This is a genomic window from Enterobacter sp. DN (assembly GCF_046054285.1).
Lineage (GTDB): Bacteria > Pseudomonadota > Gammaproteobacteria > Enterobacterales > Enterobacteriaceae > Enterobacter > Enterobacter hormaechei_C.
This window is the reverse complement of sequence record NZ_JBJJTG010000014.1, coordinates 1-57,671: the sequence shown is the minus strand read 5'-3', so window position 1 is coordinate 57,671 and position 57,671 is coordinate 1. Positions and strand designations below refer to the sequence as shown.

The window sequence follows — 57,671 nt, the reverse complement described above, 5'->3', positions numbered from 1 at the left end:
TCTCACGCCACGGCGTACTGGATTACGACACCATGACGCTGCGCTGCGAAAAACTGCTGGCTCAGGTGAGCCTGGCTATCTCACCGGATACGCGCGTGGGCGACTTAGGTTTAGGCCAGCAGCAGCTGGTCGAGATCGCCAAGGCGCTGAACAAACAGGTGCGCCTGCTGATCCTCGACGAACCAACCGCCTCACTCACCGAACAGGAAACCGCCGTACTGCTCAATATCATCCGCGATCTGCAAAACCACGGTATCGCCTGCATCTATATTTCGCACAAGCTCAATGAGGTGAAAGCCATTTCCGACACCATCTGCGTCATCCGCGACGGGCAGCACATCGGCACGCGTGAAGCAGAAGGCATGAGCGAGGATGACATCATCACCATGATGGTGGGTCGCGAACTCACCGCGCTGTATCCCAACGAACCGCACACCATCGGCGAAGAGCTCCTGCGCGTGGAAAACCTGACGGCGTGGCATCCCGTTAACCGCCATATCAAGCGCGTGGATAACCTCTCCTTCTCGCTGCACCGCGGCGAAATTCTCGGCATTGCGGGTTTAGTGGGTGCGGGAAGAACCGAGGCCGTGCAGTGTCTCTTTGGCGTCTGGCCGGGGCGCTGGGAAGGCAAAATTTATATCGACGGTCAGCCGGTAAAAATCGACAACTGCCAGCAGGCTATTGCTAAGGGCATTGCCATGGTGCCAGAAGATCGCAAAAAAGACGGCATCGTGCCGGTAATGGCGGTGGGAAAAAATATCACGCTGGCGGCGCTCAGCCAGTTTTCCGGCGCGCTGAGCAGCCTGGATGATGCCGCAGAACAGCAGTGTATTCTCCAGTCGCTTGCCCGGCTTAAGGTGAAAACCTCCTCGCCGGAGCTGGCGATAGGACGCTTGAGCGGCGGCAACCAGCAGAAAGCGATTCTGGCGCGCTGCCTGCTGCTTAATCCGCGCATTTTAATTCTGGACGAACCCACCCGCGGGATCGATATCGGCGCGAAGTATGAAATCTACAAGCTGATCAACCAGCTTGTACAGCAAGGGATTGCCGTCATTGTTATTTCGTCCGAATTGCCTGAAGTGCTGGGGCTGAGCGACCGCGTGCTGGTCATGCATGAAGGGAAACTCAAAGCCAACCTGAACAACCAGAACCTGACGCAAGAGCAGGTGATGGAAGCTGCCTTAAGGAGCGAACGCCATGTCGAAAAGCAACCCGTCTGATATCAAAGTCGCTGTTCCGACGCCCGGTGCGTTCGCAGGACTTAAATCGCTGAATCTGCAAGTTTTTGTAATGATTGCCGCCATTATCGTGATCATGTTGTTCTTTACCTGGATGACCGATGGCTCCTATTTAAGCGCACGTAACGTCTCTAACCTGCTGCGTCAGACCGCCATCACCGGGATCCTGGCGGTGGGGATGGTCTTTGTGATTATCTCAGCGGAAATTGACCTGTCGGTAGGGTCGATGATGGGTCTGCTCGGCGGCGTGGCGGCAATTTTTGACGTCTGGCTCGGCTGGCCGCTGCCGCTGACGATTGCGGTCACGCTGGTGCTGGGTCTGCTGCTGGGGGCGTGGAATGGCTGGTGGGTGGCCTACCGTAAAGTCCCGTCGTTTATCGTCACCTTAGCGGGGATGCTGGCCTTCCGCGGCATTCTGATTGGGATCACCAACGGCACCACCGTCTCCCCGACCAGCGCCTCGATGTCCCAGATTGGCCAAAGCTACCTCTCTGATGGCGTCGGTTTTACGATCGGCGTGGTTGGGCTGATGGCGTTTGTCGCGTGGCAATGGCGAGGACGCATGCGTCGCCAGGCGCTGGGGCTGACCTCGCCTGCCTCAACCTCGGTTGTCGGCCGTCAGGCGCTTACTGCGGTGATTGTGCTGGGGGCCATCTGGCTGTTAAACGATTATCGCGGTGTCCCAACGCCCGTTCTGCTGCTGGCGCTGTTGCTGTTAGGTGGGATGTTTATGGCCACACGTACCGCATTCGGTCGCCGTATTTATGCCATCGGCGGCAATCTGGAAGCCGCGCGTTTATCTGGTATCAACGTAGAACGCACCAAACTCGCCGTCTTTGCCATCAACGGCCTGATGGTGGCCATCGCGGGGCTGATCCTCAGTTCGCGACTGGGGGCGGGCTCCCCGTCTGCGGGTAACATTGCCGAGCTGGACGCCATCGCCGCCTGCGTGATTGGCGGGACCAGCCTCGCCGGGGGCATTGGCAGCGTGGCGGGGGCGGTGATGGGCGCATTTATTATGGCTTCGCTGGATAACGGGATGAGTATGATGGACGTGCCGACGTTTTGGCAGTATATCGTCAAGGGTGCCATTCTTTTGCTGGCAGTCTGGATGGACTCTGCCACCAAGCGGCGCGCCTGATAACACTATCGTGACTAATTTGGGAAATGAGCCATGTTTGAAAAGCGTCACCGCATTACGTTGTTATTCAATGCCAACAAAGCCTATGACCGGCAGGTGGTTGAAGGGGTTGGCGAATATTTGCAGGCGTCGCAATCCGAATGGGATATTTTCATCGAAGAAGATTTTCGTACCCGTCTGGAGAACATCAAAGACTGGCTGGGAGATGGGGTCATCGCTGACTTTGACGACCCCGTGATTGAACAGTTGCTGAGTGGCGTCGACGTGCCTATCGTGGGCGTTGGCGGCTCTTACCATACACCGGAACATTACCCCCCCGTTCACTACATCGCCACGGATAACCATGCTCTGGTCGAGACCGCCTTCCTCCATTTAAAGGAGAAAGGCGTACATCGTTTTGCGTTTTACGGATTGCCCGCCACCAGCGGAAAGCGCTGGGCGATGGAGCGTGAATATGCCTTCTGCCAGCTGGTTGCCCAGGAGAAGTATCGCGGCGTCGTTTATCAGGGGCTGGAAACCGCGCCAGAAAACTGGCAGCACGCACAAAATCGCCTGGCTGACTGGCTGCAAACTCTGCCGCCCCAGACAGGGATTATCGCCGTGACGGACGCCCGCGCCCGCCACGTATTACAGGTGTGCGAACATTTGCATATTCCGGTGCCTGAAAAGCTGTGCGTGATTGGTATTGATAACGAAGAGCTTACGCGCTATCTGTCGCGCGTGGCGCTCTCATCCGTGGCTCAGGGTACCCGTCAGATGGGCTATCAGGCCGCAAAGCTGCTGCACAGACTGTTAGACAACGAATCCCTGCCGCTCCAGCGTCTGCTGGTTCCGCCCGTTCGCGTGGTCGAGCGTCGCTCAACTGACTACCGCTCCTTAAACGATCCGGCCGTGATTCAGGCGATGCACTACATTCGCAATCATGCCTGCAAAGGGATTAAGGTCGATCAGGTGCTCGATTCGGTCGGCATTTCACGTTCGAATCTGGAGAAGCGGTTCAAAGAGGAAGTCGGTGAGACGATTCACGCCGTGATCCATGCGGAAAAGCTGGAGAAAGCGCGCAGTCTGCTGATCTCCACCTCGCTGTCGATCAACGAGATTTCACAGATGTGCGGCTATCCGTCGCTTCAGTATTTCTATTCGGTGTTCAGAAAAGAGTATGACACCACGCCGAAGGAGTACCGGGAACGGTACAGTGAAGTCCTGCTCTAGAAAAAAGAACGCCTTCAAGTGGAAGGCGTTTTTCATTACATATGTGCGGCAATCAGACGCTGGTTATCCTGGTACATGGAGAACAGGTAATTGTTATAACGCTGTCCCTGAGTGGAATAACCTTTCAGCTTGTGGATCATCGCCGTAGCCGTTACTTCCTGATCCGCCTTACGCAGCTGAGCGCGTGACTTACGGAACGAGGAGTAGGCCGGATGGGTGTTCAGGTTCACCACATAGGCATTCACGGAATCTTTCACCGATTCAAACTGTGAATAGCCCTTCACCTTGCCGGGTGCATTAGTACAACGACCTTTTGCGCATTTCATGCCAAACAGATTGTTGTTGTTGCGCGCCAGCTTCGAGGTGCCCCAACCGCTTTCGGCGGCGGCCATTGTCGCGACCATACTGCCTGGAATAATGTCCACACGCTCTAACAGAGTGTTCCACGGCACACGACGCGTGTTCCCGCTCCACTTCACTTTATAGCGTTTGGCGATGTCTTTCAGGCGAGTGCGCTCAGACGGCGACCAGCGGCTATCGTACTGTTTGGAGATCAGCCAGTTACGATCCGCAGTAATCGCGGCATTTTGACTTTTAATGTAAGGCATTACCGTCCGGAGAAACGCTTTTTTCCTTGGTGTCCCGGAAGGGTATTTTCGCAAATCAGGAAGTGAACTACTCTTTGCACTATTGCGAGAATACTCTTGTTTACTGCTAACCTTACTGCTTGTCGTCTTTATTACGTGGGCTTTCTTACTCGTTGTATCCGCGTGCGTCTTTGCAAGCACCTCACCTGAAAATGCCATGGTGAGTAACATGAGTATCGCGGCCCCATATCGTCGAATGGGAGTCGATATCATTAGGTCTCCTGGTCGGATATAAACATTCCAACACCTTATTTTCTTCAAAAATTTGAGAGCGGAATCTCAAATCATACCAAAAATAGTCCTCAAGAGCACGTATACAAATAGTCCAATTCCGAAACTATGTCATCCGGAACATGCTCATTAAATCACCAGCACTGGAAAAATGTGCGCGATATCGCAGATAACTGCCTAATTTTGCGCGGGATCACTCATCCCTTCGCGTCCTCCTGGCAGAAAGCCTCAGAGGAGGAGTTTTTCCCCTGAGCCGAGTGGCACACTGGTCAAAAATGCCGCGACAGGAAAATGGAATGCAACGCACTGCATTAGCTGTTCTGATGTTACCCGCATTCGCGCATGCCGACTGGTCATCGCCGGGATTTAACGCGTTTAGCGCTGAAGGTACCGGCGTCTTTACCAGCCAGGCAACGCTTGCGAAGGGTACCCGCCCGCTGACGTTGAGTCTTGATAACGCGTGCTGGCAGCCGACAGGTGCCATTAAACTCAACGAGATGCTGTCGCTCAAACCCTGCGAAGGGACCCCACCGCAGTGGCGGTTATTCCGTGACGGCGTTTATCAGATGCGTATTGATACGCGCTCGGGAACGCCGACGCTGATGTTGACGGTACAAAGTGCGGCGCCACAGCCTGTCGCAAACGTTACCCGCCAGTGCCCGAAGTGGGACGGCAAACCGCTCACGATCGATGTCGTTAACACCTTTCCGGAAGGCACGGTGGTGCGTGATTTTTACAGCAAACAGACCGCGACCGTTCAAAACGGCAAAGTAATTCTTCAGCCAGCCGCCAACAGCAATGGCCTGCTGCTGCTTGAGCGCGCCGAGACGGACAAACCCGCGCCATTCAGCTGGCAAAACGCCACCGTCTATTTCGTGCTGACCGATCGCTTCGTAAATGGCGACCCCACCAACGACAACAGCTATGGCCGCCATAAAGACGGTATGCAGGAGATTGGTACTTTCCACGGCGGCGATCTGAAAGGGCTTACCAGCAAACTGGATTACCTTCAGCAACTGGGCGTGAATGCGCTCTGGATAAGCTCACCACTGGAGCAAATCCACGGCTGGGTTGGCGGCGGCACCAAAGGGGATTTCCCCCACTACGCCTATCACGGCTATTACACTCAGGACTGGACGAAACTCGACGCCAACATGGGCAGCGAAGATGATTTACGCCAGCTTGTCGACGACGCGCACAGGCGCGGTATCCGCGTCCTGTTTGACATTGTCATGAACCACGCGGGTTATGCGACGCTTGCAGATATGCAGGAGTATCAGTTTGGCGCGCTCTATTTGCAGGGCGATGAGCTGAAAAAAACCCTCGGCGAGCGCTGGACTGACTGGAAGCCAGGCGCGGGTCAAAGCTGGCACAGCTTCAACGATTACATCAACTTCAGTGACAAAGCCGCATGGGAAAAATGGTGGGGTAAAAAATGGATCCGTACCGATATCGGTGATTATGACAACCCGGGCTTTGACGATCTGACCATGTCGCTGGCCTTCCTGCCGGATCTGAAAACGGAATCTAAGATCCCGTCAGGTTTGCCGAACTTTTATCAACACAAGCCCGACACCAACGCGAAAGTGATGACGAATTTCACGCCGCGAGATTACCTGACCCACTGGCTCAGCCAGTGGGTACGTGACTACGGCATCGACGGCTTCCGGGTCGATACCGCTAAGCACGTTGAGCCTGAAGCCTGGCAGCAACTGAAAAACCAGGCCAGCCAGGCGCTGGCCGCGTGGAAAGCCGCCAACCCGGACAAAAAACTCGACAATGCGCCATTCTGGATGACCGGTGAATCCTGGGGCCACGGCGTGATGCAGAGCGATTATTACCGCCACGGCTTCGATGCGATGATCAACTTTGACTATCAGGAGCAGGCGGCGAAAGCGGTGGACTGTCTGGCCGATATGGATTTGACCTGGCAGCAAATGGCAGAAAAGCTGCAAAGTTTTAATGTGCTGAGCTATCTCTCCTCCCATGATACGCGTCTGTTCCGTGAAGGGGGCCAGCGCGCCGCTGAGTTACTGCTGCTGGCACCGGGAAGCGTCCAGATCTATTACGGCGATGAATCAGAGCGTCCATTCGGCCCGACGGGCTCCGATCCGCTACAGGGAACCCGTTCGGATATGAACTGGCAGGACGTCACGGGTAAACAGGCGTTAACTGTCGCCCACTGGCAGCTTCTGGGGCAGTTCCGCGCCCGTCATCCGGCGGTGGGTGAAGGCAAGCAAACAACGCTGTCAATGAAAGAGGGCTACGGCTTTGTGCGCGAGCACAAGGGCGATAAGGTGATGGTGGTGTGGGCGGGTAATCAATAGACCCCCTCACCCCGGCCCTCTCCCACAGGGAGAGGGCCGGGGTGAGGGGCATTCACCAGAACAATTCACCACACAAATACAAACCTACCACATAAAACAACAAATCCGACCACATTCGCCGATTTGCACCAACACGGTGCTGGCGTTATGGTTACTGCCTTTCATATTAAGCCCGACAGATCACCTGCTATGACGTTTTCACTATTCGGCGACAAATTTACCCGCCATTCAGGCATTACCCGCCTGATGGAGGACCTCAACGACGGGCTGCGCACCCCAGGCGCTATCATGCTTGGCGGCGGAAACCCGGCTCAAATTCCGGAGATGAACACCTACTTCCAGACGCTGCTGGCAGAGATGCTGGAAAACGGTAAAGCAACCGATGCGCTATGTAATTACGACGGCCCTCAGGGTAAAACAGAACTACTGACGCTTCTGGCGGCAATGCTGCGGGAAGCGCTGGGTTGGGATATCGAACCACAGAATATTGCACTGACAAACGGCAGTCAGAGCGCGTTTTTCTACTTATTCAATCTGTTCGCCGGACGCCGCGCCGACGGCACCACGAAAAAAGTGCTGTTCCCGCTGGCACCGGAGTATATCGGCTATGCCGATGCCGGCCTCGAAGAAGACCTGTTTGTTTCCGCACGTCCGAATATCGAGTTGCTGCCAGAGGGCCAGTTCAAATATCACGTCGATTTTGAACATCTGCATATCGGTGAAGAGACGGGCATGATCTGCGTATCACGTCCCACCAACCCGACGGGCAACGTGATCACCGACGACGAGCTGATGAAGTTGGATGCGCTGGCGAATCAGCACGGCATCCCGCTGGTGATCGATAACGCCTATGGCGTACCGTTCCCGGGGATCATCTTCAGCGAAGCGCGTCCGCTATGGAACCCGAATATCATCCTCTGCATGAGCCTCTCCAAGCTGGGCCTGCCGGGCAGTCGTTGCGGCATTATCATTGCTAACGAGAAAATCATCACCGCCATTACCAACATGAACGGCATTATCAGCCTTTCCCCTGGCGGCATCGGCCCGGCGATGATGTGCGAGATGATCAGGCGTAACGACCTGCTGCGCCTGTCGAATGAGGTGATTAAGCCGTTTTACTCTCAGCGCGTTCAGGAAACTATCGCCATCCTTCGCCGCTACTTACCCGAAGAACGCTGCCTGATCCATAAACCGGAAGGGGCAATTTTCCTGTGGCTGTGGTTTAAGGATCTGCCCATTACGACAGAGCTGCTTTATCAGCGTCTGAAAAAACGTGGCGTACTGATGGTGCCAGGGGATTACTTCTTCCCGGGGCTGGATAAGCCGTGGCCGCACACGCACCAGTGCATGCGCATGAACTACGTCCCGGACCCGGAAAAAATCGAAGCGGGTGTGAAAATTCTCGCCGAAGAGATTGAGAACGCCTGGCGCGAGGCCGGTTAATAAAACCTCAGGCCAGATTACGCAGCCGTTCCGCGCGTAATCTGGCGGGGTCTATGCAGCGCAGCGCGTGGGTGGGACAGGCTTCGACGCAGGCGGGACCGCCCTCGCGATGCGCGCACAAATCACATTTCAGCGCCTGAACGCGATCTTCCACGACCCGAACCTGCATTGCCCCGAACGGGCACGCCACCATACAGCTTTTGCAGCCGATACAGCGAGCCTGCTCAACGAGCCAGGCTCCCGCAGCACGGTGAATGGCCCCCGTCGGGCAGACATTCGCGCAGGGCGCATCTTCACACTGGTGGCAGCCCACGGCCGTGGTGAAGGTACCCCCCTTAACCACGCGGATCCGTGACGTAAACGCTTCTGGCGTAGCGCTGCTTTGATGCGACATCATGCACGCCACCTCACAGGTGCGGCACCCGATACATTTTTCTGGATCCGTCAGAATAAATCGGTTCATCAGTTACGCCTCGCGCACGTTAAACCCCAGTTCTTTCGAGATAGCTTCCGCCGTGTCACGCAGCGGTTTTAGCAAGTTTTTCTCACCCACCTGCTTCATGCGCGACGTCGACAGCGAAATGGAGATGGCATAGGGCACGCGCCCGTGAATATCAAAGACCGGCACGGCGATACATGACACACCCAGCTCGTTCTCTTCTTTATCCATCGCCATACTGTGATCGCGAATTTCCGCCAGCTCATCATACATCGCGCTCAGTTCGGTGATGGTGTTGCGGGTCAAAGGTTGGATCTGTTCCTGGTGGCTTTCCCAGTAGCTGGCCACGTAATCCTGATGACCAAACGCCATATAGATTTTGCCCATCGCAGAACAATAGAGCGGCATATGCTGGCCGATATATGCGCGCGTGCGCAGCATACCGGTTGTCGGCTCAAGCTTATAAATCAGGATCGCGTGATCATCTTCACGGCTGGAGAAGTTGACCGTTTCGCCGGTGGCAATGTTCAGCGCCTCGAGGTGCGGCGCCGCCACGTGAATAATATTGAGCGATGAAAGCGCCTTTTGCCCGACGGCGATAAATTTGGTGGTCAGACGATAGCTCCCTGCCGCCGGCGCCGGCGTCACGTACCCGCACGACTGCAACCCCTGCAATAACCGGTGCACGGTGCTTTTATTCAGCCCCGCCAGTTCTGATAAATGCGCAAGCGGACACCCGTTCGGATAGTTACTGAGGATTTCAATCAGCATCAGGCCGCGAAACAAGCTCTGGCTACCTGCTGGCCTCTCTTTTTCTTGCGTCATTTCGCTCTCTTTTATGCTCATCAAATGGCTCCTGTTTATCGCGCCCTGATGGTAGCGCAAAGTGTGGTTTAGTTCACGATCTCAACAGAAAAAACACAACCATTTGATTTTGATCGATTTTGAAAAACGTGAATGTCGTTGATCTGACAAAATTTGATCGTTATATTTGAAATCAGATTTCGTATAGTGAAATTTAGCGATAAAAAAGCACTCGCACTTGCCCCTAAAAAAACAGGAGAACAGGGATGAAAGTGACCTTCGAAGAGTTGAAAGCGGCGTTCAATCGGGTTCTGCTCGATCGCGGTGTAAAAGCGGATACCGCAGACGCCTGCGCCGAGATGTTCGCCCGCACCACGGAGTCCGGCGTTTATTCACACGGCGTCAACCGCTTCCCGCGATTTATTCAGCAGCTTGACGCAGGCGACATCATCCCTGACGCCCAGCCGAAACGCGTAACGACATTAGGCGCCATCGAACAGTGGGATGCCCAGCGTTCCATCGGCAACCTGACGGCGAAGAAGATGATGGACCGTGCTACCGAGCTGGCGTCCGATCACGGGATCGGCCTGGTGGCGCTGCGTAACGCTAACCACTGGATGCGCGGCGGCAGCTACGGCTGGCAGGCGGCGGAGAAAGGCTATATCGGCATCTGCTGGACCAACTCTATTGCCGTGATGCCCGCGTGGGGATCAAAAGAATGCTGCATCGGCACAAACCCGCTGATCGTCGCTATCCCGTCGAATCCAATCACCATGGTCGATATGTCGATGTCGATGTTCTCCTACGGCATGCTGGAGGTAAATCGCCTGGCCGGACGCGAATTACCGGTCGACGGCGGCTTTGACGATGAAGGCAATCTGACCAGAGAGCCGGGCGTGATTGAGAAAAACCGTCGCATTCTGCCCATGGGCTACTGGAAAGGTTCCGGCTTGTCGATTGTGCTCGACATGATCGCCACCCTGCTCTCTGACGGCGCGTCCGTCGCGGAAGTGACCCAGGACAACAGCGACGAATACGGCGTATCGCAGATCTTTATCGCCATCGAAGTGGATCGCCTGATCGACGGTCCAACCCGCGATGCCAAACTACAGCGCATCATGGACTTCATCACCACCGCAGAACGCGCTGATGAAAATGTCGCCGTCCGTCTGCCAGGCCATGAGTTCACACGCCTGCTGGAGGAGAATCGCCGCAACGGCATCACGGTTGACGACAGCGTGTGGGCGAAAATCCAGTCTCTGTAAGGAGTGGGTCATGATATTCGGACATATTGCACAGCCAAATCCATGTCGCCTGCCGCTGGCGATAGAAAAGGCGCTTAATTTTCTGCGTACCACGGATTTCACCACCCTGGCGCCGGGCGTGATCGAAATTGAAGGCCGCAACATTTTTGCCCAGGTTCTCGACCTCACCACAAAGGAACAACACGAGAACCGCCCTGAAGTACATCGCCGCTATCTGGATATCCAGTTTCTGGCCTGGGGCGAAGAAAAAATCGGTATTGCTATTGATACCGGGAATAACAAAATCAGCGAATCATTGCTGGAGCAACGGGATATTATTTTTTATCACGACAGCGAACATGAGTCATTTATCGAAATGATACCTGGCAGTTACGCCATATTTTTCCCGCAGGATGTTCATCGTCCTGCCTGTATTAAAAACAAGGGATCCGCAATTCGTAAAATTGTGGTGAAAGTGGCCATCAGCGAATTAGATTAATTTTCTGATAAATACAGGAATGCGAAATGACCAACACCGGTTTTATTATTGGTGCGTACCCCTGTGCACCCTCATTTCACCAGAAAGGGGAGCAGGAAGAATACGCCTTCTGGCGGGAACTTTCCGACACGCCAAATATTCGCGGGCTGGAACAACCTTGCCTTGAAAATCTCCATCCGTTTGGTGATGAATGGCTGTTTCGTCATACGCCGGGCGACTGGCAGATCGTTGTCACAGCCGTTATGGAAACCATGCGCCGCCGCGGCAGCAACGGCGCGTTTGGCCTGGCGTCCGCGGACGAAGAACAGCGTAAAGCGTGCATTGAATATTACCGCCATCTGCATCAAAAGATTGATGCCGTTAACACCCGCTTTCCCGGGAAAGTGATCGCTCTGGAAATGCAGGCCGCACCGCAGGCGGGTAATGATTCTGTCGAGCAAGCGACAGAAGCATTCTCCCGCTCAGTACGGGAAATCGCGAGCTGGGACTGGGGCTGCGATCTGGTGCTGGAACACTGTGATGCGATGAATGGCCCGGCGCCGCGTAAAGGGTTCTTGCCCTTAGAGCAGGTGCTGGAGGTAGTGAAAGAGACCGATATCAGCGTCTGTATCAACTGGGCACGTTCGGCCATCGAAGGTCGCAACACCGCCCTTCCGCTGGAACATGTTCAGGCGGCACTCGCTGCCGGGAAGCTGGGGGCGCTGATGTTTTCGGGCACGACCCCTCACGGTGAGTATGGAGAATGGCAGGATCTGCACGCGCCGTTTTCTTCGTTCTGCGCCGACAGTCTCATGTCCACTGAACATGTAAAAACGCTGTTTACTGCGGCGAGCGCCGCAACATTGAAATTCTCCGGTATTAAATTACTGGAAATAAATGCTAATGCTGACGTCAGCCATCGCATCGCTATTTTGCGCGACGGCATTAGCGCTATGAATAAAGCGTCACAATAAAAATAAAGAATACATTTTCCGGTTACCTTCAATGAGATATTAACTATGAATATTTCTTCTAATGCTCTACACGCGGACATTCCGCGCCAGCGCTGGCTAAGGATCATTCCCCCTATTCTTATCGCCTGCATTATTTCCTATATGGACCGCGTAAATATAGCTTTTGCGATGCCCGGCGGTATGGATGAAGAGCTGGGCATTTCCGCCACGATGGCGGGCCTGGCGGGGGGGATCTTTTTTATCGGCTATTTGTTCCTGCAAGTTCCCGGCGGCAAAATTGCCGTGCACGGCAGCGGTAAGAAGTTTATCGGCTGGTCGCTGGTTGCCTGGGCGGTGATCTCGGTTCTGACCGGGCTTGTGACCAACCAGTATCAGCTGCTGGTACTGCGCTTCTTACTCGGCGTGGCGGAAGGTGGGATGCTGCCCGTTGTGCTCACGATGATCAGTAACTGGTTCCCGGATGCCGAGCGCGGCCGCGCCAACGCGATTGTGATCATGTTCGTGCCCATCGCCGGGATCATCACCGCCCCGCTGTCGGGCTGGATTATTACCGCTCTCGACTGGCGCTGGCTGTTCATTATTGAAGGTCTGATGTCCGTTGTTGTGCTGGTGCTGTGGGCGTTCACCGTCTACGACCGACCGCAGGAAGCACGCTGGATCTCTGAGGCCGAGAAAAACTACCTGGTACAAACCCTGGCGGCAGAGCAGCAGGCCATTGCGGGTAAAGAGGTGAAAAACGCCTCGCTCAGCGCGGTGCTGTCTGACAAAACCATGTGGCAGCTGATCGCCCTCAACTTCTTCTACCAGACCGGCATTTACGGTTACACCCTCTGGCTGCCCACCATTCTGAAGGAGCTGACGCACACCAGCATCGGCCAGGTGGGGATGCTCGCCATTCTGCCTTACATCGGCGCCATTGCTGGCATGTTCCTGTTCTCTACGCTCTCTGACCGCACCGGCAAGCGCAAGCTGTTTGTCTCCCTGCCATTGATTGGCTTTGCGCTCTGCATGTTCCTCTCCGTGGCGCTGAAAGAGCACACCTGGCTGGCCTATGCCGCGCTGGTGGGCTGTGGCTTCTTCCTGCAATCCGCAGCGGGGGTGTTCTGGACCATCCCGGCGCGTCTGTTCAGCGCTGAGATGGCGGGCGGCGCTCGCGGCGTGATTAATGCCCTGGGCAACCTCGGCGGGTTCTGCGGTCCTTATGCGGTAGGCGTACTGATCACCCTGTACAGCAAAGACGCAGGCGTTTACTGCCTGGCAGTTTCGCTGGCGCTGGCATCGCTGCTGGCCCTGCTGTTACCGGCGAAATGCGATGCCGGAGCAGAGCCCAACCCCACGGTAACTCCACATAAACGTGCGGTCTGAGGCCCTCATCTGACCCACTAAACCAAACCGTAGGCCGGGTAAGCGAAGCGCCACCCGGCAATTAAGCGAGAAGAAGATGAGTGAAAAAGAGCCCTTCTGGCTGGGTATCGATTGTGGCGGTACTTATCTGAAAGCCGGTTTATACAACAGCCAGGGCAAAGAAGTCTGTATTGAACGCCGCTCAGTGGCCACGCTCAGCCCCCGCGCCGGCTACGCCGAGCGGGATATGCACCAGCTCTGGCAGCACTGCCACAAAACCGTCGCCCTGCTGCTCAAAAATTCAGGCGCTGACGGCGGTCAGATCAAAGGCGTTGGCATTTCAGCCCAGGGCAAGGGGCTGTTTCTGCTCGATAAACAGGATCGCCCCCTGGGTAACGCCATTCTCTCCTCCGATCGCCGTGCGCTGGAGATCGTACAACGCTGGCAGCAGGACGGTATACCCGAAAAGCTCTATCCGCATACTCGCCAGACGCTGTGGACGGGGCATCCGGCCTCACTCCTGCGCTGGGTTAAAGAGAACGAGCCGCAGCGGTATCAGCAAATTGGCAGCGTGATGATGGCGCACGATTACCTGCGCTGGTGTCTGACCGGGGTCAAAGGCTGCGAAGAGAGCAACATCTCGGAATCCAATCTCTACAACATGAATACCGGGCAGTACGATCCGCAGCTCACGCGCTGGCTCGGCATCAGCGACATTGACGGTGCCCTGCCGCCTATTATCGGTTCAGCAGAAATTTGCGGGGAAATCACCGCTCAGGCAGCCGCACTGACCGGTCTCACGGCGGGTACTCCCGTCGTTGGTGGACTGTTTGATGTGGTTTCCACCGCGATCTGCGCCGGGCTGCATGACGAACATACGCTGAATGCCGTAATGGGGACCTGGGCCGTAACCAGTGGGATTGCCCACGGCATCCGCGACAACGAGCCTTTCCCCTACGTCTATGGCCGCTACGTCCATCCGCAGCAGTTCATCGTTCATGAAGCCAGCCCCACGTCGTCCGGCAACCTGGAATGGCTGACGGCCCAATGGGGCGATATGTCATTCGATGAGATTAACCACGCCGTGGCCAGCCTGCCAAAAGCTGAAAGCGATGTGTTCTTCCTGCCTTTCCTCTACGGCAGCAACGCCGGGCTGGAGATGACCAGCGGCTTCTATGGCTTGCAGGCGCTGCATACCCGCGCGCACCTCCTCCAGGCGGTTTATGAAGGGGTGGTATTCAGCCACATGACCCACCTCAACCGTATGCTCGAACGCTTTCCCCACGTGCAGGCCCTGCGCGTGACGGGCGGCCCAACCCATTCGGACGTGTGGATGCAGATGCTCGCGGACGTCAGCGGCCTGGCGATTGAACTCCCGCAGGTGGAAGAGACCGGCTGTTCCGGTGCGGCGCTGGCCGCGCTCGTCGGTACAGGCCTCTATCCCGATTTTTACGCCGCTCAGCGCGCCCTCAGGCATGACATCCGGATGATCGAACCTGACATGCGTGCCCATGCCGCCTACCAGCGCAAATATCACCGTTACCAGCTACTGATTTCAGCATTACAGGGCTATCACGCCCGTGTTAAGGAGTACGACCTATGAGCCGACCATTATTGCAGCTGGCGCTCGACCACACCTCGCTTCAGGCCGCGCAGCGCGATGTCGCGACGCTTTCCGATCACGTCGACATCGTCGAAGCCGGCACCATTCTATGCCTGACCGAAGGGCTAAACGCCGTTCGCGCCCTGCGTGCGCAGTGTCCGGATAAAATTATCGTGGCGGACTGGAAAGTCGCCGATGCCGGAGAAACGCTGGCTGAGCAGGCGTTTGGCGCAGGCGCAAACTGGATGACCATCATCTGTGCCGCCCCGCTGGCCACCGTTGAACGTGGCCACGAGGTCGCACTGCGCGGCGGCGGCGAGATCCAGATGGAGCTGTTTGGCAACTGGACGCTGGACGACGCGCGCGCGTGGCATCGCATCGGGGTGAAGCAGGCGATTTACCACCGCGGGCGCGACGCACAGGCCAGCGGCCAGCAGTGGGGTGAGGCGGATCTCAGCAAAATGAAGGCGCTGTCCGATATCGGTTTGCAGCTTTCTATAACTGGCGGTATCACCCCCGCTGACCTGTCGCTGTTTAAGCAGATCAACGTCAAAGCCTTCATTGCCGGGCGCGCGCTGGCAGGCGCCGATAATCCGCCGCAGGTGGCACAGGCATTCCATTCGCAAATCCGCGACATCTGGGGAGAGTAACCATGCGTCAGCATCCGTTAGGCATTTACGAAAAAGCGCTGCCAAAAGATCTCTCCTGGCCGGAGCGCCTGGTTCTGGCAAAAAGCTGCGGCTTCGATTTTGTGGAGATGTCGGTGGATGAGACCGACGAGCGTTTATCGCGCCTTGAATGGAGTACCACGCAGCGCGCCTCTCTTGTGGAAGCGATGCTGGAGACCCGCGTGGCCATCCCGTCGATGTGCTTGTCTGCCCATCGTCGCTTCCCGTTTGGCAGCCGCGATGAAATCGTGCGCGAACGCGCCCGCGAGATCATGACCAAAGCCATCCGGCTGGCCCGTGATTTGGGTATTCGCACCATCCAGCTTGCGGGTTATGACGTGTACTACGAGGAGCACGATGAGGGCACGCAACAGCGCTTTGCCGAAGGGCTGGCGTGGGCCGTAGAGCAGGCTGCCGCCGCGCAGGTAATGCTGGCGGTAGAGATCATGGACACTGCGTTTATGAACTCCATCAGCAAGTGGAAAAAGTGGGACGACATGCTCGCCTCGCCGTGGTTCAGCGTTTACCCGGACGTCGGCAACCTGAGCGCGTGGGGCAACGACGTCACCGCCGAGCTGACGCTGGGCATTGACCGCATCGCCGCTATCCACCTGAAAGATACCCGGCCCGTTACCGAGCAAAGCCCCGGACAGTTCCGCGACGTGCCGTTTGGCGAGGGCTGCGTCGATTTCGTTGGCGTGTTTAACACGCTGAATCAACTTAATTATCGCGGCGCATTTCTGATTGAAATGTGGACCGAGAAAGCCAAAGAGCCGGTGCTGGAGATCATCCAGGCGCGCCGCTGGATTGAAGCCCGAATGCAGGAAGGAGGCATGACATGTTAGAACAACTCAAAGCCGAGGTGCTGGCGGCAAATCTCGCCCTGCCCGCCCACCAGCTGGTGACGTTCACCTGGGGCAACGTCAGCGCGGTTGACCGTGCCAGCGGCATGATGGTGATCAAACCATCCGGCGTGGAGTACGACGAGATGAACGCAGAAGATATGGTGGTGGTAAATATCGCCACGGGTAAAGTGGTCGAGGGGAGTAAAAAGCCCTCCTCCGACACCCCGACCCATCTCGCGCTGTATCGTCGTTACCCGGAAATTGGCGGCATTGTGCATACCCATTCCCGCCACGCCACCATCTGGTCGCAGGCGGGGCAGGATTTACCCGCGTGGGGAACGACGCACGCGGACTATTTTTACGGTGCGATCCCCTGCACGCGGCTGATGACCACGGCTGAAATCGCGGGTGAATATGAATACCAGACGGGGGAAGTCATTATCAAAACCTTCGAGGAGCGCGACATAAGCCCGATGCAGGTCCCGGCGGTGCTGGTTCATTCTCACGGCCCGTTTGCCTGGGGCAAAGACGCTGCCGATGCGGTACACAATGCCGTGGTGCTGGAAGAGTGCGCCTATATGGGGCTTTTCTCGCGCCAGCTTGCACCTCAGCTTCCGGTTATGCAGCAGGAATTGCTGGAGAAGCATTACCTGCGCAAGCATGGCGCAAATGCCTATTACGGCCAGTGATCATCCGGAATTAATATGCTCTTTACAGTACCGCCGTTTCCAGACGGCGGGCGTTAACCCGGTATGTTTTGAGAATATTTGCCGGAAATAACCCACGTCATTAAAACCGCACCGGGCGGCCACTTCAGTTAATGAGGCCGCATCGTTCAGCAGCAGTTTTTCAGCGGCCCTGACGCGCTGGCGGTGAATTGCCTCCGTCAGGGTTAAATGAAACGTCCGACGAAATACTCGCCCCAGGTAATCTGCGTTGCAGTGCAGCTCTTTCGCCAGCTGCGAAGTGGACAGGGGCAAATGAAAGTGCGTGCGGATAAGCTGCTTGGCCTTCCACGCCATTGCCGCGCCCGCATCATCCGCTTTATCTTCATATCCCGGCGAGAGCGATATCTGCTGCAAAATTAACAGCAAAATTATCTCCAGCGCCTGGCTACGCTGTAATTTTTCCTGCTCGCTTAAAAACTGACGGAATAACGCAATAACATATTGCGGATCCCGCACGCTACAGTGTTGCTCAATCGACAGCGGCGTCGCGCCTGGCAACACCGGCAAGCGTTCATCCACCTCAAAATGCAGCCAGTAAAATTTGAGATCGCCCGGAAAATCTTCCACGCCGACATGCCGCCGCTTCGGCCAAAGTAACAAACTCTCGCCAGCGTTTACCTCAAACAGCGTATTTTCCTCCTGGATCGTTAATGTCCCTTTTTCGACAAAAATTATCTCCCACGAAGATAATTTTCGTGCGGGATGACGGCCCACGCCCCGGGAGATAAATAACCCGCCATTTTGAACTCTAATCGGAAGTGCTATGGATAATTCAAGCATGGATATTCATTTTTCCGCTTTTTTGGTGGCTAATATTTTCTTTATCCCTTGATTATTAATAAATATCAGCAGAACGGCTCGATCAAACTCACAGTTTCACCATCAGGTCGGAATCGTCACCTTTTTATACTTTTCCCTTCCCTTGTTGGTCTGCCCGTTGAATGCAGAATAAATGGGGTACCTTGCACAAATACGATAAAAAATCGTTTATCGAGGAGTTACCCCATGACTTCCACACCGATTACAGACGCAGAAGTTGCAAAACAGGCAGCCGATGACCGGCTGTCAGTCCGCGAGAAAATTGGCTACGGCCTGGGCGACGCGGGCGGCACGGTAGTTACCTGCCTGATCATGAACTTTCTGACCTTTTTCTATACCGATGTATTTGGCCTGACGCCCGCGCTGGTGGGCACGCTGTTTATTGCCCTTCGGGTATTTGACGCGATTTCCGATCCGGTGATGGGCGTGATTGCCGACCGCACGCAGAGCCGCTGGGGGCGTTTTCGTCCCTGGCAGCTGTGGGTCGCGCTTCCCATCGGGATCGTCGGCGTGCTGACCTTCACCGTCCCGGACGCCAGCATGGGCGTGAAAATCGCCTGGGCGTTCGGCACCTATCTGTTGCTTTCAGTGGGCTATACCGCCATCAACGTGCCATATTGCGCGCTGATCAACACCATGACCACCCGCCACAACGAGGTTATATCCTGCCAGTCCTGGCGCTTCGTACTGTGCGGCGTGGCGGGCTTTCTGGTCTCCGTTGGCCTGCCGTGGCTGGTGTCAGAGCTGGGACAGGGCAATGCCGCCCGGGGTTATCAGCTGGGCGTCTGCGTGCTGTGCGCCATCGCCGTGGTGATGTTCCTGTGCTGCTTCTTCTGGGTGCGCGAGCGCGTCCCGCTTGCGCTGATGGGTAAATTCACCCTGCGCGAGCACCTGGCGGGCCTGCGGAAAAACGATCAGCTGCTGCTGATGCTGGTGATGTCGTTTCTGCTGATCAACGTTTTCAACATTCGCGGCGGCGGGTACATGTACTTCATCACCTACGTGCTTCAGGGCAGCACGGCGTACACCTCGCTGTTTTTCACCATGGTGACCTTTGCCGCTATTCTGGGCGCGGTGATCGTCAGTCCGCTGTCGCGGCGGATTGATACCGTCAAACTCTACTACTACACCAACCTGATACTCGCTGCGCTTGCGGTGGGAATGTGGTTCCTGCCGGGTGGCCCGGCGCACCAGACGCTCTGGTTGATCGTGATTTTAAGTAACGGCGTGATCCTGGGCTTCACCCTGCCGCTGCACTTCTCGCTGATGGCCTTTGCCGATGACTACGGCGAATGGAAAACCGGCGTGCGCTCATCGGGGATGAACTTCGCCTTCAATCTGTTTTTCATCAAGCTCGCGTGGGCATCCAGCGCTGGGATCATCAGCCTGGTGTTTATTGCCGTGGCCTATCAGCCAGGCGCAGGTAACCAGACACCCGCCTCATTGCAGGGCATCACCGCCATGGAGACGCTGCTTCCTGCCCTTTTCCACCTGCTGCTGGCGGTCGCTATCCGCTGGTGCAGGCTTAACAATCCCGTGATGTCGCGCATTGCCACCGATTTGCGCCAGCGTCATGTACAGTCCTGAGGAGAACGATATGACCATAATGGAAGCCGACCTGCATCAGCTGAAAATCAACGACCCGTTTCTTGGTCAGTACCAACGGCTGGTCCGCGATGTGGTGATCCCCTATCAGTGGGATGCGCTTAACGATCGCGTGGCGGAGGCCGAACCCAGCCACGCCATCGCCAACTTCCGCATCGCCGCTGGTCTGGAACAGGGGGAGTTCTACGGGATGGTCTTTCAGGACAGCGACGTGGCGAAATGGCTCGAAGCCGTGGCGTGGTCGCTGTGCCAGAAGCCGGATGCTGAACTGGAAAAAACCGCCGACGAGGTGATCGCGCTGGTCGCAGCGGCGCAGTGCGAAGATGGCTATCTCAATACCTATTTCACGGTGAAAGCACCGGCCGAGCGCTGGACCAATCTGGCCGAATGCCACGAACTGTACTGCGCCGGACATATGATTGAAGCGGGCGTGGCGTATTTCCAGGGAACCGGAAAACGCCGCCTGCTGGACGTGGTGTGCAGGCTGGCGGATCATATCGACAGCGTGTTTGGCCCGGGCGAAAACCAGCTGCACGGTTACCCTGGCCACCCGGAAATCGAGCTGGCGCTGATGCGGCTGTACGACGTCACGCAGGAGCAACGCTATCTCAATCTGGTGAAATACTTTATTGAGGAACGCGGCGCGCAGCCTCACTTCTACGATATCGAATACGAGAAGCGCGGCAGAACGTCATACTGGAACACCTATGGCCCGGCGTGGATGGTCAAGGACAAAGCCTACAGCCAGGCGCATCTGCCCCTTGCGGAACAACAAACGGCCATCGGCCACGCCGTGCGTTTTGTCTATCTGATGGCGGGCATGGCACATCTGGCGCGCCTGAGCAGCGACGAGGGGAAACGTCAGGATTGCCTGCGGCTGTGGAACAACATGGCACAGCGCCAGCTGTACATCACCGGCGGGATTGGCTCCCAAAGCAGCGGCGAGGCGTTCAGCAGCGATTACGATCTGCCCAACGATACGGTCTACGCCGAAAGCTGCGCCTCCATCGGCCTGATGATGTTTGCCCGCCGGATGCTGGAGATGGAGGCGGACGGCCACTACGCCGACGTGATGGAGCGCGCGCTGTACAACACGGTGCTGGGCGGCATGGCGCTGGACGGTAAGCATTTCTTTTATGTGAATCCGCTGGAAGTGCACCCGAAAACCCTGGCCTTTAACCATATCTATGACCACGTCAAACCGGTGCGCCAGCGCTGGTTCGGCTGCGCCTGTTGCCCGCCGAATATTGCGCGCGTGCTGACCTCGCTGGGGCACTACATTTATACCGTTCGCCCGGACGCGCTGTTGATCAACCTGTACGTGGGGAACGACGTCGCCATTCCGGTTGGGGATAACATCCTCCAGCTGCGGATTAGCGGGAACTATCCGTGGCATGAGCAGGTGAAAATCGAGATTACCTCACCAGTTCCGGTGACTCACACGCTGGCCCTGAGGCTGCCGGACTGGTGTGCGGAACCGGCTGTTTCGCTCAATGGTCAGGCCATTACAGGCGAGGTCTCCCGTGGATACTTATACCTCAACCGAAGCTGGCAGGAAGGCGACACGCTGACGCTGACGTTACCGATGCCGGTCCACCGCGTGTACGGCAACCCGCAGGTGCGCCAGCAGGCGGGGAAAGTCGCATTGCAGCGTGGACCGCTGGTTTACTGCCTGGAAGAAGCCGATAACGGCGCAAATCTGCATAACCTTTCTTTGCCCCAGGACAGCGCGTTTCGGGTATTTGAAGGCAAAGGCATTTTCGCGCACAAGATGCTGATACAGGCGGAAGGGATCGGGTGTCAGGCGAAGGACACTGATGCCCTGTGGCAGTACGACCACTCGCCGGTAGAACGTCAGCCCCGGACGCTGACCTTTATTCCGTGGTTCAGCTGGGCAAACCGGGGAGAAGGGGAAATGCGGATATGGGTGGATGAAAGCTGAATAACTGCGGCCTGTTGCCCTCACCCCAGCCCTCTCCCACAGGAGAGGGAGTAAAAAGTAGGCCGGGTAAGGCGAAGCCGCCACCCGGCTTTAACCCGGCTCAGGTCACCCTACCCGGGACGACCTGAGCCCGGAGATTAAAACAGCCCCAGCGGTTTATCGGAGTAGCTGACCAACAGACATTTCGTTTGCTGGTAATGCTCCAGCATCATCTTATGGGTTTCACGCCCGATGCCCGACTGTTTGTAGCCGCCAAACGCCGCATGAGCCGGATAGGCGTGATAGCAGTTTGTCCATACGCGTCCGGCCTGAATGCCGCGGCCCATTTTATAGGCCAGATTACCGTTACGACTCCAGACGCCCGCCCCCAGGCCATACTGCGTGTCGTTAGCGAGCTCCAGCGCCTCGTCCATGGTTTTAAACGTGGTGACGGCCAGCACCGGTCCAAAAATTTCCTCCTGGAAAACGCGCATGTTGTTCTTACCGAACAGGATGGTCGGCTCAAGGTAGTAACCCTCCTGCAAATCGCCGCCCAGCACCTTACGACGACCGCCGGTCAACACATCGGCCCCCTCTTTTTTGCCGATATCAATATAGTTGAGGATGGTTTCCAGCTGGCCATGCGATACCTGCGCTCCCATCTGGGTGACGTTATCCAGCGGATTACCGCTGCGAATCGACTCCACGCGCCGGATCGCCCGCTCCATAAAGCGCTCATAAATGGATTCCTGCACCAGCGCGCGGCTCGGACAGGTGCAGACTTCACCCTGGTTGAACGCGAACAGCGCAAACCCTTCCAGCGCTTTGTCGAAGAAGGCGTCCTCTTCATCCATCACGTCGGCAAAGAAGATGTTCGGCGATTTCCCGCCCAGCTCCAGGGTGACCGGAATGATGTTCTGGGTCGCGTACTGCATGATCTGCTGACCCACTTCCGTTGAGCCGGTAAACGCCACTTTAGCAATACGCTTTGAAGTAGCCAGATATTCGCCGATCTCTCCCCCGGCCCCGTTGACCACGTTAATGACCCCCGGCGGCAACAGGTCGCCAATCACCTCCATCAGCAGCAGTACCGAAAGCGGCGTTAAGCGTGCAGGTTTCAGCACAACGCAGTTACCCGCCGCCAGCGCGGGCGCCATTTTCCAGCTCGCCATCAGCAGCGGGAAGTTCCACGGAATAATTTGCCCCACCACGCCGAGCGGCTCGTGGAAGTGATACGCCACGGTATCTTTGTCAACTTCACTTATTCCCCCCTCCTGGGCACGAATGCAGGACGCAAAATAGCGGAAATGGTCAATCGCCAGCGGCACGTCCGCCGCCATGGTTTCCCGGATCGGCTTGCCGTTGTCCCACGTTTCCGCGGTCGCCAGCAGCTCCAGATTCTGCTCCATCCGATCGGCGATTTTGAACAAAATGGCCGCTCTGTCCTGAACGGACGTTTGTCCCCACTTATCTTTCGCCTTATGCGCCGCATCCAGCGCTAAATCGATATCCCGCTTGCCCGAACTGGCAATTTCACACAGCGGCTGGCCGGTAACGGGCGTCAGGTTGGAATAGTATTCACCGTCGACGGGCGCCACCCAGTCGCCGCCGATAAAGTTGTCATAGCGGGGCTTCAGCTTAAGAGGAAAACCATACTCGCCTGGCTGGATACGCGATGAGGGAGGATTGTTTGTCATGACCGTCTCCTTGCAGTAGGTGTACAACAAGGGTAGTTCCGGCTGGTGATTTTCTCGCCAGTCGGTAACGGGTTTACGAGCCGTATCACGGATTACCGTACTTTACGTTTCGTTTCTGCCGCCGGAGCCATACTTAATAGCTCAGGGGCTCATGAGGAACAATGCAATGCAGCTATTTATCGGCTTTGACGTGGGCGGAACCCACATCAAACACGGCGTGATCAACGAAAACGGCGAAGAACTGACATCCGATGAATATGATACGCCTGACGATGAAAGCACCTTCAAACAGAAGTGGAAAGCGGTGGTGGATAAGTACCGCCAGGAGCATGAGATCGTCGGCATCGGCGTGAGTTTTCCGGGCCACATCAATCACCATACCGGCGAAGCGGCCAAGGCCGGGGCGCTGGATTACCTTGACGGCGAAAACCTGTGCGAGCTTTTCGCACAGCTGACCGATCTCCCCGTAACAACCGAAAATGACGCCAACTGCGCGGCGCTGGGCGAACGCTGGCAGGGCGCCGGTAAGGATTATGAGCATTTTGTCTGCATCACCATCGGCACCGGCATCGGCGGCGGTATCGTCATGGAGGGCGATCTCTACCGTGGGTCGCACTACCGGGCGGGTGAGTTTGGCGTGCTGCCCGTTGGCAACAACGGCGAGCCGATGCACGAAGTGGCGTCCGCCAGCGGCCTGATGAAAGCCTGCCGCCGTGCGCTGGCCGTGTCGGAAGATGAGATGCCTGATGGTGAGGAGCTGTTTAGACGCATGGACAGCGACGTGCATCTGCGTGAGGCCATAGAAGAGTGGGCGCATTTCCTCTCGCGGGGCATCTACAGCGTGATCTCCATGTTTGATCCGCGGGCGGTGCTGATTGGCGGCGGCATTAGCGAGCAGGAGAAAATCTATCTCCTGCTGGATAAATACCTACAGCGATTCGAGGAGTGGGAAGCGCTCCGGGTGCCCATCCTTCCCTGCGAGCTGGGTAACCAGGCGGGAAGGCTGGGCGCGGTCTGGCTGGCTAAGCAGAAGCAGGCGCGCAGCGCTTAACGCTTAGGGAAATAACTGCGCGTCGCGTAGCACATGGTCATTGCCACGACGACGCGTAAACCCGATGCGGTTGAAATACTCCAGGATCTGAATCGCCAGTTTGCGTCCCACGTTCAGCCGATCGCGGAAGTCTGCGGCGCAGGTTGATCCGCGCGCCTGATCCAGCTCCCGGATCAGGTTCGCAAATGCCACGATCCGATCGTTGCGGTAATAACGATCTTTCACGATCGCCACAATCATCCCCTGCTGCGCCGCATGGCGCAGTACCTGACGCATCAGCTGCTCATCGGTATTGGTTTCACGCGCCAGATCGCGCACCCACCACGGTTCATCGCCAAACAGCGCCGCCACTTTTTGCCAGACCGCGTCCTGCTCAGCGGTAAAACCGGCCTTGTGCTCCGGCAGGTGCAGCCAGCCGTGATGACTTGCAATCACGCCGCTTTCACGCATGTTTTCAATCAGCAACAGCACCAGCGCGTCGTCTTCCATGGGCAACGCCATGCGCCGCAGACGTTCACGGCCCGGGCCGGGCTCATCCTGATGCTGTTCATGGTAGGTCGCCAGCGTGCTCAGCACTTTGCGCTGCCAGCGCGCCGCCACCGGCGCGTTCAGCAGGCTGTTGCCGGCCTGAATAAAACCTGGCTCCTGCGTCAGAAGACGCAATCCTTCGCCGCTGAGCTGGCGCGCCCAGGCGAACGCCGCCAGATCCACCGCACCACGCTCAAGGTGGATATCTAACGCAGACTTATCATCGCGGGCCTGGGCCAGTGCGGCCAGCCACTGTAAATACTCGGGCTTACGCTTGCCGCGACGGGGCGGATCCAGCATGACCACGCGCGCGCCCGCCAGCGTTTCCCGCGCCGAAATATCGCGCAGAACCAGGCGGTCGTTATCCGCCAGCCAGAGCGGGGAGTCGAACACCAGTTCGGCGAGATCGTTTTCCAGCAGCGACACGCGTCCGGTGATGTGGCTGGCCGCGTGGTGGATATGCAGCGGCTGCCACTGGGTCAGCGGATTATGGGTCTGGAGAGAAACGATGATCCGTTCAGAAGGCTCCGGCGGTGCGTCGGCCAGCAGCCAGTCGCCGCGGTTAAGCTGGTCTTTTTCGGCATCACCGGCAATATTCAGCGCGATACGCTGCCCGGCGTGGGCCTGTTCCACCGGCTGGTTTTGCGCGTGCAGCCCGCGCACGCGCATCGGTTTGTTCACGCCCGTCAGCCACAGGGTATCGCCCACGTTCACTTCGCCGCTCAGCGCGGTACCGGTCACCACCAGCCCAGCCCCTTTCACGGTAAACGCCCTGTCGATCGCCAGACGGAAGCGGTGATGGCTGGCCTGTACACGAGACGGGATCTGCTGCAAATGGTCGCGAAGAGCGTCGATACCGCGGCCTTCTGTCGCCACGGTGACAAACAGTGCGGCATCCCTAAAACCGTACTCACTCAGCGCCGCCAGCACCTCTTCACGCACCTCGTCGATACGCGCCTCATCCACACGGTCCGCTTTGGTGAGGGCGACGGTCAACTGCGGGTTTCCCGTCAGCTGGAGGATCGCCAGATGCTCGCGCGTTTGCGCCATCACCCCGTCATCGCACGCGACCACCAGCAGGGCGTGATCGATCCCGCCCACGCCCGCGAGCATATTGGAAAGAAACTTCTCGTGGCCGGGCACGTCGATAAAGCCCAGCACGCGACCGTCGGGCTGCGGCCAGTAGGCGTAACCCAGGTCAATGGTCATGCCGCGCTTTTTCTCTTCCGGCAGGCGATCGGCATTCACGCCCGTAATGGCCTGCAATAACGTGGTTTTGCCGTGGTCAACGTGACCGGCGGTGGCAATAATCATTTCAACATCATCTCCAGAAACCGCACTTCATCTTCCAGACAGCGTAAATCCAGCCACATGCGCCTGTCACCGATCCGGCCAATCACCGGCGTCGGTAATGCGCGCCAGCGCGCCGACAGCGCCTCAAGCTGGCTTCCGCGTCCGTCGCGCGGGGTGAACGTCAGCGCTTCGCTCGGTAACCTGTCCACCGGCAGCGAGCCGCTGCCAATTTGCGACAGGCAAGGCTCGATACGAACGTCAAACTCAGGGTAATGAGGAGCAACCTGCGGCAGTAGCGCTTCCGCCTGCGCGCGAATGGAGGCCGCATCACGGCTCAGCAAACGCAACGTGGGCAGGCGGTCAGCCAGTTTCTCCGGGTGGAGATAGAGCCGCAGCGTGGCTTCCAGCGCGGCCAGCGTCATTTTATCGGCACGCAGGGCGCGCTTAAGCGGGTGCTGCTGTAGCTGCGCAATCAGCTCGCGCCTGCCGACGATAATCCCCGCCTGCGGCCCGCCCAGCAATTTATCACCGGAGAAACTGACCAGGCTTACGCCCGCGGCAACCATTTCCTGCACCATGGGCTCTTTCGGCAGACCGTACTGGCGCATATCCACCAGCGACCCGCTGCCGAGATCGGCAATCACCGGCACGTTTAGCTCGCGCCCAATGGCGGCCAGTTCGGCCTCTTCCACCGTTTTGGTGAAACCCTCAATGTGGTAATTGCTGGTATGCACTTTCATCAGCAGGGCGGTGTTTTCATTCATCGCCGCGCGATAATCTTTTGCATGGGTACGGTTGGTTGTGCCCACTTCATGCAGCGTGCAGCCCGCCTGGCGCATGACGTCCGGAATACGAAACGCCCCGCCGATCTCCACCAGCTCGCCGCGAGAGACGACAACCTCTTTTCCGCTCGCGGTGGCCGCCAGCATTAACAGCACCGCCGCCGCGTTGTTATTCACAATGCAGGCATCTTCCGCGCCGGTGATCTGGCAGAGAAGATCCGCCAGTGCGCGATCGCGATGCCCACGCCCGGCGCCGTCCAGATCGTACTCCAGCGTCACCGGCGAGCGCATGGCACGGGTGACGGCCTCTGTTGCCTCTTCGGCCTGCTGTGCCCGGCCCAGATTGGTGTGCAGAACCGTGCCTGTCAGGTTAATAACCGGGCGCAACGCGCTTTGCCCGTGCTTGCTCAGCCTGCGTTCAACTTCCTGCGCCCACGCCACGCACCAGCCGGGTAGCGCGTTCTCAGCCTGAATATGGCGACGCGCATCGTCCTGAAGCTGGCGTAGCATGTCGACCGTTGCAGTATGGCCAAACTGCTCCAGCACCGCAGTGATGCGCGGGTCACGAAGCAGTCGATCGGTAGCGGGGATCTGGCTGTAGAGGGAATGATGAGTAGTCATGAATGCGCCTGGCGAGTAAATATCTTCCCCCCTCCCGACGGGAGAGGGAGTTAACATGTGGGGGGATTGTACCGCCTCCCGCCAGGAAGTGTTATAACCCGCATCAAGCCTTTGGCGGTTCAGTCCGGGCAAAACTTTCGCGCTGGAAGAGCGTCTCCGCCAGTTTGACCAGCAGCGGACGATCCACGCACCAGCCCGGCGAGACGCGGCGGAAATTGAGGTAGCCAATGGCGCAGGCGATGGCGATCGTCGCCAGATTCAGGCTATCGCTCTGAATTTTCCCGTCGCGGATCAGCTGTTCGCACATATCCAGGCTGCGGCTGATTTTTTCGCGCTGGCGCAGCAGCTCATTTTCTGACTGCTGGGCGGCGGGCCTTGCCTGCTCGCGTACGGACGTCAATGCCGCATCCATAATGCCATCCGCCAGGGCTTCAATTTGCTTCATCGCCAGCGCTGCTTTTGGATCCGCCGGCAGCATGGCTGGCGCAACGCCAAGCAGTTCGATGTACTCCGCAATGATCGGGGAATCAAACCAGTAATCGCCCTCGTCCGTTACCAGCGCCGGGACTTTCCCCAGCGGGTTGTACTGCGCAACGCCGTTCTCTGCGTTGTAGGGCTGTTCATTTACGAATTCAAATTCAATCCCTTTCTCCAGCAGGAGAATCGAAATCTTACGCACGAAAGGACTGGTATAACTGCCGATGAGTTTCATTGCTTATCCTTAATGCCCACAAAGAGGTCAGTATGGATCAAGCCGTGGAAAAAGGCAGGTGCGCGTATCGCATTCCTGCCATGAGGGGATACGGGAGAAATCTGCATAAAAATATTTTGTGAATCAAATCACAATCTGGAAACAAACAACTAACTTAACATTGTGATGCAAATCACAAAACACCGCCCATTTTGGCGTAATTCTGAGCGATGTATTTTTTTTACACACTCGTTATGTGATCGCGATCACTTCATTAATGTCCTCACCCCCTACATTCATGTGATTCAGATCACACAAAATTTCACTGTCTGGACAGTTGAACGATTCAGTGCCAGATTTCACAGCATCAGAACAGGGCCCGGCTACCTCTGCCGCCGCACATTAACGATAAACCTCGGGCCACAAGCCTAAGCGTAAACATAAGAAGGGGTGTTTTATGTCATCCGATTTCAAGATCAAAGTGCAAAGCTTTGGTCGTTTCCTCAGCAACATGGTGATGCCAAATATCGGCGCGTTTATCGCGTGGGGTATTATCACCGCATTATTTATTCCGACAGGGTGGTTGCCTAACGAAACGCTGGCAAAACTTGTTGGCCCAATGATTACCTATCTCCTGCCACTGCTCATCGGTTATACCGGTGGTCGTCTGGTGGGCGGTGACCGCGGTGGCGTCGTGGGTGCCATCACAACCATGGGGGTGATCGTCGGTGCGGATATGCCGATGTTCCTCGGTGCGATGATTGCCGGTCCTCTGGGCGGCTGGGCAATCAAGAAATTCGACGTCTGGGTTGATGGCAAGATCAAATCCGGCTTCGAAATGCTGGTGAACAACTTCTCTGCGGGCATCATCGGGATGATCCTCGCCATTCTGGCATTCCTCGGCATTGGCCCGGCGGTTGAAGTGCTGTCCAAGCTGCTGGCGGCGGGCGTTAACTTCATGGTGGCGCACGACATGCTGCCGCTGGCGTCTATCTTTGTTGAACCAGCGAAAATCCTGTTCCTGAACAACGCCATCAACCACGGTATCTTCTCACCGCTGGGTATTCAGCAGTCACACGATCTCGGCAAGTCCATCTTCTTCCTGATTGAAGCGAACCCGGGTCCAGGTATGGGCGTTCTGCTGGCGTACATGTTCTTTGGTCGCGGCAGCGCGAAACAGTCTGCTGGCGGCGCGGCGATCATTCACTTCCTGGGCGGTATTCACGAAATTTACTTCCCGTATGTGCTGATGAACCCACGTCTGATCCTGGCCGTTATCCTTGGCGGTATGACCGGCGTGTTCACCCTGAGCGTACTGGGCGGTGGTCTGGTGTCTCCTGCTTCTCCAGGCTCTATCCTGGCGGTGCTGGCGATGACCCCGAAAGGCGCCTACTTCGCGAACATCGCGGCGATCTGTGCGGCCATGGCGGTCTCCTTCGTGGCCTCCGCTATCCTGCTGAAAACCAGCAAGGTGAAAGAAGACGACGATATCGAAGCGGCAACCCGTCGTATGCATGACATGAAAGCCGAATCCAAAGGCGCAACGCCGCTGGCGGCGGGTGATGTCTCTAACGACCTGAGCCACGTGCGTAAAATCATCGTGGCCTGTGATGCCGGTATGGGCTCCAGCGCAATGGGTGCGGGCGTACTGCGGAAGAAAGTGCAGGATGCGGGTCTGACCAACATCTCCGTCACCAACAGCGCGATTAACAGCCTGCCGCCGGACGTTGACCTGGTGATCACGCACCGCGATCTGACCGAACGCGCTATGCGTCAGGTACCGCAGGCGCAGCACATTTCCCTGACCAACTTCCTCGACAGCGGCCTGTACGCCAGCCTGACCGAACGCCTGGTGGCGGCGCAGCGCCATGAAGATAACGAAGTGAAAGTGCGTACCAGCCTGCAAGACAGCTTCGACGAGAGCAACGCGCATCTGTTCAAACTGGGCGCTGAAAACATCTTCCTTGGCCGCACGGCGACCAATAAAGAAGAGGCCATTCGCTTCGCCGGTGAGCAGCTGGTGAAAGGCGGCTACGTTCAGCCTGAGTACGTTGAGGCGATGCTGGAACGCGAAAAGCTGACCCCAACCTACCTGGGTGAATCCATCGCGGTTCCGCACGGTACGGTGGAAGCCAAAGACCGCGTGCTGAAAACCGGCATGGTGTTCTGTCAGTATCCTGATGGCGTGCGCTTCGGTGAAGAAGAGGACGACATCGCCCGTCTGGTGATTGGTATCGCCGCTCGCAACAACGAGCATATCCAGGTGATTACCAGCCTGACCAATGCGCTGGATGACGAAACGGTTATTGAGCGTCTGGCCAACACCACCAGCGTTGAAGAAGTTCTGGCCCTGCTGAACAAGTAACAGCGCCTCTTCCCTCTCCCCCCGGGGAGAGGGCTAGGGTGAGGGGAAAACGTTCCTCACCCCAGCCCTCTCGGGTAAAAACATTGATGAAGGTTAACACTATGAAAGCATTACATTTTGGCGCAGGTAATATCGGTCGTGGCTTTATCGGTAAACTGCTGGCAGACGCGGGCATTACCCTGACATTCGCCGATGTGAATCAGGTGGTTCTGGATGCCCTGAATGCCCGTCATAGCTATCAGGTTCACGTGGTGGGTGAAAACGAACAGGTTGAAACGGTCTCTGGCGTCAACGCGGTAAGCAGCATTGGCGACGACGTGATTGACCTCATCGCGAGCGTTGATCTGGTCACCACCGCCGTGGGTCCGGTGGTGCTTGAGCGTATCGCCCCGGCGGTCGCGAAAGGCCTGGCGAAGCGTAAAGCACAGGGCGTTGAAACACCGCTGAACATCATCGCCTGTGAAAACATGGTGCGCGGCACCACGCAGCTGAAAGGCCACGTTCTTGCGACCGTCGCAGACGAAGATAAAGCCTGGGTTGAAGCGCACGTAGGTTTTGTGGATTCCGCCGTGGATCGCATCGTTCCGCCTTCAGCATCCGCCACCAACGATCCGCTGGAAGTGACCGTGGAAACCTTCAGCGAGTGGATCGTTGATAAAACCCAGTTTAAGGGTGCGCTGCCGACCATTCCGGGAATGGAATTAACCGATAACCTGATGGCATTTGTCGAACGTAAACTCTTCACGCTGAACACCGGGCATGCTATAACCGCGTACCTCGGAAAATTGGCCGGTCATCAGACGATTCGTGACGCGATCCTCGATGAGAACATCCGTGCGGTGGTCAAAGGGGCAATGGAAGAGAGCGGCGCGGTGCTGATCAAACGCTACGGTTTTGATGCTGATAAACACGCGGCATACATCCAGAAAATCCTCGGTCGTTTTGAAAACCCGTATCTGAAAGATGACGTTGAGCGCGTGGGTCGTCAGCCGCTGCGTAAACTAAGCGCGGGCGACCGCCTGATTAAACCGCTGCTGGGCACGCTGGAATACGGCCTGCCGCACGCTAACCTGGTGAAGGGCATCGCTGCCGCCATGCACTACCGCAGCGAGCAGGACCCGCAGGCGATTGAGCTGGCTCAGCTGATTGATGACAAAGGCGCGCAGGCTGCGCTGGCGCAGATCTCCGGTCTGGATGCCAACAGTGACGTAGTTGCGGAGGCGGTCAGCGCATACAACGCAACCAAATGATGCAGAGTCCGGCGCAGGTTAGCCTGCGCCCGAATAACAGATTGTCAGATATGCAGGCAATAATGGAACAAACCCAGGCCTTTGAAAATCGTGTGCTTGAGCGTCTGAATGCTGGCAAAACCGTACGGAGTTTCCTGATTGCCGCCGTCGAGCTGTTAACCGAGGCGGTGAACATTCTGGTGCTTCAGGTGTTTCGCAAAGACGACTACGCGGTAAAGTATGCTGTAGAACCGTTACTGGACGGAGACGGACCGCTGGGCGATTTATCGGTACGGCTGAAGCTGATTTACGGTCTTGGCGTGCTGAACCGCCAGGAGTATGAAGACGCCGAGCTGTTAATGGCGCTGCGCGAAGAGCTCAATCATGACGGTAATGAGTACACCTTTACCGATGATGAGATACTGGGGCCCTTCGGCGAACTGCACTGCGTATCCGCGCTCCCTCCCGCACCTCAGTTTGATAACAGCGACCCTGAGCTGTACGCGATGCAAAAGCTGCGTTATCAACAGGTTGTGCGCTCCACCATGGTGCTTTCCCTGACTGAGCTGATTTCTAAAATCAGCTTAAAAAAAGCGTTTCAGAAGTAAGCCCGCACACATTGGTGTATCCTTCCCTGTAAATTCCCCGTTTTCAGAGTTATTTGTCATGAAAGAAGTCGAAAAGAACGAAATTAAACGCCTGAGCGACCGTCTGGATCTGATCCGCCATCAGATGGCTGGCCTCTCCCTGGTCGATTCTGCCGAGAAATATGCCGAGCTGGAAAAAGAGTCCGTGAAGCTGGAGGCGGAAATTGAACGCCTGCGCGAAGTGAAAGGCCAGAAGCTGAGTAAAGAAGCGCAGAAGCTGATGAACATGCCGCATCGCCGCGCGATCACCAAAAAAGAGCAGGCCGACATGGGCAAGCTGAAGAAAAGCGTCCGTGGCCTGGTGGTGGTGCACCCGATGACTGAGCTTGGTCGCGAAATGGGCCTGAAAGAGATGACGGGTTTTTGTAAGACCGCGTTCTAATCGTCCTCCCCTGCCGCTGCGGCAGGGGAAACTCAGTTGTAAATCAGGTTAAACGTCGCCATCGCATCCGCTTTTCCCGCCGTCACGTTCTCTTCCGTCTGAAGGTAATGCGCATCAAACCAGAAGGTTTGCGTCTGGTTATCCCCCACTTGCCCAAATGCTGACACCTGTGGGGTGTTCCACGGTACCACCTGCCCCTGAACCGAACCGGTATTGTCACCGTAAAGCAGTTCGATCCCGACACCGCTGGCGCTATCCTCCTGCTTCGTCAATGCCAGCGCCCGATCGTTGCCCGGCGTGGTATCGCCAAAGAAACCCATCTTCACCGCCGTGTTATTTTCGCAGGTCACCGGAATGCTGAAGCGTCCGCCTCCGGCGCGGGAGCCTATGCCATGAAATTCACGCTGGCTCACGCTCCCCATGGGAACAAGAATGCTGCGAGAGCCCACTGAACAGCTGGTACGCCTGACGGTGAAGCTGGCGAGATGGATCTGTACCGGTGTCGCCACGTTGGTGGCGCTGGCTTGATTTTCTCCCGCCTGCAATATCAGCGATCCGACATTTTGCTCCTGGGAATTGGCGTTATCGTCAGGCATGGCGCTGGTCGTTGGAATTTTGTAAAACACCACCCAGAACTGCATTTTATACATTGAGGCGCTGGCAAAGGCGGGGTTTTGCGATGCGTCGCAAATGCGCCGGGACTCATTGCCATTCACCTGACTTGTGCCGTCAATATAGCGTACCGCATCGGCGCCGCAGTACTGCTGTTCCCGGAACCCCAGCGCATAGCCGATGCCGTCGATCTGAGTTTTATAGACGTGACGTGACGCTCCGTCTTCACCAACCACGGTGCCGACGGGGTTATCCACGTCGACAAAGCCGATACTACGCCAGGCATCATTCCCGCCATCACAGCTGTAGAAATCCGCCCCGGTAGACTGTATCGGCGCAGATATCGGCGTCCAGTCCGCCGTGCCGGGCGCATACCCTATGGCGTAGGGCACCTGAACGACCCACTGATCGCGCGTGGTGCGGCAAGATGAGGTCTGAGCATGGGCATGAAAACTCAGCATGCCAAAAAGCGAAAGAAGGCTCAGGTAGAAAAACCAGTGAATAAAACGACGCATGATATTCCTCTAATGGCACTCAACGGATAGCGTGGCGATACCGGGGGCCATATGAGCTTTCCCCAGTCTGAAAGGTGTCTGGCATTGCTGCTGCTCCCCGTCCTGATACCAGCTGACGCGCAGGGTGCCGCGCTCTGGTACCCCGCTCAGGTAGGCCTGACCGCCGTCAGCGACCATGCTTCGGTTTGCAGAATGGCGGTTCTGCTCCACCACTTCAGCCTGCGCGCCAAACGGCAACGGTTCGCCGTGGTAGCGCAGGGAAAACAGAACGCGATAACCAATGTGGGTTTTGTAATTGGCCAGCACCACCGCGCCGCTGGTGGGAATGAGCGTCAGACCGCTCTGCTCAACGTCGACGTTCTCACCCAGCGTCGCCGTATCAAGGCTGACGTTATTTTTGCGATACGCCGAGAGCGTTGGCATGACCGCATAGCCGCGGCTGTCGGTATGGATCCCGTTGTAGCCCTCCGGCTCAACGTTCGCCGCGCCGGGCACGCGTAGCAGGGCGACGGTATCGCCCAGCGGCTGGCTAAGCGTGACGCCATACTGCGTGGCGATAACGCCTCCGGCGAGTCCGAGGCTCGCGTTGCTACCGCTTCGGCTGTGGTCATAACCGAGGCTGACGTTGCCGTAGCCACCGTTGTATTGCAGCGCCAGGCTGGTACTGTCGGCTTGTCCCTCGCTGGCCTTACTCTGCTGAACGCTGTAATTAAGGTTGCGATTCGCCAGCGCACTGCCGTTGAGTGACACCTGCTGCGTGGTCATCCCACGATTGTTGTGGTTGATGAAGTAACTGACCGAGCTGTCCGGTAACCAGTGACCAAGCGGAACATTGACGTTAAACGACACGGTACGATCGGGATGCTGCTCAAGCGCTGAGTCGGTGTAGTCATACCCCGCGCCCCAGGAAATGCCTCGCCAGCTGGTGTACCAGCCAATGTGGATGGTTTTATCCTGCCCGGACGTATGCCAGTAATCCTGCATCCATGCCGAGACGCTGAGGCTGCCGAACTGACCCAGCGTCTGTGAGAAGGTGACCTGCGAGCGGCTACGGCGATTATTGAGTTGCAGCTGTTGGCTGTCAGACTGATTCAGTTCACTGAATTCATAGTAATTGCGCGAGGCATAGCGATAACTCGCCAGGTTGAAGGCGGTGCCGGTAGCGCTGAAATCTTTCTGATACTGAATGCGCCACGCCTGCCCCATCGCGCTTTTGCCATTGGGTAAACGGCTTTTTGCCAGCGTATCGTCAATGCCCAGCGAGCCAAATGCGCCAAACCCTCTGCCTACGCCAATTGCACCGGCCTGATAGTTACTCGCCGTACGAAAGCCGCCATACACCGTCATCCTGGAGAGCAGACCGTAGAAGAAAGCGCCTTCAACAAACTCAGGTGAACGCGCATCGCCGGAGCCGGAGTGAAATCGTCCGGCGTTGAGGCTGTATTTCAGGCTGCCCAGGCGTCGCATAAACGGCACCGCAGAATAGGGTTGGGTAAAGACGCGCGTTGAGCCGTCACTTTCCGTGACCGTCACCTGTAGATCGCCACTTTGTGCGCCGGGGAACAGATCGTTAATGATAAATGGCCCGGCGGCCACCCAGGTTTCATAGATCACATAGCCATTTTGCGAAACGGAGACTTTAGCGAAGCTGTGTGCGACGCCGCGGATGGTTGGTGCGAAGCCGCGCTGGCTGTCGGGCAACATGCTTTCGCTTGATGTGAGCTGTACCCCGCGAAACGCCACGCTATCGAAGACGTCGCCTGCGGTCCAGGCATCGCCGATCCGTAGCTGGCTGTTAAGACGGCGAATATCCCGGGTCAGCCAGCTACTTTGCGACTGAAAATGGTCGCCGCCCGCGTCGCTGTGGCTCCAGGCGGAGGTGTTGCGCAACCGCCACGCCCCCAGATTGATACCGTTACGCAGGCTCAGATAGCTGGATGTCGTGACGCCACGCTGATGATGTGCCTGGCCGCCCGACAGACTGTAATCAGTAAAGGCCGCCGGGATACCATCGTCCCACTGCGACTGCGGCACGTAGCCACGGCTGCGGTGTTTCATCGCCGCCTGCGGCAGGCTGAGAAAGAGACGCTGCTGGTTGAAATCATAGGAGGTTCGCGCTGCCGGAATGAAATCCGCGAGGTGCGTGAACGTTTCTCCCTCCCGCAACCGTGAGAATGCAGGAATGGCCCTGACATTCACCCCAAGCGCTTCCAGCAGCGATACGCTTAAAACGGGTTGCAGGCTGCCTTTCTCATTGACGAAGGTGATCTCCTGATGCCGCTCCTCGCGTCCGTTAATCTCCAGCGTCACGAGCCAGGTGCCTGGCATCTGCCCGCCCTTTTCAGAGAAATAGTGCAGATCCGCCGTTTTCTGTTCGGTAGAGGAAAGCTCCAGCGCGGCGGGATCAAAGTAATCCTCGGCCATCCCCGCGCGGCTGAAGCTAAGCAGCAACACCGAAAGCGGCGCGTAACGAAACAGGCGAAAAGACATGGTCTTAAAGAGGCTGGGTGTGGGTGGCGGTGATGGCACCAAAATCATTAATAGCCGACCAGCTTACGCCCCCGGAGGCGGACACAGGCCATTCGCGGGTTTCCCCTGGACCGATCATGCCCGGCTGCTCAATTTTATGCCCGCCAACGGTCAGCCGATAAAAAGAGACGTAGTATGGCGTCGGGTTGGCGGCCTTAAGCCCTTTTCCCGTCCGCGAAAACGTTATTTTCTGCCAGGCAGTGGCAGCGTCCCCTTTAAGGTTGTCCGGGCGGTAGAAAATTTTAAATTTCGATTTAACGTTAACTTGTAATTCGTTGCTGCTCTCTTTTGGCTTTGGCGCAATCGCTTTAATATCGAGCCAGAATACAGATTCACGATCTGTAGGCAGCGGTGCGCCGGTATATTGAATACGCAGCGTGTTGGTCTGCTCCGGATCAAGTCTGAACAGAGGTGGTGTGACAATAAATGGCGCAGCGTTATTTTTACCCTGTCCATCCCCTTCAACCCACGACTGAATAAGATAGGGAACCGCACTTTCCATATTAGAAACAGAAAATGCCACCTCCTTGCTGTGTTGTGGGTATACGATCCGTGTTCCCCCCATTACAACGCCAGCGGAAACTGACGCAGAACTAACCATTAATGCAGTGAGCATAATATACGATAAACGTTTCATCATTATTATCTCTGGAGGTGGCTGACAGTGAAATCAGTTATAAACCATCAGGAAGTTGGAAACGGCATTGACGTCGCCCGCGTTAATTTCCGACCCGTCTTTGTCGAGAGAGGCATAAAACGTTAATTCAGCGTTGCCTTCAGCATCCGGTGCGGTTGTTTCAGATACCGTACCCGGTTTAATCGCGGTGCTGCGATCGCTGTTATAAAGCTTCACGCCGACGCCCGTCGCCATACCTTCGCCTGGCGTAACCTGTAGCAGTGTGTCATTCACCGTATCTTTGGTTCCGTCAAACAGTACCGCAACCGATTCAACCGTCTCCGGGCAGTTCTCTACGTTGATTTTGAACTCACGCGGCGTCGTTTCGCTGTGATCGTCGAAGTAGCTTTTCGCCCACGCGCCGAGGTCTACCGTTTTGCTTTTTGACGCAGGGGTAATATCACAGGAAATAAGGGTGATTTTTCCGGTAAAGTTGATCACGCCGCCTGTGCTCTGCGAGCCAGCGCCTGTATCCAGGGAAGCATTAACGCCAGAATCACTGCTTGCCAGTACTGATTGAGAAGATAACAGCAGCCCCGCCGCGGCAATCGCCAGCGCCACATTTTTGATTTTCATTTGGAACACTTTCCCCTCTGTAAATTAAACAGATATAGACTTGTTATACCAGGTACAATAACCGCTATAAGGATTTAAAAACGCCACCAAAAGGGTTTTAGCAGAATGGGTGACGCGACCTTATAGAATAAAGCAGGGTCCATCCCATGGTGATAATCCGTATATTTTCAGAAGGCCATACACAGATATCCTGCAACTGAGGAAATGAGTTCTGGCCGAAAATAACACTGAATACGTTGTGGTTAGTAATAAATTTAATATCTTCTGTAACGTTGCTTCTGGATAAATAGTAAATCATATGCCTTTTAACGTCTACGTATTGAAAAGCAATACGCCGCGTCTGTAAACACTCTGGAATTAACACTCAGCTAACAAATTTAACCCCTTTCGATTGCCCTGATAATTATTAATTTGCTTTTAATACCGTAACTAAATTACAAGAGAGTCAACTGATCATTGTTTGATCAATTTATTTCAGAATATTATTAGCCAAAAAATGTCACTTCAGCAAAAAATTCTTGCCCTTTATCCTGAAAAATCACGGTTAAACAGGATATTTCTTTATCGATCAGCAATTGATCGTTTGTAATACACTGTTAAAATCTATATGTGAAATTTACCTTAATTAAAATTTTTTGCTACAGCTTAGATTTCGCATTTTTAACCAAAAAAAATTTTATTTATAGGAAATAAATCACTCTGCTCACATATATACAGCTTTTCAAAAACACAAATAAAGCAAATAAACCTCATTCAATTCACGTAATATTATCACCTCCCCATTTTATTCAACATCTTTTACGCGCCGTATCTGCTCAAAAGGCGAAAGTAATGCCCTCCACCTGACTACCGCTCCCAACGCACACGGTGAGTTGATTTTGCGATTTTGGTCCTACCAATCATGCGCAAAGCTATCCATCGTTCACAGTTTTGATGCTCCACTTCACAAAACCATTGCCGAATAGCAACACTTGGTTAACCATTTATTGCCATTAACCCTACATCACAATATTGGATGGACCACTTTTACACTAAGTGTGACGCTGAGATGAGCAGAGACTCACCCGACGAACACCTGTGTGGTCCTCAGGAGACCTGCATGAGCCTCTGGCAACAAAACTACGATCCGGCCGGGAATATCTGGCTGTCGAGCCTGATCGCATCGCTACCGATCCTGTTCTTCTTCTTTGCGCTAATTAAGCTCAAGCTGAAGGGCTACCTTGCCGCAACGTACACCGTTGCCATCGCCCTGCTGGTGGCGCTGTTCTTCTATAAAATGCCGGTCGATCGCGCGCTGGCCTCCGTGGTGTATGGTTTCTTCTACGGCCTGTGGCCGATTGCGTGGATCATCATCGCCGCCGTCTTTGTCTACAAAATCTCGGTCAAAACCGGGCAGTTCGATATTATTCGCTCGTCGATTCTCTCTATTACACCGGACCAGCGTTTACAGATGCTGATTGTCGGTTTCTCCTTCGGGGCGTTCCTTGAAGGGGCGGCAGGATTTGGCGCGCCGGTGGCGATCACCGCCGCTCTGCTGGTCGGGCTGGGCTTTAACCCGCTGTATGCCGCTGGCCTGTGCCTGATTGTGAACACCGCCCCGGTGGCGTTTGGCGCGATGGGCATTCCGATTCTGGTGGCGGGCCAGGTGACCGGGCTGGACAGCTTCGAGATTGGCCAGATGGTGGGTCGCCAGCTGCCGTTCCTGACCATTATCGTGCTGTTCTGGATCATGGCGATTATGGACGGCTGGCGCGGCGTGAAGGAGACCTGGCCTGCGGTGATGGTAGCGGGCGGTTCGTTCGCCATTGCCCAGTATCTCAGCTCCAACTTCCTCGGCCCGGAACTGCCGGACATCATCTCTTCCCTGGTGTCGCTGGTCTGCCTGACGCTGTTCCTGAAACGCTGGCAGCCGGTACGTATCTTCCGCTTTGCTGACATGGGCGCATCGCACGTGGATCAGACGCTGGCGCGCACCGGCTATACCGCCGGACAGATTGTGCGCGCATGGTCACCGTTCCTGTTCCTGACCGCCACCGTGACGCTGTGGAGCATTCCGCCTTTTAAAGCCCTGTTCGCCCCGGGCGGCGCGCTGTACGACATGGTGATTAATATCTCCGTGCCGTTCCTCGACAAAATGGTCGCCCGTATGCCGCCGGTGGTGCACGACGCCACGCCATATGCGGCAGTGTTTAAGTTCGACTGGTTCTCAGCCACCGGCACGGCCATCCTGTTTGCCGCTATCCTTTCCGTAGTGTGGCTGCGCATGAAGCCTGCCGCCGCGGTGCAGACCTTTGCGGCGACGATCAAAGAGCTGATGTTGCCGATTTACTCCATCGGCATGGTGCTGGCGTTCGCGTTTATTTCGAACTACTCCGGCCTGTCGTCGACGCTGGCGTTAGCGCTGGCGCATACCGGCCACGCGTTTACCTTCTTCTCGCCGTTCCTCGGCTGGCTGGGGGTGTTCCTGACCGGTTCAGATACGTCATCTAACGCCCTGTTTGCCGCCCTACAGGCCACGGCTGCGCAGCAGATTGGCGTCTCGGACGTGCTGCTGGTCGCCGCGAACACCACCGGCGGCGTGACCGGGAAGATGATCTCGCCGCAGTCCATCGCCATTGCCTGTGCCGCGGTGGGGCTGGTAGGCAAAGAGTCGGATCTGTTCCGCTTTACCGTTAAACACAGCCTGATATTTACCTGCATGGTGGGCGTGATCACCACATTGCAGGCCTATGTCTTAACCTGGATGATTCCATGATAGTGATGCCCAGACGCCTGTCCGACGAGATTGCCACTCGCGTACGGGCGCTGATAGAAGAACAACAGCTGGAAGCGGGCATGAGATTGCCCGCCGAGCGTCAGCTTGCCGCTCAGCTTGGCGTGTCGCGCAATTCATTGCGCGAAGCGCTGGCGACGCTGGTCAGTGAAGGGGTGCTGCTGAGCCGTCGCGGCGGCGGCACCTTCGTGCGCTGGCAGCATGACGACTGGTCCGAACAAAACATCGTGCAGCCGCTGAAGACGCTGATGGAAAACGACCCGGACTACAGCTTCGACATCCTCGAAGCGCGTCACGCCATCGAAACCAGTACCGCGTGGCACGCGGCGATGCGGGCAACCGACGCCGACAAAGAGAAGCTCAAAGCCTGTTTTGAAGCCACGCAAAGCAGCGACCCGGACATCGCCTCCCAGGCGGACGTGCGGTTCCATCTGGCGATTGCCGAGGCCTCGCACAACGTGGTACTGCTGCAAACCATGCGCGGGTTCTTCGACCTGCTGCAATCCTCCGTGAAGCAGAGCCGCCAGCGCATGTATCTGGTCCCGCCGGTGTTTGCTCAGCTGACCGAACAGCACGAGGCGGTGCTCAACGCCATTCTGGCCGGTGATGCCGAGGCCGCGCGCAAGGCGATGATGGCGCATCTCGGCTTCGTGCATACCACCATTAAACGATTCGATGAAGATCAGGCCCGACAGGCGCGTATTACCCGTCTGCCTGGCGAGAGTGATATTTCCAGGGAGAACAAAGCATGATTATTTCAGCAGCCAGTGATTATCGCGCCGCGGCGCAGCGCATTTTGCCCCCGTTCCTGTTCCACTACATTGACGGCGGGGCGTATGCCGAATACACCCTGCGCCGCAACGTGGAAGACCTGTCGGAGGTGGCCCTGCGCCAGCGCGTGCTGAAGAATATGTCTGACCTGAGCCTTGAGACGAAACTGTTTAACGAAACGCTCTCCATGCCGGTAGCGCTCGCACCTGTCGGTTTATGCGGCATGTATGCCCGTCGCGGTGAAGTGCAGGCCGCCGCCGCCGCAGATGCCAAAGGCATTCCGTTTACCCTTTCCACCGTGTCCGTCTGCCCGATTGAAGAAGTCGCCCCGACCATCAAGCGCCCGATGTGGTTCCAGCTGTACGTCCTGCGCGATCGCGGTTTTATGCGCAACGCGCTGGAGCGCGCCAAAGCGGCGGGCTGCTCAACGCTGGTCTTTACCGTCGACATGCCGACCCCCGGCGCGCGCTACCGCGACGCCCACTCCGGCATGAGCGGCCCTAACGCGGCCCTGCGCCGTTACTGGCAGGCGGTGACGCACCCGCAGTGGGCGTGGGATGTCGGGCTGAACGGCCGTCCGCACGATCTGGGCAATATTTCGGCCTACCTGGGTAAACCGACCGGGCTGGAGGATTACATCGGCTGGCTGGCGAACAATTTCGATCCGTCTATCTCATGGAAAGACCTGGAGTGGATCCGCGAATTCTGGGACGGCCCGATGGTGATCAAAGGGATCCTCGACCCGGAAGATGCCCGCGACGCGGTACGTTTTGGCGCCGATGGGATCGTGGTCTCTAACCATGGTGGCCGCCAGCTTGACGGGGTGCTCTCCTCCGCCCGCGCCCTGCCGGCCATTGCCGATGCGGTGAAGGGCGATATTGCGATCCTGGCCGACAGCGGCATCCGTAACGGGCTGGACGTGGTGCGCATGATTGCGCTCGGCGCAGACAGCGTGCTGCTGGGCCGTGCTTACCTGTACGCGCTGGCCACCAGCGGCCAGGCGGGCGTGGCGAATCTGCTGAACCTGATCGAGAAAGAGATGAAGGTGGCGATGACGCTGACCGGTGCGAAAACAATCGGTGAAATCAGCAAAGACTCTCTGGTGCAGGAGCTCAGTAAGCTGCCTGCGGCGCTGGCCCCTCTTTCTCAGGGAAACGCGGCCTGATCTCCCCCGGTTAGCCTTCCCTTCTTCCGCGCCCGACTTCCCCCTCGGGCGCTTTTTTTGTTGAAAATAACACCTGCGTAACATTCTGGATAAGAAAATTTGACACACCCCGCCTCTCCGCAATTGTATAGACAAGCAAATACAAGAACACAAAAACAACATCACATCGGAGGGGAACGTATGACGTATTCAGGTCGGGTGGATATTCAGCAGGTGATCGATGAAAGTCCTTTTTCAGGGTTTCACTGGCTTCTTATTGTGCTGGGCTTTCTGGTGCTGGCGATCGATGGGTTTGATACCGCAGCGATGGGTTACATTGCGCCTACGCTGTCGACGGAGTGGGGAATACATAAACAGGATCTGGGGCCGGTGCTGAGTGCGGCGCTGCTGGGGCTGTCGCTGGGAGCCCTTATTGCAGGTCCGGTATCGGACAGGATGGGACGCAAGCGCGTGCTGGTCTTTTCGTGTCTGTTCTTCGGCCTGGCGAGCCTGGGCACGGCCTGGGCGCAAAGTCTGAATACCCTGACGCTATGGCGATTTCTGACAGGCCTCGGCCTCGGCGCTGCCATGCCTAACGCCATCACGCTGATCTCCGAGTTTGCCCCCCAGCGCTGCCGCGCCATGGCAATTAACACCATGTACTGCGGCTTCCCTCTGGGTGCGGCGGGCGGCGGAGCAATCTCGTCCTGGCTTATCCCTCACCATGGCTGGCGAAGCGTGCTGCTGACCGGCGCGATTGCGCCGCTGATTTTAACGGTGCTGCTGGCGCTGCTGTTGCCGGAGTCGGTGAAGTTTCTGGTGCAGCGCGGGAAAGACGTCGCCCAGGTTCGCCGCATCGCCAGCCGGTTCGCCCGCAGCACGCTGGATAGCGTCACGGGCTTTTTCCTCGCCGAGGAGAAAGTCGCGTCGAAAAAAGGCAGCGTGTCGCAGCTGTTTTCCATGCCCTGGCTGCCCGGCACCCTGATGCTGTGGGTCACCTATTTTATGGGGCTGGTGATTTATTACGTCCTGCTGAGCTGGATGCCAACGCTGATGCAGGGGATGGGATATGCGCTGGCGGAATCCGCCTGGCTCACCTCGCTGTTCACCTTCGGCGGCACCGCTGGCATTTTGCTCGCGGGCTGGATGATGGATCGCTGGGAAGCGCACAAGGTGGTCGCGTGTGGTTTCGTGCTGACGATGGGCCTGATTCTTTTACTCGGCATTGAGCATAACCATATCGCCCTGTTTGGCGGGTTAATTTTCCTGATGGGGATCGCGATGAACGGCGCGCAGTCGGGCATGCAGACCCTGGCCGCCACCTTTTACCCTACCGAGTGCCGAGCGACGGGTATCGCCTGGATGCAGGGGATCGGCCGCTTCGGCGGCGTGGCGGGCACCATGACTAGCGCCCAGCTTCTTTCCATGCAGTGGCAGGCGGACAGTATTTTAATGATCCTCAGCGTACCTGCTCTCGTGGCTGCGGCGGCAACCGTCTACAAAATGCTGTATAGCCGCGCGCAGGAGCCGGGCGTCGCCTAGTCCCTCTCTTTTCTGCTATTCTGCCCCCGCAATTAAGGGGGCAGCATGCTTAACATCGTCTTATTCGAACCAGAAATTCCGCCGAACACCGGCAATATTATCCGCCTGTGCGCCAACACCGGTTTTCGTCTGCACATCATTGAGCCGATGGGCTTTACGTGGGACGACAAACGTCTGCGCCGCGCGGGGCTGGACTACCATGAGTTTACCGCCGTCGTTCGTCATCACGATTACGCCGCGTTTCTGGGATCCGAAAAACCACAGCGCATGTTCGCCCTGACCACCAAAGGTACGCCAGCGCACAGCGCCGTAAGCTATCAGGACGGGGATTATCTGATGTTTGGTCCGGAAACCCGCGGCCTGCCGGCCACCATTCTGGATGCCATGCCCGCTGAGCAGAAAATTCGTATTCCGATGATGCCGGACAGCCGCAGCATGAACCTGTCGAATGCGGTGTCGGTGGTGGTGTATGAGGCGTGGCGCCAGCTGGGTTATCCCGGCGCGATATTGCGTAGCTAAAACAGTTCGGGTGGCTTACGCCACCCGATTCGTCGTGTTTAGCCTGCTACCGCGATACGTTTCATATCGGTCATGTAGCCACGCAGTTTCTGGCCCACTTTCTCGATTTCGTGGCTGCGAATCGCTTCGTTGACGTCACGCAGCTGCGCGTTATCAACCGCTCCTTCCGCAATCGCCTGGCCCAGATCGCCCGCTTGCAGGGTGGTCATGAACTCTTTCAGCAGCGGTACGCAGGCGTAAGAGAACAGGTAGTTACCGTACTCGGCGGTATCGGAGATCACCACGTTCATCTCATACAGACGTTTACGGGCGATGGTGTTTGCGATCAGCGGCAGCTCGTGCAGCGATTCGTAGTACGCAGATTCTTCAATGATGCCCGAATCCACCATGGTTTCGAACGCCAGCTCAACGCCCGCTTTCACCATCGCGATCATCAGGACGCCTTTATCGAAGTACTCCTGCTCGGTGATCTTGCCGTCATACTGTGGTGCGGTTTCGAACGCGGTTTTACCGGTCTCTTCGCGCCAGGTCAGCAGTTTCTTATCGTCATTCGCCCAGTCCGCCATCATGCCGGAAGAGAACTCGCCGGAGATAATGTCGTCCATATGTTTCTGGAACAGCGGCGCCATGATGGTTTTCAGCTGTTCAGAGAGTGCGAACGCGCGCAGTTTTGCCGGGTTGGACAGTCGGTCCATCATCAGCGTAATGCCGCCCTGCTTCAGCGCTTCGGTGATGGTTTCCCAGCCGAACTGAATCAGTTTTTCCGCGTATGCCGGATCGGTGCCTTCTTCCACCAGCTTGTCGAAGCACAGCAGAGAGCCGGCCTGGAGCATGCCGCACAGGATGGTCTGCTCGCCCATCAGGTCAGATTTCACTTCCGCAACGAAGGAAGATTCCAGCACGCCCGCACGATGGCCGCCAGTGGCCGCTGCCCAGGCTTTGGCAATCGCCATGCCTTCGCCTTTCGGATCGTTTTCCGGGTGAACGGCGATCAGCGTCGGTACGCCGAAGCCACGTTTGTATTCTTCGCGCACTTCGGTGCCCGGGCACTTCGGTGCCACCATCACCACGGTGATGTCTTTACGGATCTGCTCGCCCACTTCAACGATGTTGAAGCCGTGGGAGTAACCCAGCGCGGCGCCGTCTTTCATCAGCGGCTGTACGGAACGCACAACGTCAGAGTGCTGCTTGTCTGGCGTCAGGTTAACCACCAGATCCGCCTGCGGGATCAGCTCTTCGTAGGTGCCCACTTTGAAGCCGTTTTCGGTCGCTTTACGCCAGGACGCGCGCTTTTCAGCAATCGCTTCTTTACGCAGGGCGTAGGAGATATCCAGCCCGGAGTCACGCATGTTCAGGCCCTGGTTCAGACCCTGTGCGCCACAGCCGACAATGACCACTTTTTTACCCTGAAGGTAGCTCGCGCCATCAGCAAATTCATCGCGCGCCATGAAGCGGCATTTGCCCAGCTGCGCCAGCTGCTGGCGCAAGTTCAGTGTATTAAAGTAGTTAGCCATGGGTGATACCTCGTGATGTTGTGTGTCTTATTGTTCGGTTCGCGTTTCAGCGAGAATGTACCCACATTACAACAGGAAATTTATTGCGGAAATTGATATATTCACAACGTCACATTGCAATTTATGCAATGTAAAAAGAGGGAGTGGAATCGGTGGATTTACGCGATCTGAAAATGTTCCTGCACCTGGCGGAAAGCCGTCACTTTGGCCGTAGCGCCCGGGCGATGCACGTCAGCCCCTCCACGCTGTCGCGCCAGATCCAGCGCCTTGAGGAAGACCTCGGCCAGCCGCTGTTCGTGCGCGATAACCGCACCGTCACCCTCACGGAAGCAGGTGAAGAGCTGCGCATCTTTGCTCAGCAGACGTTATTACAGTACCAGCAGCTGCGACACACCATCGACCAGCAGGGGCCGTCGCTTTCCGGCGAGCTGCATATTTTCTGTTCCGTGACCGCTGCCTACAGCCATCTTCCCCCCATTCTCGACCGCTTCCGCGCGGAACATCCGTCGGTTGAAATTAAGCTCACCACCGGCGATGCCGCCGACGCGATGGAAAAAGTGGTGACGGGCGAAGCGGATCTGGCGATTGCCGGAAAACCTGAAACGCTGCCGGGGGCGGTGGCGTTCTCGATGCTGGAGAATCTGGCGGTAGTGCTGATTGCCCCGGCGCTGCCCTGCCCGGTGCGCAACCAGGTTTCGGTGGAGAAACCGGACTGGTCCACGGTGCCGTTTATCATGGCCGATCAAGGGCCGGTGCGCCGCCGCATTGAGCTGTGGTTCCGCCGCCAGAAGATCAGTAACCCGTCGATTTACGCCACGGTCGGCGGCCATGAGGCGATGGTATCGATGGTGGCGCTCGGCTGCGGCGTAGCGCTGCTACCGGAAGTGGTGCTGGAAAACAGCCCAGAGCCGGTGCGCAATCGCGTGATGATTTTAGAACGCAGCGACGAGAAAACGCCGTTCGAGCTAGGCGTGTGCGCACAAAAAAAGCGGCTGCATGAGCCGCTTATTGATGCGTTCTGGACGATATTGCCGAACCACTAAAGCCGGGTGGAGCTGCGCTTACACGGCCTACACGCAGTTCAAACCTTAGAACGTAGGCCTGATAAGCGCAGCGCCATCAGGCATTTTCCCGAACAACCTAACCCGCCAGGAAGAAACGGAACGCCGGGTTGTGGGTTTCGTCATGGCACTCATAGCCCAGCTCGTTCAGGCGCGTTTCGAAATCCGGCTCGTGCTCGCCCAGCTCGAACGCCGCCAGTACGCGGCCATAGTCGGTGCCGTGGCTGCGGTAGTGGAACAGAGAGATGTTCCAGTGCGTGCCCAACGTGTGCAGGAACTTGAGCAGCGCGCCCGGCGATTCCGGGAACTCGAAGCTGAACAGGCGTTCCTTCAGCGGCTTGGATGGACGGCCGCCGACCATGTAACGCACGTGCAGCTTCGCCATCTCGTCGTCGGAGAGATCGACCACGCTGTAACCGCCGTCATGCAGCAGGCTGAGGATCTCTTTGCGCTCCTCCACGCCACGGCTCAGACGCACGCCGACAAAAATGCACGCATCTTTGGCATCGGCAAAGCGGTAGTTGAACTCCGTTACCGAACGACCGCCCAGCAGCTGACAGAACTTCAGGAAGCTGCCCTTCTCTTCCGGAATGGTCACCGCCAGCAGCGCTTCACGCTGCTCACCCAGCTCACAGCGCTCGGAAACGTAGCGCAGACCGTGGAAGTTCACGTTGGCACCGGAAAGCACGTGCGCCAGACGCTCGCCGCGAATATTGTGCTGGGCGATGTATTTTTTCATTCCCGCCAGCGCCAGCGCGCCGGATGGTTCCGCCACCGCACGCACATCCTCGAAGAGATCTTTCATCGCCGCGCAGATAGCGTCGCTGTCGACGGTGACGATATCGTCGAGATACTCCTGGCACAGGCGGAACGTTTCGTCGCCAATGCGCTTCACCGCCACGCCCTCGGCGAACAGCCCGACGCGCGGCAGATCTACCGGATGTCCGGCGTCCAGCGCCGCCTTCAGGCAGGCAGAGTCTTCCGCTTCAACCGCAATCACTTTGATCTGCGGCATCAGCTGTTTGATCAGCACCGCCACACCTGCGGCTAAGCCACCGCCGCCCACCGGGACGAAAACGCGGTCGAGATGGGCGTCCTGCTGCAACAGTTCCAGCGCCAGCGTACCCTGCCCGGCAATCACCATCGGGTGATCGAACGGCGGCACCCAGGTGAAGCCCTGCTGCTGCGCCAGCTCAATCGCTTTGGCTTTGGCTTCGTCAAAGTTAGCGCCGTGAAGCAGCACTTCTCCGCCGAACCCGCGCACCGCGTCGACCTTGATATCTGCGGTGGCGACCGGCATCACGATCAGCGCCTTCAGCCCCAGACGCGCCGAGGAGAACGCCACGCCCTGCGCGTGATTGCCCGCCGAGGCGGTAATCACCCCGCGCGCTTTCTGCTCGTCCGTCAGCCCGGCCATCATCGCGTAGGCGCCGCGCAGCTTGAAGCTGTGCACCGGCTGCCTGTCTTCACGCTTCACCAGAATGACGTTGTCGAGACGCGAAGAGAGTTTGTCCATTTTTTGCAGGGGCGTGACCTGCACCGCTTCATAGACCGGCGCGCGTAGCACCGCTCTCAGGTATTCCGCCCCCTCCGGGGCGGCGGATAAGGGTTGTGACTCGGCCATCATTAGCCCCCCAGTTTAGATTTATCGCGCACCGCGCCTTTATCTGCACTGGTGGCAAGACTCGCGTAAGCGCGCAGGGCGAAGGAGACTTCACGCTGACGATCTTTCGGCGTCCAGGCTTTGTCGCCGCGGGCTTCCTGCGCTTCACGACGGGCCGCAATCTCCTGGTCACTCAGCTTCAGCTGAATGCCGCGGTTCGGAATGTCGATTTCGATCAGGTCGCCATCTTCGATGATCGCGATATTGCCGCCGCTTGCCGCTTCTGGCGAGACGTGACCAATGGAGAGGCCTGACGTGCCGCCAGAGAAACGACCATCGGTGATCAGCGCGCAAGCTTTGCCGAGGCCCATCGATTTCAGGAAGGTGGTCGGGTAGAGCATCTCCTGCATGCCGGGGCCGCCTTTCGGCCCTTCGTAGCGAATGACCACCACGTCGCCTTCCACCACTTTGCCGCCGAGGATAGCGTCTACCGCTTCGTCCTGGCTTTCATACACTTTTGCCGGGCCGGTAAAATTCAGGATGCTGTCGTCCACGCCTGCGGTTTTCACAATGCAGCCATTTTCCGCGAAGTTACCGTACAGCACGGCCAGACCGCCGTCTTTGCTGTAGGCATGTTCCAGCGAGCGAATGCAGCCTTCGGCGCGATCGTCATCCAGCGTGTCCCAGCGGCAATCCTGTGAGAACGCCTGGGTGGTACGGATGCCCGCCGGACCGGCGCGATACATGTTTTTCACCGCGTCGTCTTTGGTCAGCATCACGTCGTACTGCTCCAGCGACTCCGGCAGCGTCAGGCCGAGCACGTTTTTCACGTCGCGGTTCAGCAGCCCGGCACGATCCAGCTCGCCGAGAATACCAATCACGCCACCCGCACGGTGGACATCTTCCATGTGGTACTTCTGGGTACTCGGCGCGACTTTACACAGCTGCGGCACTTTGCGGGAGAGCTTGTCGATGTCGCTCATAGTGAAGTCGATTTCAGCTTCCTGCGCGGCGGCCAGCAGGTGCAGAACGGTGTTGGTGGAACCGCCCATGGCGATATCCAGCGTCATGGCGTTTTCAAACGCCGCTTTGCTGGCGATGTTGCGCGGCAGCGCGCTGGCGTCGTCCTGCTCGTAGTAGCGTTTGGTCAGCTCAACGATGCGCTTACCGGCGTTAAGGAACAGCTGTTTACGATCGGCGTGGGTCGCCAGCAGAGAGCCGTTGCCCGGCTGAGAAAGGCCCAGCGCTTCGGTCAGGCAGTTCATGGAGTTGGCGGTGAACATCCCGGAACAGGAGCCGCAGGTCGGGCACGCGGAACGTTCCACCTGGTCGCTCTGCTCGTCAGAGACTTTCGGGTCCGCGCCCTGGATCATCGCATCGACCAGGTCGAGCTTGATGATTTTGTCGGAGAGCTTGGTTTTCCCCGCTTCCATTGGGCCACCAGAGACGAAGATCACCGGAATGTTCAGGCGCAGGGAAGCCATCAGCATCCCCGGGGTGATTTTGTCGCAGTTGGAGATACAGACCATCGCATCGGCGCAGTGGGCATTAACCATGTACTCCACCGAGTCGGCGATCAGCTCGCGCGACGGCAGTGAATAGAGCATTCCCCCGTGGCCCATTGCGATACCGTCATCCACCGCAATGGTGTTGAACTCTTTCGCCACGCCGCCGGAGGCTTCGATTTGCTCGGCAACCAGCTTACCGAGATCGCGCAGGTGCACGTGGCCCGGTACAAACTGGGTGAAGGAGTTCACCACGGCGATAATTGGCTTGCCGAAATCGGCGTCGGTCATTCCGGTGGCGCGCCACAGTGCGCGGGCACCCGCCATATTACGGCCGTGGGTGGTGGTGGCTGAACGATACTTAGGCATGCTTTATTTACTCCCGTCTGACTATTTAATGGGACGGTGCGTGCCGTCCCAAATTTATATTTAGTGATTAACCTGATCCAACCAGCCGTATTTGTCTTCTGTTTCGCCGGTGAACAGGCCGAAGAAGGCTTGCTGAATGCGTTTGGTGACCGGGCCACAGCGGCCTTCGCCCACCTGAATGCCATCGACGCTACGCACCGGCGTAATTTCAGCCGCGGTACCGGACATGAACACTTCGTCAGCCAGGTACAGGGATTCGCGGGACAGTACCTGCTCGCGCACTTCGATACCCAGATCTTTTGCCAGCTTGATGATGGCGTCGCGGGTGATGCCCGGCAGCGCGGACGAAGTGAATGGCGGCGTAAACAGAATGCCGTCTTTCACTTCAAACAGGTTTTCACCCGCGCCTTCGGAGATGTAGCCATTCACATCCAGCGCGATACCTTCCTGATAGCCGTGACGGCGCGCTTCGCTGCCGACCAGCAGTGAGGAAAGGTAGTTACCGCCCGCTTTAGCCGCAGTCGGGATAGTGTTTGGCGCCACGCGGTTCCAGGAAGAAACCATTGCGTCGATCCCCTGATCCAGCGCTTCCGCGCCCAGGTAGGCGCCCCACGGGAACGCGGCAATGATCACATCGGTGTTATAGCCAGCGGGCGGGTTGACGCCCATGCCAACATCACCCACGAAGACCAGCGGACGAATATAGGCGCTGGTCAGTTTGTTCTGGCGAATCACCTCGCGGCAGGCTTCCATCAGCTCATCAACGCTTTGGGAGACCGGGAAACGATAAATTTTGGCTGAGTCATGCAGACGCTGCATGTGTTCGCGATGGCGGAACACCACTGGCCCTTTGTGAGAGTCGTAGCAACGGATCCCTTCAAACACGGAGGTGCCGTAGTGCAGCGCGTGGGACATCACGTGAACTTTCGCGTCTTCCCAGCGAACCATCTCACCATTGAACCAAATGTAATCAGCTTTTTTTGTCGTCATTTTTTCGTCCTGTCACGCTTAAGCGCGGATTTGTTGTGATGTGGTTGTGCTCTGGCAGATGGCAACATGGGCAACGTCTACCAGTTTTGATAACTGACTAAACAGTAAGTCGACCGGCCGCGGGCTGGCAACGGTTAATTCGATACTGATGTTCTGCGCGTCGGTGGCCGTTTCCATATTCATAGAGCAAATCTGAAAGCCACGGTGGCGAACCACGCGCAATACGCGTTCTAACGTTTCCGGGTTGAAGCGAGCCTGCACGGCGACCTGATGTTGCATCATGATAATTTCTCCAGCATTTGTGAGTTACTGGCACCGGGCGGTACCAACGGCCAGACGTTCTCAAGCTCGTCGATTGAGACATGAAGCAGGTATGGCCCTTCGCTTGACAGCATGGTGTCGAGTGCCGCTTCAACCTGGTCTTTACGGGTGATGTGCTGGCCAGGAATGCCGAAGGCGCTGGCCAGGGTGAGGAAATCGGGGTTATCGGTCAGGGTCGTTTCGCTGTAACGCTCCTGGAAGAACAGCTGCTGCCACTGGCGAACCATGCCTAAACGCTGGTTATCGAGCAAGACGATCTTCAGCGGTAACTGCTTACGCTTCACGGTGCCGAGCTCCTGGACGTTCATCATGAAGGAGCCGTCACCGGAGATACAGATAACGGTATCGTTCGGGCGGGCAACCTGCGCGCCAACGGCTGCTGGCAGACCGAAGCCCATCGTGCCTAAGCCGCTCGAGGTGATAAAGTTCTCCGGGCGGGTGTAGGTCATGTGCTGGGCTGACCACATCTGATGCTGGCCGACATCCGTCGTTACCACGCTGTCTGCGGGTTTACGGTCTGACAGCTGTTTCAACAGCAGCGGCGCATAGATGGCGTCGCCTGGGTGATCGTAACGCCACGCGTGTTCAGTACGCATATCAGCGGTGTGCTGACGCCATGGGTTGATATCCAGCGGCTGCTCCAGCGCCGGTAACAGCGCGTTAAGATCGCCCTGCAACGCGACATGCGCCTGACGCAGTTTGTTCATCTCCGCCGGGTCGATGTCCATATGGATCACTTTGGCGTTCGGCGCGAAGGTATTCAGCTTGCCGGTAACGCGGTCGTCAAAACGGGCGCCGACGGCGATAAGCAAGTCGCATTCCTGCACCGCCAGGTTTGCCGCTTTGGTACCATGCATCCCCAGCATGCCGAGGTAGTACGGGTAATCCGCCTCTACCGCACCGAGACCTTTCAGCGTGCAGGTGGCGGGCATTTGCGTGGTAGCAATGAACGCGCGAAGCGCCGGAACAGCCTGCGCCATGCCCACGCCGCCGCCTACGTACAGCATCGGTTGTTTGGCCTGCGCCATCATCTGACGCGCCTCTTCCACCTCTGCATGCGGGAACGCATTATCGCTTTCCACGGTAGAGAAATGCGGCTCCAGATCGCCGAGTGCAACCTGGATATCTTTCGGGATATCAACCAGAACCGGGCCAGGACGGCCAGAGCTGGCAACCTCGAACGCTTCGGCCATCACCCGCGGCAGCTCTTCGAGAGACTGAACGAGGAAGCTGTGTTTGGTGCAGGCCAGCGATAAACCGAGCACATCCACTTCCTGGAAGGCATCGGTGCCGATGAACGGAGAGGCCACCTGGCCGGTGATCGCCACCACGGGTACGGAATCGAGCAGCGCGTCAGCCAGGCCGGTGATCAGGTTCGTTGCGCCCGGACCGGAGGTGGCCATACAGACGCCGGTTTTACCGGTCGCACGGGCATAACCGATGGCGGCCATCGCTGCGCCCTGCTCGTGTCGGCACAACAGGTGTTCCACGCCGCCGTCATACAGTGCATCGTAAATCGGCATAATTGCGCCACCCGGATAACCGAATACGGTTTCGACTCCCTGCGCGCGCAACGCATGTACTACCCATTGTGCCCCATTCATAGTTAGTTCCCCGTCATAAATCTGGAGAAACAGAATTTTGTGCTAGTCGTCATTCTCTGCTCCTCATTTAAGTTTTTTAGTCATAAAAAAACCCCCGGACCTTTCGGTGCGGGGGTCTTAGTTCGTTAAGGCTTGATTTCTAAGCCTTTCCTCGTCCAAGTGCAGCCCCGCACGGTGGGATAATAATCACCACCACGCTAATCACGACCAGGCTAATCACTCGTAGAAGGGCTGTCATTTTCAGTTCTTTTTGCATCTTGTTCGAAGGAATACCTAAAGAGTTACCACAGATATTTCATCTGACACAAGATTTTTTTATGACCTATATCTGTAGCATGCGAACTATTTCTTTCAAAATCGTTGTTTTATATAGGGAAAAAATAGAAATGAAGATTTTTCATTTTTTGTCCTGTTTCATCAGGCAAGGCGCGCATGATTTCTTTTCTGCGAGGCCGATTCCACCGACATTTAAGGATTACATTTTGCCGCTAAAAGGCTGGAACGAGCGCCGTAATTCAGTGAATTAGTGCTAAACAGGAAAAAATGACGCTGGCATAGTCACCGCCAAGGAGGGCTTATGTCACTGTCAGTTGTTTATACACGCGTGGCCATCGGCGTGAAGGCACCGCTTATTTCTGTAGAGGTTCATTTAAGTAATGGACTGCCCGGACTGACGCTGGTCGGCTTACCAGAAACGACCGTTAAAGAGGCGAGGGATCGCGTGCGCAGCGCAATTATTAATAGCGGTTATGCTTTTCCGGCGAAGAAGATCACCATTAACCTTGCGCCCGCCGATTTGCCAAAGGAGGGAGGGCGATATGATTTACCTATTGCTATAGCGCTTCTCGCGGCTTCTGAACAGCTCAATACGCCAGGGCTAAGCTCGTATGAGTTCGTGGGTGAATTAGCGCTTACAGGGGCGTTAAGAGGCGTTCCCGGAGCAATCTCGGGTGCGCTTGAAGCCATACGCGCGGGAAGACAAATCATTGTGGCCAATGAAAATGCCTCTGAAGTAAGCCTTATCGCCGAAAAGGGGTGTCTTGTCGCAGGACATTTGCAAGAGGTTTGCGCCTGGCTGGAAGGCCGACACGAGCTTGCCGAGCCGCAGGAGAATGACGAGGTGGCGCCAGCTTCGCCCGAGGATCTCAGCGATATTATGGGTCAGGAACAGGGTAAACGGGCGTTAGAGATAACGGCCGCGGGTGGGCATAACCTGTTACTGATAGGTCCGCCAGGCACGGGGAAAACGATGCTGGCGAGCAGATTGAGCGGCCTGTTGCCACCCCTCAATAATCATGAAGCACTGGAAAGCGCCGCGATATTTAGCCTGGTCAGTTCTACGTCGCTGCATAAACAGTGGCGCCGCCGTCCTTTCCGCTCTCCACACCACAGTGCGTCTCTTACCGCGATGGTGGGCGGGGGTTCGATCCCCGGACCGGGTGAAATCTCACTGGCGCACAACGGCATTTTGTTTCTGGATGAATTGCCAGAGTTTGAACGCCGCGTGCTGGATGCATTGCGGGAGCCGATTGAATCCGGCGAAATCCATTTGTCTCGTACACGGGCCAAAATAAGCTACCCTGCGCAGTTTCAGCTAGTCGCGGCGATGAACCCTAGCCCTACGGGTCATTATCAGGGCAATCATAACCGCTGTACGCCGGAGCAGACGCTGCGCTATCTGAGTAAGCTGTCTGGCCCCTTTCTCGACCGTTTTGATTTATCTCTCGAGATCCCCCTGCCCCCGCCCGGTCTGCTGAGGCAAACCGGTATTAGGGGCGAAAGCTCAGCAACTGTGCGTGAACGGGTTATTGCGGCGCAGGCGCGGCAGTATGCTCGTCAGAACAGGCTGAATGCCCGGCTGGATAACAGCGGGATCCGACAGTTTTGTTCTCTCAACGCTGAAGATGCAGGCTGGCTGGAAGAGACACTGACGCGGTTTGGGCTATCCATTCGCGCGTGGCAGCGTTTGTTGAAAGTAGCGCGCACGGTCGCCGACGTGGAGGGCTGCCCCGGAATAGAGAGGCGGCATTTGCAGGAGGCATTAAGTTACCGTGCGATCGATCGGCTGCTGTTGCATCTGCAAAAAATGCTGGCGTAAAAAAAGGGGCCGTAGCCCCTTCTCTTCTTAATCGTCAGACTCGGTGTAGTCTTCTGCACCTTCCATCTGCGGCTTGCCGCCAGACAGCGTATGGAAACGCTTAGGACGCTTAATGCGAGCCATATACTTGATCCATACACGTTCTGCATCAGACTGCGGCTCACGCTCACCACGGCAAACAGAGACAAACTGTTTTTCATCTTCGGTTGCCGGTTCACGTTTACCCAGATCCAGCTCGTTAAAGGCATAACCATGGCGCTCAAGAAGTTGAGCTTCTTTGATAGTGAAATCGCCGTGACGAGAGAACCCGCGCGGGTAATGTTTATTGTCGAAAAAACGATTAGTCGTCGTAAAGCTTTCCGCCATCCTACACGCTCCTAATTCTTTGGCCGAGCTATTTATGGCGCGGAGTATTAGTTACGCTTGACAGAGTGTAAAACAAAACATTTAAATCATAACGACAAATAATTTTGTGGAGAAAGATGTGGATACGGAATTGCTAAAAACTTTCCTCGAAGTGAGCAGAACGCGACACTTTGGGCGAGCAGCTGAAGCCCTCTACCTGACGCAGTCAGCAGTCAGTTTTCGTATTCGACAGCTGGAAAATCAACTGGGTGTGAACCTTTTTACCCGCCATCGCAACAATATTCGTTTAACACCGGCCGGTGAAAAGCTGTTGCCTTATGCAGAAACCCTGATGAATACCTGGCAGGCAGCGCGAAAGGAGGTTGCGCACACCTCCCGGCATAATGAATTCTCGATCGGTGCCAGCGCATCGCTATGGGAATGCATGCTCAGCCAATGGCTTATGCGGCTATATCGCACACACAACCATCTGCAATTTGAGGCGAGGATTGCGCAACGTCAGTCGCTGGTTAAGCAACTCCACGAGCGGCAGCTTGATCTGCTGATCACCACAGAAGCCCCCAAGATGGACGAATTTAGCAGCCAGATTGTTGGACAGTTTAGCCTGGCGCTCTATGCATCGGAGCCTGCAATGATGAAGGCCGACCTGAATTATTTACGCCTGGAATGGGGGCCTGATTTTCAGCAACACGAGACGGGGTTAATTGCCAGCGATGATATCCCGCAGCTCACGACAAGCTCAGCGGAGATCGCATGCCAGCATCTTCCCGCATTGAAAGGCTGTACCTGGTTACCTGTTCGCTGGGCGGATAATAAACCTACACTCCATGTTGTCACCGATTCGACAACGCTCTCCAGACCGCTGTATGCCATTTGGCTGCAAAACAGCGATAAGCAGTCGCAGATAAAAGATCTGTTAAAAACCAGCATACTGGATTAACGCAAAAGCCTGCGGAAACGCAGGCTGCTTATTCTTCAGGAAGGTGTTGAGCTACTTTGCAGGCAAAAAAAAATCCTTTGCCGAAGCAAAGGATTCTATATGGCAGGGGCGGAGAGACTCGAACTCGCGACACCCGGTTTTGGAGACCGGTGCTCTACCAACTGAGCTACGCCCCTAAAGTTTTTGCCATTAAGCCTGCCGGAAGGGCAGGCTTAATGTCTTAATAAGTGGCGGAACGGACGGGACTCGAACCCGCGACCCCCTGCGTGACAGGCAGGTATTCTAACCGACTGAACTACCGCTCCACCGAATACTTCTGTAACCACCGGATTAATGCACCGGCTTACTAATTCTTAATTTGATGCCTGGCAGTTCCCTACTCTCACATGGGGAGACCCCACACTACCATCGGCGCTACGGCGTTTCACTTCTGAGTTCGGCATGGGGTCAGGTGGGACCACCGCGCTACAGCCGCCAGGCAAATTCTGTTATCTGTATCAGGCTGAAAATCGTGTCTGTCTCTCGTTCGCCAAAACACCTTCGGCGTTGTAAGGTTAAGCCTCACGGTTCATTAGTATCGGTTAGCTCAACGCATCGCTGCGCTTACACACCCGACCTATCAACGTCGTCGTCTTCAACGTTCCTT

Annotated in this window: 49 protein-coding genes, 2 tRNA genes and 2 rRNA genes (1 of these 53 running past the window's edge); 28 read left to right on the top strand and 25 right to left on the bottom strand. The window is 56.7% G+C overall.

All coding sequences use genetic code 11. The annotated features are described in order from the left end of the window. The 3 genes in view from ACJTMZ_RS21745 to xylR are tightly spaced (at most 33 nt apart) and all read left to right on the top strand, a layout consistent with a single transcriptional unit that may run on beyond the window. Window positions 1–1,220, top strand: the 3' portion of a protein-coding gene (locus ACJTMZ_RS21745; protein ID WP_015572746.1) for a xylose ABC transporter ATP-binding protein. Its footprint begins 322 nt before the window's first position; only the last 1,220 of its 1,542 coding nucleotides appear in the window; the start codon falls outside the window, past its left edge; its stop codon occupies window positions 1,218–1,220. Further along, the gene (gene xylH, locus ACJTMZ_RS21740) at window positions 1,198–2,379 is read left to right on the top strand and encodes a xylose ABC transporter permease XylH (protein WP_017693799.1); all 1,182 of its coding nucleotides are present in this window, start codon (window positions 1,198–1,200) and stop codon (window positions 2,377–2,379) included. Before ACJTMZ_RS21745 ends, xylH begins: the two co-directional genes overlap by 23 nt. Window positions 2,380–2,412: 33 nt before the next feature. Then, a complete protein-coding gene (gene xylR / locus ACJTMZ_RS21735; RefSeq protein WP_003860152.1) occupies window positions 2,413–3,591 on the top strand; it encodes a D-xylose utilization transcriptional activator XylR in 1,179 nt (392 codons plus the stop codon). A 35-nt stretch (window positions 3,592–3,626) separates the two neighbouring features. Here the strand turns inward: xylR and ACJTMZ_RS21730 are convergent, their stop codons facing one another. Further along, window positions 3,627–4,451, bottom strand: coding sequence for a protein bax (locus ACJTMZ_RS21730; RefSeq protein WP_023295596.1), 825 nt, complete (start codon window positions 4,449–4,451; stop codon window positions 3,627–3,629). Between the two features lie 314 nt (window positions 4,452–4,765). Here ACJTMZ_RS21730 and ACJTMZ_RS21725 point away from each other — a divergent pair, with 314 nt between their 5' ends. Both ACJTMZ_RS21725 and avtA read left to right on the top strand, forming a co-directional pair. After that, window positions 4,766–6,796, top strand: coding sequence for an alpha-amylase (locus ACJTMZ_RS21725; RefSeq protein ID WP_196344285.1), 2,031 nt, complete (start codon window positions 4,766–4,768; stop codon window positions 6,794–6,796). A gap of 189 nt (window positions 6,797–6,985) precedes the next feature. Next, window positions 6,986–8,239, top strand: a complete 1,254-nt coding sequence (avtA, locus tag ACJTMZ_RS21720) for a valine--pyruvate transaminase (RefSeq protein WP_015572749.1) — start codon at window positions 6,986–6,988, stop codon at window positions 8,237–8,239. A 7-nt stretch (window positions 8,240–8,246) separates the two neighbouring features. On the opposite strand, the gene ACJTMZ_RS21715 is transcribed toward avtA, so the two are convergent. Further along, on the bottom strand, window positions 8,247–8,702 hold the full coding sequence (locus tag ACJTMZ_RS21715; protein WP_032620465.1) for a 4Fe-4S dicluster domain-containing protein: 456 nt from the start codon (window positions 8,700–8,702) through the stop codon (window positions 8,247–8,249). Between the two features lie 3 nt (window positions 8,703–8,705). Beyond that, complete coding sequence (gene yiaJ, locus ACJTMZ_RS21710; protein ID WP_015572751.1) at window positions 8,706–9,524, bottom strand: IclR family transcriptional regulator YiaJ; 819 nt, start codon at window positions 9,522–9,524, stop codon at window positions 8,706–8,708. Between the two features lie 224 nt (window positions 9,525–9,748). On the opposite strand from yiaJ, the gene yiaK reads away from it, so the two are divergent. The 8 genes from yiaK (at window position 9,749) to araD (ending at window position 17,327) form a co-directional block, all read left to right on the top strand. After that, entirely contained in the window at window positions 9,749–10,747 is a 999-nt protein-coding gene (gene yiaK, locus ACJTMZ_RS21705; protein ID WP_015572752.1) for a 3-dehydro-L-gulonate 2-dehydrogenase, read from the top strand. A gap of 10 nt (window positions 10,748–10,757) precedes the next feature. Continuing rightward, window positions 10,758–11,225, top strand: coding sequence for a YhcH/YjgK/YiaL family protein (locus ACJTMZ_RS21700; RefSeq protein WP_015572753.1), 468 nt, complete (start codon window positions 10,758–10,760; stop codon window positions 11,223–11,225). 26 nt (window positions 11,226–11,251) lie between these two features. After that, window positions 11,252–12,178: a DUF4862 family protein gene (locus ACJTMZ_RS21695; protein WP_015572754.1), complete on the top strand. Its 927-nt coding sequence runs from the start codon at window positions 11,252–11,254 to the stop codon at window positions 12,176–12,178. A gap of 45 nt (window positions 12,179–12,223) precedes the next feature. Continuing rightward, on the top strand, window positions 12,224–13,543 hold the full coding sequence (locus tag ACJTMZ_RS21690) for an MFS transporter (RefSeq protein WP_045334691.1): 1,320 nt from the start codon (window positions 12,224–12,226) through the stop codon (window positions 13,541–13,543). Window positions 13,544–13,619: 76 nt separating this feature from the next. Then, complete coding sequence (locus ACJTMZ_RS21685; protein ID WP_015572756.1) at window positions 13,620–15,125, top strand: FGGY-family carbohydrate kinase; 1,506 nt, start codon at window positions 13,620–13,622, stop codon at window positions 15,123–15,125. Then, on the top strand, window positions 15,122–15,775 hold the full coding sequence (gene ulaD / locus ACJTMZ_RS21680) for a 3-keto-L-gulonate-6-phosphate decarboxylase UlaD (protein WP_017693795.1): 654 nt from the start codon (window positions 15,122–15,124) through the stop codon (window positions 15,773–15,775). Before ACJTMZ_RS21685 ends, ulaD begins: the two co-directional genes overlap by 4 nt. Window positions 15,776–15,777: 2 nt before the next feature. Next, on the top strand, window positions 15,778–16,638 hold the full coding sequence (locus ACJTMZ_RS21675) for an L-ribulose-5-phosphate 3-epimerase (protein WP_048246700.1): 861 nt from the start codon (window positions 15,778–15,780) through the stop codon (window positions 16,636–16,638). Then, window positions 16,632–17,327, top strand: coding sequence for an L-ribulose-5-phosphate 4-epimerase (gene araD, locus ACJTMZ_RS21670; RefSeq protein WP_045339157.1), 696 nt, complete (start codon window positions 16,632–16,634; stop codon window positions 17,325–17,327). Before ACJTMZ_RS21675 ends, araD begins: the two co-directional genes overlap by 7 nt. On the opposite strand, the gene ACJTMZ_RS21665 is transcribed toward araD, so the two are convergent. Beyond that, a complete protein-coding gene (locus tag ACJTMZ_RS21665) occupies window positions 17,328–18,146 on the bottom strand; it encodes a helix-turn-helix domain-containing protein (protein WP_032649828.1) in 819 nt (272 codons plus the stop codon). Window positions 18,147–18,371: 225 nt separating this feature from the next. Between ACJTMZ_RS21665 and ACJTMZ_RS21660 the strand changes: the two genes are divergently transcribed. Continuing rightward, window positions 18,372–19,772 carry a glycoside-pentoside-hexuronide (GPH):cation symporter gene (locus ACJTMZ_RS21660; RefSeq protein ID WP_252011171.1) on the top strand — a complete coding sequence of 467 codons (1,401 nt, stop codon included), beginning with the start codon at window positions 18,372–18,374 and terminating at the stop codon, window positions 19,770–19,772. Between the two features lie 10 nt (window positions 19,773–19,782). Next, on the top strand, window positions 19,783–21,732 hold the full coding sequence (locus ACJTMZ_RS21655) for a glycoside hydrolase family 127 protein (RefSeq protein WP_219250002.1): 1,950 nt from the start codon (window positions 19,783–19,785) through the stop codon (window positions 21,730–21,732). Window positions 21,733–21,869: 137 nt separating this feature from the next. Here the strand turns inward: ACJTMZ_RS21655 and aldB are convergent, their stop codons facing one another. Then, complete coding sequence (gene aldB / locus ACJTMZ_RS21650) at window positions 21,870–23,408, bottom strand: aldehyde dehydrogenase AldB (RefSeq protein WP_006808612.1); 1,539 nt, start codon at window positions 23,406–23,408, stop codon at window positions 21,870–21,872. 166 nt (window positions 23,409–23,574) lie between these two features. Between aldB and ACJTMZ_RS21645 the strand changes: the two genes are divergently transcribed. Continuing rightward, the gene (locus ACJTMZ_RS21645) at window positions 23,575–24,459 is read left to right on the top strand and encodes an ROK family protein (protein ID WP_039269503.1); all 885 of its coding nucleotides are present in this window, start codon (window positions 23,575–23,577) and stop codon (window positions 24,457–24,459) included. Window positions 24,460–24,462: 3 nt separating this feature from the next. Here the strand turns inward: ACJTMZ_RS21645 and selB are convergent, their stop codons facing one another. The 3 genes from selB to ACJTMZ_RS21630 all read right to left on the bottom strand — a co-directional run bounded on the left by selB (window position 24,463) and on the right by ACJTMZ_RS21630 (window position 28,395). Beyond that, on the bottom strand, window positions 24,463–26,301 hold the full coding sequence (selB, locus tag ACJTMZ_RS21640; protein WP_045339150.1) for a selenocysteine-specific translation elongation factor: 1,839 nt from the start codon (window positions 26,299–26,301) through the stop codon (window positions 24,463–24,465). Beyond that, on the bottom strand, window positions 26,298–27,683 hold the full coding sequence (gene selA / locus ACJTMZ_RS21635) for an L-seryl-tRNA(Sec) selenium transferase (protein ID WP_045339143.1): 1,386 nt from the start codon (window positions 27,681–27,683) through the stop codon (window positions 26,298–26,300). Before selA ends, selB begins: the two co-directional genes overlap by 4 nt. A gap of 103 nt (window positions 27,684–27,786) precedes the next feature. Next, window positions 27,787–28,395 (bottom strand): glutathione S-transferase, encoded by a 609-nt coding sequence (locus ACJTMZ_RS21630; RefSeq protein WP_015572763.1) that lies wholly within the window; start codon window positions 28,393–28,395, stop codon window positions 27,787–27,789. 436 nt (window positions 28,396–28,831) lie between these two features. Here ACJTMZ_RS21630 and ACJTMZ_RS21625 point away from each other — a divergent pair, with 436 nt between their 5' ends. The 4 genes from ACJTMZ_RS21625 to ACJTMZ_RS21610 all read left to right on the top strand — a co-directional run bounded on the left by ACJTMZ_RS21625 (window position 28,832) and on the right by ACJTMZ_RS21610 (window position 32,997). Then, window positions 28,832–30,739 (top strand): PTS mannitol transporter subunit IICBA, encoded by a 1,908-nt coding sequence (locus tag ACJTMZ_RS21625; RefSeq protein ID WP_252011173.1) that lies wholly within the window; start codon window positions 28,832–28,834, stop codon window positions 30,737–30,739. A gap of 101 nt (window positions 30,740–30,840) precedes the next feature. Further along, window positions 30,841–31,989 (top strand): mannitol-1-phosphate 5-dehydrogenase, encoded by a 1,149-nt coding sequence (gene mtlD, locus ACJTMZ_RS21620; RefSeq protein WP_023304617.1) that lies wholly within the window; start codon window positions 30,841–30,843, stop codon window positions 31,987–31,989. Beyond that, window positions 31,986–32,576 (top strand): mannitol operon repressor MtlR, encoded by a 591-nt coding sequence (gene mtlR, locus ACJTMZ_RS21615; protein WP_015572766.1) that lies wholly within the window; start codon window positions 31,986–31,988, stop codon window positions 32,574–32,576. Before mtlD ends, mtlR begins: the two co-directional genes overlap by 4 nt. Before the next feature lie 58 nt (window positions 32,577–32,634). Then, on the top strand, window positions 32,635–32,997 hold the full coding sequence (locus ACJTMZ_RS21610) for a YibL family ribosome-associated protein (RefSeq protein WP_015572767.1): 363 nt from the start codon (window positions 32,635–32,637) through the stop codon (window positions 32,995–32,997). Between the two features lie 32 nt (window positions 32,998–33,029). Here the strand turns inward: ACJTMZ_RS21610 and ACJTMZ_RS21605 are convergent, their stop codons facing one another. Genes ACJTMZ_RS21605 through ACJTMZ_RS21590 form a run of 4 tightly spaced genes read right to left on the bottom strand, consistent with a single transcriptional unit; the run spans window position 33,030 to window position 37,905 of the window. After that, complete coding sequence (locus ACJTMZ_RS21605; protein ID WP_015572768.1) at window positions 33,030–34,124, bottom strand: fimbrial protein; 1,095 nt, start codon at window positions 34,122–34,124, stop codon at window positions 33,030–33,032. 9 nt (window positions 34,125–34,133) lie between these two features. After that, window positions 34,134–36,614, bottom strand: coding sequence for a fimbria/pilus outer membrane usher protein (locus tag ACJTMZ_RS21600; protein ID WP_015572769.1), 2,481 nt, complete (start codon window positions 36,612–36,614; stop codon window positions 34,134–34,136). A 4-nt stretch (window positions 36,615–36,618) separates the two neighbouring features. Next, complete coding sequence (locus ACJTMZ_RS21595; protein ID WP_022652045.1) at window positions 36,619–37,293, bottom strand: molecular chaperone; 675 nt, start codon at window positions 37,291–37,293, stop codon at window positions 36,619–36,621. Window positions 37,294–37,323: 30 nt separating this feature from the next. After that, entirely contained in the window at window positions 37,324–37,905 is a 582-nt protein-coding gene (locus ACJTMZ_RS21590; protein ID WP_015572771.1) for a fimbrial protein, read from the bottom strand. 1,099 nt (window positions 37,906–39,004) lie between these two features. On the opposite strand from ACJTMZ_RS21590, the gene lldP reads away from it, so the two are divergent. The 5 genes from lldP to trmL all read left to right on the top strand — a co-directional run bounded on the left by lldP (window position 39,005) and on the right by trmL (window position 44,654). After that, window positions 39,005–40,660, top strand: a complete 1,656-nt coding sequence (gene lldP / locus ACJTMZ_RS21585) for an L-lactate permease (RefSeq protein ID WP_003860175.1) — start codon at window positions 39,005–39,007, stop codon at window positions 40,658–40,660. Further along, window positions 40,657–41,430, top strand: coding sequence for a transcriptional regulator LldR (gene lldR, locus ACJTMZ_RS21580; RefSeq protein WP_006808630.1), 774 nt, complete (start codon window positions 40,657–40,659; stop codon window positions 41,428–41,430). The genes lldP and lldR overlap by 4 nt, the downstream gene beginning before the upstream one ends. Further along, window positions 41,427–42,614, top strand: a complete 1,188-nt coding sequence (gene lldD / locus ACJTMZ_RS21575) for an FMN-dependent L-lactate dehydrogenase LldD (protein ID WP_017382576.1) — start codon at window positions 41,427–41,429, stop codon at window positions 42,612–42,614. The genes lldR and lldD overlap by 4 nt, the downstream gene beginning before the upstream one ends. A 180-nt stretch (window positions 42,615–42,794) precedes the next feature. Beyond that, window positions 42,795–44,135: an aromatic acid/H+ symport family MFS transporter gene (locus ACJTMZ_RS21570; protein WP_017693779.1), complete on the top strand. Its 1,341-nt coding sequence runs from the start codon at window positions 42,795–42,797 to the stop codon at window positions 44,133–44,135. A gap of 45 nt (window positions 44,136–44,180) precedes the next feature. Then, window positions 44,181–44,654 carry a tRNA (uridine(34)/cytosine(34)/5-carboxymethylaminomethyluridine(34)-2'-O)-methyltransferase TrmL gene (gene trmL, locus ACJTMZ_RS21565; protein ID WP_039269488.1) on the top strand — a complete coding sequence of 158 codons (474 nt, stop codon included), beginning with the start codon at window positions 44,181–44,183 and terminating at the stop codon, window positions 44,652–44,654. 38 nt (window positions 44,655–44,692) lie between these two features. Here the strand turns inward: trmL and ilvC are convergent, their stop codons facing one another. Further along, window positions 44,693–46,168: a ketol-acid reductoisomerase gene (gene ilvC, locus ACJTMZ_RS21560; protein WP_006808634.1), complete on the bottom strand. Its 1,476-nt coding sequence runs from the start codon at window positions 46,166–46,168 to the stop codon at window positions 44,693–44,695. Window positions 46,169–46,320: 152 nt separating this feature from the next. Between ilvC and ilvY the strand changes: the two genes are divergently transcribed. Beyond that, a complete protein-coding gene (gene ilvY, locus ACJTMZ_RS21555; protein WP_017693777.1) occupies window positions 46,321–47,211 on the top strand; it encodes an HTH-type transcriptional activator IlvY in 891 nt (296 codons plus the stop codon). Between the two features lie 97 nt (window positions 47,212–47,308). Here the strand turns inward: ilvY and ilvA are convergent, their stop codons facing one another. The 7 genes from ilvA to ilvL all read right to left on the bottom strand — a co-directional run bounded on the left by ilvA (window position 47,309) and on the right by ilvL (window position 53,859). After that, window positions 47,309–48,853: a threonine ammonia-lyase, biosynthetic gene (gene ilvA, locus ACJTMZ_RS21550; RefSeq protein WP_026094330.1), complete on the bottom strand. Its 1,545-nt coding sequence runs from the start codon at window positions 48,851–48,853 to the stop codon at window positions 47,309–47,311. 2 nt (window positions 48,854–48,855) lie between these two features. Then, window positions 48,856–50,706 (bottom strand): dihydroxy-acid dehydratase, encoded by a 1,851-nt coding sequence (gene ilvD / locus ACJTMZ_RS21545; RefSeq protein WP_062939280.1) that lies wholly within the window; start codon window positions 50,704–50,706, stop codon window positions 48,856–48,858. A 60-nt stretch (window positions 50,707–50,766) separates the two neighbouring features. Continuing rightward, window positions 50,767–51,696, bottom strand: a complete 930-nt coding sequence (ilvE, locus tag ACJTMZ_RS21540) for a branched-chain-amino-acid transaminase (protein WP_003860182.1) — start codon at window positions 51,694–51,696, stop codon at window positions 50,767–50,769. An 18-nt stretch (window positions 51,697–51,714) separates the two neighbouring features. Then, a complete protein-coding gene (gene ilvM / locus ACJTMZ_RS21535; protein ID WP_003860184.1) occupies window positions 51,715–51,978 on the bottom strand; it encodes an acetolactate synthase 2 small subunit in 264 nt (87 codons plus the stop codon). Continuing rightward, entirely contained in the window at window positions 51,975–53,621 is a 1,647-nt protein-coding gene (gene ilvG / locus ACJTMZ_RS21530; protein ID WP_023304625.1) for an acetolactate synthase 2 catalytic subunit, read from the bottom strand. The genes ilvM and ilvG overlap by 4 nt, the downstream gene beginning before the upstream one ends. A 2-nt stretch (window positions 53,622–53,623) precedes the next feature. Next, complete coding sequence (gene ilvX / locus ACJTMZ_RS21525; protein WP_166792073.1) at window positions 53,624–53,674, bottom strand: peptide IlvX; 51 nt, start codon at window positions 53,672–53,674, stop codon at window positions 53,624–53,626. A gap of 86 nt (window positions 53,675–53,760) precedes the next feature. Then, entirely contained in the window at window positions 53,761–53,859 is a 99-nt protein-coding gene (gene ilvL / locus ACJTMZ_RS21520; RefSeq protein WP_001311244.1) for an ilv operon leader peptide, read from the bottom strand. 339 nt (window positions 53,860–54,198) lie between these two features. Here ilvL and ACJTMZ_RS21515 point away from each other — a divergent pair, with 339 nt between their 5' ends. Continuing rightward, complete coding sequence (locus ACJTMZ_RS21515) at window positions 54,199–55,719, top strand: YifB family Mg chelatase-like AAA ATPase (protein ID WP_408626978.1); 1,521 nt, start codon at window positions 54,199–54,201, stop codon at window positions 55,717–55,719. A 27-nt stretch (window positions 55,720–55,746) separates the two neighbouring features. Here ACJTMZ_RS21515 and ACJTMZ_RS21510 read toward each other — a convergent pair whose 3' ends face one another. Next, window positions 55,747–56,085: a DUF413 domain-containing protein gene (locus ACJTMZ_RS21510; protein WP_006808641.1), complete on the bottom strand. Its 339-nt coding sequence runs from the start codon at window positions 56,083–56,085 to the stop codon at window positions 55,747–55,749. 118 nt (window positions 56,086–56,203) lie between these two features. Between ACJTMZ_RS21510 and hdfR the strand changes: the two genes are divergently transcribed. Next, window positions 56,204–57,025 (top strand): HTH-type transcriptional regulator HdfR, encoded by an 822-nt coding sequence (gene hdfR, locus ACJTMZ_RS21505; protein WP_045339136.1) that lies wholly within the window; start codon window positions 56,204–56,206, stop codon window positions 57,023–57,025. Between the two features lie 100 nt (window positions 57,026–57,125). On the opposite strand, the gene ACJTMZ_RS21500 is transcribed toward hdfR, so the two are convergent. The 4 genes from ACJTMZ_RS21500 to ACJTMZ_RS21485 all read right to left on the bottom strand — a co-directional run. Continuing rightward, window positions 57,126–57,201: transfer RNA gene (locus tag ACJTMZ_RS21500), tRNA-Trp, on the bottom strand. Window positions 57,202–57,253: 52 nt separating this feature from the next. Further along, window positions 57,254–57,330 (bottom strand) — tRNA-Asp (locus ACJTMZ_RS21495). Between the two features lie 58 nt (window positions 57,331–57,388). After that, window positions 57,389–57,504, bottom strand: a 5S ribosomal RNA gene (gene rrf, locus ACJTMZ_RS21490). 71 nt (window positions 57,505–57,575) lie between these two features. Then, a 23S ribosomal RNA gene (locus ACJTMZ_RS21485) occupies window positions 57,576–57,671 on the bottom strand; the annotation flags it as partial.

Excerpts from the sequence above, each read along its gene's own strand:
- ilvC (WP_006808634.1), bottom strand. The coding sequence starts at position 46,168 with ATGGCTAACTACTTTAATACACTGAACTTGCGCCAGCAGCTGGCGCAG.
- selB (WP_045339150.1), bottom strand. The coding sequence starts at position 26,301 with ATGATTATTGCCACCGCCGGTCACGTTGACCACGGCAAAACCACGTTA.
- ACJTMZ_RS21695 (WP_015572754.1), top strand. The coding sequence starts at position 11,252 with ATGACCAACACCGGTTTTATTATTGGTGCGTACCCCTGTGCACCCTCA.
- xylH (WP_017693799.1), top strand. The coding sequence starts at position 1,198 with ATGTCGAAAAGCAACCCGTCTGATATCAAAGTCGCTGTTCCGACGCCC.
- lldR (WP_006808630.1), top strand. The coding sequence starts at position 40,657 with ATGATAGTGATGCCCAGACGCCTGTCCGACGAGATTGCCACTCGCGTA.
- ACJTMZ_RS21590 (WP_015572771.1), bottom strand. The coding sequence starts at position 37,905 with ATGAAAATCAAAAATGTGGCGCTGGCGATTGCCGCGGCGGGGCTGCTG.
- ACJTMZ_RS21605 (WP_015572768.1), bottom strand. The coding sequence starts at position 34,124 with ATGCGTCGTTTTATTCACTGGTTTTTCTACCTGAGCCTTCTTTCGCTT.
- yiaK (WP_015572752.1), top strand. The coding sequence starts at position 9,749 with ATGAAAGTGACCTTCGAAGAGTTGAAAGCGGCGTTCAATCGGGTTCTG.
- ACJTMZ_RS21625 (WP_252011173.1), top strand. The coding sequence starts at position 28,832 with ATGTCATCCGATTTCAAGATCAAAGTGCAAAGCTTTGGTCGTTTCCTC.
- lldP (WP_003860175.1), top strand. The coding sequence starts at position 39,005 with ATGAGCCTCTGGCAACAAAACTACGATCCGGCCGGGAATATCTGGCTG.
- ilvE (WP_003860182.1), bottom strand. The coding sequence starts at position 51,696 with ATGACGACAAAAAAAGCTGATTACATTTGGTTCAATGGTGAGATGGTT.
- ACJTMZ_RS21700 (WP_015572753.1), top strand. The coding sequence starts at position 10,758 with ATGATATTCGGACATATTGCACAGCCAAATCCATGTCGCCTGCCGCTG.
- ACJTMZ_RS21675 (WP_048246700.1), top strand. The coding sequence starts at position 15,778 with ATGCGTCAGCATCCGTTAGGCATTTACGAAAAAGCGCTGCCAAAAGAT.
- aldB (WP_006808612.1), bottom strand. The coding sequence starts at position 23,408 with ATGACAAACAATCCTCCCTCATCGCGTATCCAGCCAGGCGAGTATGGT.
- xylR (WP_003860152.1), top strand. The coding sequence starts at position 2,413 with ATGTTTGAAAAGCGTCACCGCATTACGTTGTTATTCAATGCCAACAAA.
- ACJTMZ_RS21630 (WP_015572763.1), bottom strand. The coding sequence starts at position 28,395 with ATGAAACTCATCGGCAGTTATACCAGTCCTTTCGTGCGTAAGATTTCG.
- ulaD (WP_017693795.1), top strand. The coding sequence starts at position 15,122 with ATGAGCCGACCATTATTGCAGCTGGCGCTCGACCACACCTCGCTTCAG.
- ilvM (WP_003860184.1), bottom strand. The coding sequence starts at position 51,978 with ATGATGCAACATCAGGTCGCCGTGCAGGCTCGCTTCAACCCGGAAACG.
- selA (WP_045339143.1), bottom strand. The coding sequence starts at position 27,683 with ATGACTACTCATCATTCCCTCTACAGCCAGATCCCCGCTACCGATCGA.
- ACJTMZ_RS21715 (WP_032620465.1), bottom strand. The coding sequence starts at position 8,702 with ATGAACCGATTTATTCTGACGGATCCAGAAAAATGTATCGGGTGCCGC.
- ACJTMZ_RS21655 (WP_219250002.1), top strand. The coding sequence starts at position 19,783 with ATGACCATAATGGAAGCCGACCTGCATCAGCTGAAAATCAACGACCCG.
- ACJTMZ_RS21515 (WP_408626978.1), top strand. The coding sequence starts at position 54,199 with ATGTCACTGTCAGTTGTTTATACACGCGTGGCCATCGGCGTGAAGGCA.
- trmL (WP_039269488.1), top strand. The coding sequence starts at position 44,181 with ATGCTTAACATCGTCTTATTCGAACCAGAAATTCCGCCGAACACCGGC.
- avtA (WP_015572749.1), top strand. The coding sequence starts at position 6,986 with ATGACGTTTTCACTATTCGGCGACAAATTTACCCGCCATTCAGGCATT.
- ACJTMZ_RS21730 (WP_023295596.1), bottom strand. The coding sequence starts at position 4,451 with ATGATATCGACTCCCATTCGACGATATGGGGCCGCGATACTCATGTTA.
- ACJTMZ_RS21725 (WP_196344285.1), top strand. The coding sequence starts at position 4,766 with ATGCAACGCACTGCATTAGCTGTTCTGATGTTACCCGCATTCGCGCAT.
- ACJTMZ_RS21645 (WP_039269503.1), top strand. The coding sequence starts at position 23,575 with ATGCAGCTATTTATCGGCTTTGACGTGGGCGGAACCCACATCAAACAC.
- ilvL (WP_001311244.1), bottom strand. The coding sequence starts at position 53,859 with ATGACAGCCCTTCTACGAGTGATTAGCCTGGTCGTGATTAGCGTGGTG.
- lldD (WP_017382576.1), top strand. The coding sequence starts at position 41,427 with ATGATTATTTCAGCAGCCAGTGATTATCGCGCCGCGGCGCAGCGCATT.
- yiaJ (WP_015572751.1), bottom strand. The coding sequence starts at position 9,524 with ATGAGCATAAAAGAGAGCGAAATGACGCAAGAAAAAGAGAGGCCAGCA.
- ACJTMZ_RS21510 (WP_006808641.1), bottom strand. The coding sequence starts at position 56,085 with ATGGCGGAAAGCTTTACGACGACTAATCGTTTTTTCGACAATAAACAT.
- ACJTMZ_RS21690 (WP_045334691.1), top strand. The coding sequence starts at position 12,224 with ATGAATATTTCTTCTAATGCTCTACACGCGGACATTCCGCGCCAGCGC.
- ACJTMZ_RS21600 (WP_015572769.1), bottom strand. The coding sequence starts at position 36,614 with ATGTCTTTTCGCCTGTTTCGTTACGCGCCGCTTTCGGTGTTGCTGCTT.
- ilvD (WP_062939280.1), bottom strand. The coding sequence starts at position 50,706 with ATGCCTAAGTATCGTTCAGCCACCACCACCCACGGCCGTAATATGGCG.
- ACJTMZ_RS21685 (WP_015572756.1), top strand. The coding sequence starts at position 13,620 with ATGAGTGAAAAAGAGCCCTTCTGGCTGGGTATCGATTGTGGCGGTACT.
- ilvA (WP_026094330.1), bottom strand. The coding sequence starts at position 48,853 with ATGGCCGAGTCACAACCCTTATCCGCCGCCCCGGAGGGGGCGGAATAC.
- mtlD (WP_023304617.1), top strand. The coding sequence starts at position 30,841 with ATGAAAGCATTACATTTTGGCGCAGGTAATATCGGTCGTGGCTTTATC.
- ilvG (WP_023304625.1), bottom strand. The coding sequence starts at position 53,621 with ATGAATGGGGCACAATGGGTAGTACATGCGTTGCGCGCGCAGGGAGTC.
- ACJTMZ_RS21570 (WP_017693779.1), top strand. The coding sequence starts at position 42,795 with ATGACGTATTCAGGTCGGGTGGATATTCAGCAGGTGATCGATGAAAGT.
- mtlR (WP_015572766.1), top strand. The coding sequence starts at position 31,986 with ATGATGCAGAGTCCGGCGCAGGTTAGCCTGCGCCCGAATAACAGATTG.
- ACJTMZ_RS21660 (WP_252011171.1), top strand. The coding sequence starts at position 18,372 with ATGACTTCCACACCGATTACAGACGCAGAAGTTGCAAAACAGGCAGCC.
- araD (WP_045339157.1), top strand. The coding sequence starts at position 16,632 with ATGTTAGAACAACTCAAAGCCGAGGTGCTGGCGGCAAATCTCGCCCTG.
- ACJTMZ_RS21610 (WP_015572767.1), top strand. The coding sequence starts at position 32,635 with ATGAAAGAAGTCGAAAAGAACGAAATTAAACGCCTGAGCGACCGTCTG.
- ACJTMZ_RS21665 (WP_032649828.1), bottom strand. The coding sequence starts at position 18,146 with ATGCTTGAATTATCCATAGCACTTCCGATTAGAGTTCAAAATGGCGGG.
- ACJTMZ_RS21595 (WP_022652045.1), bottom strand. The coding sequence starts at position 37,293 with ATGATGAAACGTTTATCGTATATTATGCTCACTGCATTAATGGTTAGT.